At 68.7% G+C, this 56,098-nt stretch carries 49 protein-coding genes, 1 tRNA gene, 1 other RNA gene and 2 pseudogenes (2 of these 53 cut by a window edge); 31 read left to right on the top strand and 22 right to left on the bottom strand.

Translation table 11 applies throughout. The features are described from left to right. Nucleotides 1-250, bottom strand: the beginning of a protein-coding gene (locus tag ACZ5PO_RS20745) for a thymidylate synthase (protein ID WP_464183582.1). Its footprint begins 593 nt before the window's first position; the window shows 250 of its 843 coding nt (coding positions 1-250); the start codon lies at nt 248-250; the stop codon falls past the left edge of the window. A gap of 109 nt (nt 251-359) precedes the next feature. Between ACZ5PO_RS20745 and ssrA the strand changes: the two genes are divergently transcribed. The 5 genes and pseudogenes from ssrA (at nt 360) to ACZ5PO_RS20720 (ending at nt 2,475) form a co-directional block, all read left to right on the top strand. Then, nucleotides 360-713: a transfer-messenger RNA gene (gene ssrA / locus ACZ5PO_RS20740) on the top strand. Between the two features lie 23 nt (nt 714-736). Further along, a pseudogene (locus ACZ5PO_RS20735) lies at nt 737-1,317 on the top strand (SspB family protein). Between the two features lie 63 nt (nt 1,318-1,380). Continuing rightward, complete coding sequence (locus tag ACZ5PO_RS20730) at nt 1,381-1,998, top strand: glutathione S-transferase family protein (protein ID WP_464183580.1); 618 nt, start codon at nt 1,381-1,383, stop codon at nt 1,996-1,998. 19 nt (nt 1,999-2,017) lie between these two features. Continuing rightward, nucleotides 2,018-2,206, top strand: coding sequence for a DUF4169 family protein (locus ACZ5PO_RS20725; protein WP_464183579.1), 189 nt, complete (start codon nt 2,018-2,020; stop codon nt 2,204-2,206). Next, complete coding sequence (locus tag ACZ5PO_RS20720; RefSeq protein ID WP_464183578.1) at nt 2,203-2,475, top strand: ribbon-helix-helix domain-containing protein; 273 nt, start codon at nt 2,203-2,205, stop codon at nt 2,473-2,475. The genes ACZ5PO_RS20725 and ACZ5PO_RS20720 overlap by 4 nt, the downstream gene beginning before the upstream one ends. A 122-nt stretch (nt 2,476-2,597) precedes the next feature. Here the strand turns inward: ACZ5PO_RS20720 and ACZ5PO_RS20715 are convergent, their stop codons facing one another. Genes ACZ5PO_RS20715 through ACZ5PO_RS20705 form a run of 3 tightly spaced genes read right to left on the bottom strand, consistent with a single transcriptional unit; the run spans nt 2,598 to nt 7,560 of the window. Beyond that, nucleotides 2,598-3,566: a hypothetical protein gene (locus ACZ5PO_RS20715; protein ID WP_464183577.1), complete on the bottom strand. Its 969-nt coding sequence runs from the start codon at nt 3,564-3,566 to the stop codon at nt 2,598-2,600. Then, nucleotides 3,566-6,070: an AsmA family protein gene (locus ACZ5PO_RS20710; RefSeq protein WP_464183576.1), complete on the bottom strand. Its 2,505-nt coding sequence runs from the start codon at nt 6,068-6,070 to the stop codon at nt 3,566-3,568. Before ACZ5PO_RS20710 ends, ACZ5PO_RS20715 begins: the two co-directional genes overlap by 1 nt. A gap of 56 nt (nt 6,071-6,126) precedes the next feature. Further along, nucleotides 6,127-7,560 (bottom strand): FAD-binding oxidoreductase, encoded by a 1,434-nt coding sequence (locus ACZ5PO_RS20705; protein WP_464183575.1) that lies wholly within the window; start codon nt 7,558-7,560, stop codon nt 6,127-6,129. Nucleotides 7,561-7,720: 160 nt separating this feature from the next. Here ACZ5PO_RS20705 and ACZ5PO_RS20700 point away from each other — a divergent pair, with 160 nt between their 5' ends. Beyond that, nucleotides 7,721-9,271 (top strand): flavin-containing monooxygenase, encoded by a 1,551-nt coding sequence (locus tag ACZ5PO_RS20700; protein ID WP_464183573.1) that lies wholly within the window; start codon nt 7,721-7,723, stop codon nt 9,269-9,271. 19 nt (nt 9,272-9,290) lie between these two features. Here ACZ5PO_RS20700 and ACZ5PO_RS20695 read toward each other — a convergent pair whose 3' ends face one another. Beyond that, nucleotides 9,291-10,265, bottom strand: a complete 975-nt coding sequence (locus ACZ5PO_RS20695; RefSeq protein ID WP_464183572.1) for an NADPH:quinone oxidoreductase family protein — start codon at nt 10,263-10,265, stop codon at nt 9,291-9,293. Nucleotides 10,266-10,359: 94 nt separating this feature from the next. Beyond that, entirely contained in the window at nt 10,360-10,635 is a 276-nt protein-coding gene (locus ACZ5PO_RS20690) for a hypothetical protein (RefSeq protein ID WP_464183571.1), read from the bottom strand. 227 nt (nt 10,636-10,862) lie between these two features. Between ACZ5PO_RS20690 and ACZ5PO_RS20685 the strand changes: the two genes are divergently transcribed. Both ACZ5PO_RS20685 and ACZ5PO_RS20680 read left to right on the top strand, forming a co-directional pair. After that, nucleotides 10,863-13,271 carry an ATP-dependent helicase gene (locus ACZ5PO_RS20685; RefSeq protein ID WP_464183570.1) on the top strand — a complete coding sequence of 803 codons (2,409 nt, stop codon included), beginning with the start codon at nt 10,863-10,865 and terminating at the stop codon, nt 13,269-13,271. A 138-nt stretch (nt 13,272-13,409) separates the two neighbouring features. After that, entirely contained in the window at nt 13,410-14,654 is a 1,245-nt protein-coding gene (locus ACZ5PO_RS20680) for a Hint domain-containing protein (RefSeq protein ID WP_464183569.1), read from the top strand. 57 nt (nt 14,655-14,711) lie between these two features. Here the strand turns inward: ACZ5PO_RS20680 and ACZ5PO_RS20675 are convergent, their stop codons facing one another. After that, nucleotides 14,712-15,716, bottom strand: a complete 1,005-nt coding sequence (locus ACZ5PO_RS20675) for a DUF7666 domain-containing protein (RefSeq protein ID WP_464183568.1) — start codon at nt 15,714-15,716, stop codon at nt 14,712-14,714. A 181-nt stretch (nt 15,717-15,897) separates the two neighbouring features. Here ACZ5PO_RS20675 and ACZ5PO_RS20670 point away from each other — a divergent pair, with 181 nt between their 5' ends. Then, a complete protein-coding gene (locus ACZ5PO_RS20670; RefSeq protein WP_464183566.1) occupies nt 15,898-16,479 on the top strand; it encodes a DinB family protein in 582 nt (193 codons plus the stop codon). A gap of 50 nt (nt 16,480-16,529) precedes the next feature. Here the strand turns inward: ACZ5PO_RS20670 and ACZ5PO_RS20665 are convergent, their stop codons facing one another. Next, entirely contained in the window at nt 16,530-17,162 is a 633-nt protein-coding gene (locus ACZ5PO_RS20665; protein ID WP_464183564.1) for a hypothetical protein, read from the bottom strand. Between the two features lie 119 nt (nt 17,163-17,281). On the opposite strand from ACZ5PO_RS20665, the gene ACZ5PO_RS20660 reads away from it, so the two are divergent. From ACZ5PO_RS20660 to ACZ5PO_RS20645, 4 genes are all read left to right on the top strand, one after another. Beyond that, on the top strand, nt 17,282-17,599 hold the full coding sequence (locus tag ACZ5PO_RS20660) for a PadR family transcriptional regulator (RefSeq protein WP_464183563.1): 318 nt from the start codon (nt 17,282-17,284) through the stop codon (nt 17,597-17,599). After that, nucleotides 17,596-18,258, top strand: a complete 663-nt coding sequence (locus tag ACZ5PO_RS20655) for an HAAS signaling domain-containing protein (RefSeq protein ID WP_464183562.1) — start codon at nt 17,596-17,598, stop codon at nt 18,256-18,258. Before ACZ5PO_RS20660 ends, ACZ5PO_RS20655 begins: the two co-directional genes overlap by 4 nt. A gap of 178 nt (nt 18,259-18,436) precedes the next feature. Next, nucleotides 18,437-18,841, top strand: a complete 405-nt coding sequence (locus tag ACZ5PO_RS20650; RefSeq protein WP_464183560.1) for a hypothetical protein — start codon at nt 18,437-18,439, stop codon at nt 18,839-18,841. Nucleotides 18,842-19,280: 439 nt separating this feature from the next. After that, on the top strand, nt 19,281-19,688 hold the full coding sequence (locus ACZ5PO_RS20645; protein ID WP_464183558.1) for a DUF1236 domain-containing protein: 408 nt from the start codon (nt 19,281-19,283) through the stop codon (nt 19,686-19,688). 195 nt (nt 19,689-19,883) lie between these two features. Here the strand turns inward: ACZ5PO_RS20645 and ACZ5PO_RS20640 are convergent, their stop codons facing one another. After that, the gene (locus ACZ5PO_RS20640; RefSeq protein WP_464183556.1) at nt 19,884-21,710 is read right to left on the bottom strand and encodes an aminopeptidase P family protein; all 1,827 of its coding nucleotides are present in this window, start codon (nt 21,708-21,710) and stop codon (nt 19,884-19,886) included. A 289-nt stretch (nt 21,711-21,999) separates the two neighbouring features. Between ACZ5PO_RS20640 and ACZ5PO_RS20635 the strand changes: the two genes are divergently transcribed. The 3 genes from ACZ5PO_RS20635 to ACZ5PO_RS20625 all read left to right on the top strand — a co-directional run bounded on the left by ACZ5PO_RS20635 (nt 22,000) and on the right by ACZ5PO_RS20625 (nt 24,950). Further along, a complete protein-coding gene (locus ACZ5PO_RS20635; RefSeq protein ID WP_464183555.1) occupies nt 22,000-22,221 on the top strand; it encodes a hypothetical protein in 222 nt (73 codons plus the stop codon). A 662-nt stretch (nt 22,222-22,883) separates the two neighbouring features. Next, entirely contained in the window at nt 22,884-23,942 is a 1,059-nt protein-coding gene (locus ACZ5PO_RS20630) for a YeiH family protein (RefSeq protein ID WP_464183554.1), read from the top strand. 87 nt (nt 23,943-24,029) lie between these two features. After that, nucleotides 24,030-24,950 (top strand): LysR substrate-binding domain-containing protein, encoded by a 921-nt coding sequence (locus tag ACZ5PO_RS20625; RefSeq protein ID WP_464183553.1) that lies wholly within the window; start codon nt 24,030-24,032, stop codon nt 24,948-24,950. Nucleotides 24,951-24,983: 33 nt separating this feature from the next. Here ACZ5PO_RS20625 and ACZ5PO_RS20620 read toward each other — a convergent pair whose 3' ends face one another. Then, nucleotides 24,984-25,898 carry a 50S ribosomal protein L11 methyltransferase gene (locus ACZ5PO_RS20620; RefSeq protein WP_464183551.1) on the bottom strand — a complete coding sequence of 305 codons (915 nt, stop codon included), beginning with the start codon at nt 25,896-25,898 and terminating at the stop codon, nt 24,984-24,986. 115 nt (nt 25,899-26,013) lie between these two features. On the opposite strand from ACZ5PO_RS20620, the gene hisS reads away from it, so the two are divergent. The 4 genes from hisS to ACZ5PO_RS20600 all read left to right on the top strand — a co-directional run bounded on the left by hisS (nt 26,014) and on the right by ACZ5PO_RS20600 (nt 30,404). After that, nucleotides 26,014-27,483, top strand: coding sequence for a histidine--tRNA ligase (gene hisS, locus ACZ5PO_RS20615; RefSeq protein WP_464183550.1), 1,470 nt, complete (start codon nt 26,014-26,016; stop codon nt 27,481-27,483). 99 nt (nt 27,484-27,582) lie between these two features. After that, nucleotides 27,583-28,704: an ATP phosphoribosyltransferase regulatory subunit gene (locus ACZ5PO_RS20610; protein ID WP_464183549.1), complete on the top strand. Its 1,122-nt coding sequence runs from the start codon at nt 27,583-27,585 to the stop codon at nt 28,702-28,704. Beyond that, nucleotides 28,701-29,693, top strand: a complete 993-nt coding sequence (hisG, locus tag ACZ5PO_RS20605) for an ATP phosphoribosyltransferase (RefSeq protein ID WP_464183548.1) — start codon at nt 28,701-28,703, stop codon at nt 29,691-29,693. Before ACZ5PO_RS20610 ends, hisG begins: the two co-directional genes overlap by 4 nt. A gap of 261 nt (nt 29,694-29,954) precedes the next feature. Continuing rightward, nucleotides 29,955-30,404: an META domain-containing protein gene (locus ACZ5PO_RS20600; RefSeq protein WP_464183547.1), complete on the top strand. Its 450-nt coding sequence runs from the start codon at nt 29,955-29,957 to the stop codon at nt 30,402-30,404. Between the two features lie 15 nt (nt 30,405-30,419). Here the strand turns inward: ACZ5PO_RS20600 and ACZ5PO_RS20595 are convergent, their stop codons facing one another. Then, complete coding sequence (locus ACZ5PO_RS20595) at nt 30,420-31,760, bottom strand: chloride channel protein (RefSeq protein WP_464183545.1); 1,341 nt, start codon at nt 31,758-31,760, stop codon at nt 30,420-30,422. A gap of 136 nt (nt 31,761-31,896) precedes the next feature. Continuing rightward, a complete protein-coding gene (locus ACZ5PO_RS20590; RefSeq protein ID WP_464183544.1) occupies nt 31,897-33,684 on the bottom strand; it encodes an ABC transporter ATP-binding protein/permease in 1,788 nt (595 codons plus the stop codon). A gap of 756 nt (nt 33,685-34,440) precedes the next feature. Between ACZ5PO_RS20590 and ACZ5PO_RS20585 the strand changes: the two genes are divergently transcribed. Continuing rightward, nucleotides 34,441-34,998: a 2OG-Fe(II) oxygenase gene (locus ACZ5PO_RS20585; protein ID WP_464183541.1), complete on the top strand. Its 558-nt coding sequence runs from the start codon at nt 34,441-34,443 to the stop codon at nt 34,996-34,998. A gap of 532 nt (nt 34,999-35,530) precedes the next feature. Here ACZ5PO_RS20585 and groL read toward each other — a convergent pair. Together groL and groES are read right to left on the bottom strand one after the other, a co-directional pair. Beyond that, nucleotides 35,531-37,168: a chaperonin GroEL gene (groL, locus tag ACZ5PO_RS20580; protein ID WP_464183539.1), complete on the bottom strand. Its 1,638-nt coding sequence runs from the start codon at nt 37,166-37,168 to the stop codon at nt 35,531-35,533. Nucleotides 37,169-37,216: 48 nt separating this feature from the next. Further along, nucleotides 37,217-37,507 carry a co-chaperone GroES gene (groES, locus tag ACZ5PO_RS20575; RefSeq protein WP_464183537.1) on the bottom strand — a complete coding sequence of 97 codons (291 nt, stop codon included), beginning with the start codon at nt 37,505-37,507 and terminating at the stop codon, nt 37,217-37,219. Nucleotides 37,508-37,783: 276 nt separating this feature from the next. Here groES and ACZ5PO_RS20570 point away from each other — a divergent pair, with 276 nt between their 5' ends. Then, nucleotides 37,784-38,272 (top strand): MarR family winged helix-turn-helix transcriptional regulator, encoded by a 489-nt coding sequence (locus ACZ5PO_RS20570; protein WP_464183535.1) that lies wholly within the window; start codon nt 37,784-37,786, stop codon nt 38,270-38,272. Between the two features lie 169 nt (nt 38,273-38,441). Then, nucleotides 38,442-39,224: a L,D-transpeptidase gene (locus ACZ5PO_RS20565; protein ID WP_464183534.1), complete on the top strand. Its 783-nt coding sequence runs from the start codon at nt 38,442-38,444 to the stop codon at nt 39,222-39,224. A 57-nt stretch (nt 39,225-39,281) separates the two neighbouring features. Here the strand turns inward: ACZ5PO_RS20565 and ACZ5PO_RS20560 are convergent, their stop codons facing one another. Then, nucleotides 39,282-40,115 carry a DUF2076 domain-containing protein gene (locus ACZ5PO_RS20560; RefSeq protein ID WP_464183532.1) on the bottom strand — a complete coding sequence of 278 codons (834 nt, stop codon included), beginning with the start codon at nt 40,113-40,115 and terminating at the stop codon, nt 39,282-39,284. An 854-nt stretch (nt 40,116-40,969) separates the two neighbouring features. Here ACZ5PO_RS20560 and ACZ5PO_RS20555 point away from each other — a divergent pair. The 7 genes and pseudogenes from ACZ5PO_RS20555 to ACZ5PO_RS20525 all read left to right on the top strand — a co-directional run. After that, the gene (locus tag ACZ5PO_RS20555; RefSeq protein WP_464183531.1) at nt 40,970-41,761 is read left to right on the top strand and encodes a hypothetical protein; all 792 of its coding nucleotides are present in this window, start codon (nt 40,970-40,972) and stop codon (nt 41,759-41,761) included. A 418-nt stretch (nt 41,762-42,179) separates the two neighbouring features. After that, complete coding sequence (locus tag ACZ5PO_RS20550) at nt 42,180-42,572, top strand: c-type cytochrome (RefSeq protein WP_464183529.1); 393 nt, start codon at nt 42,180-42,182, stop codon at nt 42,570-42,572. A gap of 203 nt (nt 42,573-42,775) precedes the next feature. Next, nucleotides 42,776-43,552, top strand: a complete 777-nt coding sequence (locus tag ACZ5PO_RS20545) for a (Fe-S)-binding protein (protein ID WP_464183528.1) — start codon at nt 42,776-42,778, stop codon at nt 43,550-43,552. 58 nt (nt 43,553-43,610) lie between these two features. Beyond that, nucleotides 43,611-45,041, top strand: coding sequence for a LutB/LldF family L-lactate oxidation iron-sulfur protein (locus ACZ5PO_RS20540; RefSeq protein WP_464183526.1), 1,431 nt, complete (start codon nt 43,611-43,613; stop codon nt 45,039-45,041). A 118-nt stretch (nt 45,042-45,159) separates the two neighbouring features. Next, nucleotides 45,160-45,846, top strand: coding sequence for a LutC/YkgG family protein (locus ACZ5PO_RS20535; protein WP_464183525.1), 687 nt, complete (start codon nt 45,160-45,162; stop codon nt 45,844-45,846). A 167-nt stretch (nt 45,847-46,013) separates the two neighbouring features. Beyond that, complete coding sequence (locus tag ACZ5PO_RS20530; RefSeq protein ID WP_464183523.1) at nt 46,014-46,199, top strand: hypothetical protein; 186 nt, start codon at nt 46,014-46,016, stop codon at nt 46,197-46,199. A 279-nt stretch (nt 46,200-46,478) separates the two neighbouring features. After that, nucleotides 46,479-46,889, top strand: a pseudogene (locus ACZ5PO_RS20525) (Ros/MucR family transcriptional regulator); the annotation flags it as partial. A gap of 405 nt (nt 46,890-47,294) precedes the next feature. Here ACZ5PO_RS20525 and ACZ5PO_RS20520 read toward each other — a convergent pair. From ACZ5PO_RS20520 to ACZ5PO_RS20505, 4 genes are all read right to left on the bottom strand, one after another. Continuing rightward, nucleotides 47,295-48,011, bottom strand: a complete 717-nt coding sequence (locus tag ACZ5PO_RS20520) for an MgtC/SapB family protein (protein ID WP_464196952.1) — start codon at nt 48,009-48,011, stop codon at nt 47,295-47,297. A gap of 206 nt (nt 48,012-48,217) precedes the next feature. Next, nucleotides 48,218-48,294: transfer RNA gene (locus ACZ5PO_RS20515), tRNA-His, on the bottom strand. A gap of 90 nt (nt 48,295-48,384) precedes the next feature. After that, the gene (locus ACZ5PO_RS20510; RefSeq protein WP_464183522.1) at nt 48,385-49,248 is read right to left on the bottom strand and encodes a phasin family protein; all 864 of its coding nucleotides are present in this window, start codon (nt 49,246-49,248) and stop codon (nt 48,385-48,387) included. 427 nt (nt 49,249-49,675) lie between these two features. Further along, nucleotides 49,676-50,071 (bottom strand): phasin, encoded by a 396-nt coding sequence (locus ACZ5PO_RS20505; protein WP_464183521.1) that lies wholly within the window; start codon nt 50,069-50,071, stop codon nt 49,676-49,678. 218 nt (nt 50,072-50,289) lie between these two features. On the opposite strand from ACZ5PO_RS20505, the gene ACZ5PO_RS20500 reads away from it, so the two are divergent. Next, nucleotides 50,290-53,172, top strand: a complete 2,883-nt coding sequence (locus ACZ5PO_RS20500; RefSeq protein ID WP_464183520.1) for a PAS domain-containing sensor histidine kinase — start codon at nt 50,290-50,292, stop codon at nt 53,170-53,172. A gap of 169 nt (nt 53,173-53,341) precedes the next feature. Here ACZ5PO_RS20500 and bfr read toward each other — a convergent pair whose 3' ends face one another. The 3 genes from bfr to ligD form a co-directional block, all read right to left on the bottom strand. Then, nucleotides 53,342-53,824: a bacterioferritin gene (gene bfr / locus ACZ5PO_RS20495; protein ID WP_464183519.1), complete on the bottom strand. Its 483-nt coding sequence runs from the start codon at nt 53,822-53,824 to the stop codon at nt 53,342-53,344. A 343-nt stretch (nt 53,825-54,167) separates the two neighbouring features. Next, nucleotides 54,168-54,509, bottom strand: coding sequence for a (2Fe-2S)-binding protein (locus tag ACZ5PO_RS20490; RefSeq protein WP_464183517.1), 342 nt, complete (start codon nt 54,507-54,509; stop codon nt 54,168-54,170). Between the two features lie 160 nt (nt 54,510-54,669). Beyond that, nucleotides 54,670-56,098: the 3' portion of a DNA ligase D gene (ligD, locus tag ACZ5PO_RS20485; RefSeq protein WP_464183514.1), read on the bottom strand. The gene runs 1,334 nt beyond the window's last position; 1,429 of the gene's 2,763 nt are visible here — the last part of the coding sequence; the start codon falls outside the window, past its right edge; it ends in the stop codon at nt 54,670-54,672.

Here is a 56,098-nt window from a genome sequence, read left to right as displayed (position 1 = left end):
CCCATTCGTCCCAGATGGTGACGCCGTGCTCGTGGAGGTAGCTCACGTCCGTGCTGCCGGACAGGATCCAGATCAGCTCGTGGACGATCGACTTGAAGTGGACGCGCTTGGTGGTGAGCAGCGGAAAGCCCGCGGCGAGGTCGAAGCGCATCTGGTGGCCGAACAGCGACAGCGTGCCGGTACCGGTGCGGTCATCCTTGCGGACGCCGTCCTCCAGGGCTCGGTGCAGGAGATCGAGGTAGGCGCGCATCGGCTCTCCGGAATCGGGGGCCTCCAGCTTAGCCGCGGTCAGGCCCACCACCAAACACCGCGACACGATCGCCACTCATGTGGGGATCGGCGTTCGGCGATGCACGGCCTCCCTTTCGCGCCGACGAACATGTGCCTATATTCGGATCGCCGTCGCGAGGCGGCTATGGCAATAAACGGTCATCGCAATAAGCCATTCGGACCCGGGGGCGGTACCCGGCGCCTCCACCCAAGCTCAGCCCCGGGTTGGGCTTCGGCGGGGGCGAAATAGGATCGACGAGGGTGTAAAGGGTGTTCTTTTGCCCGGCATGGTTCCGCCGTTATCGGGCCATTGCAATAGTTGCCAACGACAACTTTGCTCCGGTTGCGGTTGCCGCGTAAGCGGTAACTAGACCGATCTAAAGCCCTGGCGGGTAGCACCGTCAGGCGGGGTTCGGAGGCACCTGGCAACAGAAGCCTCCACTCGTTTTTCGCCGCGCAGGGGGCCATGTCGAAAGATCTGATCCGGTACGATCTTCTTGTTCAGAATGCGCTGAAAGGCGTGGTGCGGAAGGTGCTGGCCGATACTGCTCGCGACGGGCTTCCCCCGAGCATCACTTCTACATTTCGTTCCGCACCGACGCTCCGGGTACCCGCGTCTCCAACCGCTTGCGCGACAAGTACCCGGAAGAGATGACGATCGTGCTGCAGCACCAGTTCTGGGATCTGGGCGTCAACGAGCACACGTTCGAGGTAGGCCTGTCGTTCTCCGGCGTGCCCGAGCGCCTGCTCGTGCCGTTCGACGCCATCACCGGCTTCTTTGACCCGTCGGTTCAGTTCGGCCTCAAGTTCGACACCAAGGACGAAGGCGGCGGTGTGGTCACCGTCGAGCAGCCGTCGTCCGTATCGCCGCGCAGCGAGCCGGCGATCAAGGCCCCGCGCAGCAAGGCGTCGGAGCCGTCGGAGCTGCTGCCGCTGGCGACCAACGGCGACGAAAGCATGCCCAAGAAGCCGGTGGCCGAGCCTGCGCCCGCGTCCGAGGGCGGCGCCGATGTGGTCAGCCTGGACGCCTTCCGCAAGAAGCACTGATCGTGGTATCCGCGACCCTGCCGGCCTGTCTGAGCAGCAGACCGCAGGCCGCGGGAGGATGCCATGAAGCTCTACTACGCACCGGGCGCCTGCTCGATCGGAATCCGCGTTCTCCTCGAGGAGATCGGCAAGCCCTACGAGCTTGAGAAGCTCAACCTGATGCAGGGCGATCAGTATGGGCCCGGCTTCACCAGCATCAATCCCAAGTCCAAGGTGCCGACGCTGGAGCGGCCGGACGGATCGGTGCTGACCGAGTTCGGCGCCATCGCGTTCTGGCTGGCGGCCACCAATCCCGAGGCGCATCTCTACCCCGCCGATATCGAAGCGCGCACGCAGGCGACATCGCTCATCGACTACGTGGTCGCGACCGTGCACATGCAGGGCTTCGGGCGGCTGTTCCGGCCGGCCAACTTTGCCCCGCGCGAGGAAGACCAAGACGCCGTCAAGCAGCGCGGCCGGGAGATCGTCGACAAGGCCTTCAGGCTGATCGACGCCCGAATCGCCGGCAAGGAATATGCCGTCGGCCCGTTCTCGATCGCCGACGCCGCGCTGTTCTATGTGGAGTTCTGGGCGTCGAAGCGCATGAATATCGCGCTGCCCAGCCATTGCGCGGCGCACTATGAACGCATGACCGGCCGGCCGTCGGTGCAGCGCGTCCTGAAGGACGAAGGCTTCGCATAATCCGCAAAGGGGGCACGCGTTGGCCGACATCGTCAATCTCCGCAAGGCGCGAAAAGCCAAGCAGCGAGCCGAGCAGGAGACGCTCGCCGCGGAGAACAGGGCTCGCTTCGGCCGCAACAAGGCGGAACGAGCCCGGGACGACAAGGAGCGGCACGCCGCCGAACGCCGAATCGACGGCCACCGTCTCGAGGACGATTCGTCGTCGTGACGCCAGAAACGGCCAAGGTGTCCGCGTCTGCGGACACCGCTCCGTTCCGCATCGTCAAGCGCTCGCTGGTGGTCGCCGGCCACCGCACGTCGGTGTCGCTGGAGGAGCCCTTCTGGATGGCGCTCAAAGAGATTGCGGCGGCACGCGGCCAGTCGCTGGCGAGCGTTGTCGCCGCGATCGACGACCGGCGCGACGCCCAGAACCTGTCGTCGGCGATCCGCGTCTTCGTTCTCGCCCATTTCCGGGACAGGCCAGCCGCCGAGCGGTGACGGCGCTCCAGCGCTTTGTCCGAGCACCGGATTTGCCCCAAGAGCCGCGTCCACTCTTGGGTTCGATTCTGGGCTTCGATTCTTGGCTTCGATCCTTGGGTTCGATCCTTGGGTTCGATGCCCTACCGGATGCTCGGCGTGGTGATCCATTGCCAGCGCTGGGCGTCGCGGCGCAGTTGGTCCTGCTGCTCGCGCTCGCGCGCATCGACCTCCGCCTTGCGCTTCGCCTCCTCGGCGCGCTGCTCCGCCTCGCGCCGCTCCCGCTCTTCCCTGAGCCGCTTGGCCTCCGCCTCGAAGGCCTGGATGCGCTCGAGCTCCTTGCTGAGGCGGATCGACGCCAGCCCGTTGGCCAGGGCATTGGCGTCGACCTCGCGGCGCGGCGCCTTGATCGGCCCCTGCCAGCGCAGCGCCACCTGCGCCGGGCCGCCCTTCCAGCCCGGCGGCCGGACCTGGGTGGACAGCGTTGCGGTTGCCTCGAGCGTCAGCGTCCTGAGATCAATCGTCAGCCCGCCTTCCAGGCGCGCCGGACCGGCCTCCGCCGACGTCGGCGTCGCACGCGCGACCCCGCCGCCGATGAGCAGCGGCACGTCGATGGTCTTGGCCTGGAAGAAGGCGCGCTGCAGCAGCCGATCGATCTGCGTGCCGAGGGTCCGCGGATCCAGCGTCTGCGTGTCGTCTCCGGCGCCCGCGGCCGCTTCGCCGAGCGCCCCGGGATCCACGCGCTTGAGCACGACGTTGGTCGCCTTCAACGAGCCGCTGCCCGACAGATTGGCGACGATGGCGGCCGTACTCTCACCCGAGCCGCCGGCCCGAATCGTCCCGGTCACCCGGCCGGCCAGATCGCCGGCGCCGGCCAGCGCCGCGATGTCGACCTGATCGAGCCGCAGGTCGGCCGTGAAGCTCGCGCCGCTGCCCAGCCTGCGCAGCACCGTTTCGCCGGCGAGACGGCCGCCAGCGAACGCCGCCCGATCGAGGCCGAACGCGACACCGTCGGCGACGCGCCTGACCGTCAGATCCGCATCCGTCGCCGCAAGGCCGCCGCCGAGCGCCAGCCGCCGCACCTTGAGCCGCAGGCTCGCCCCATCGGACATCACGCCGTCCAGCCACGCGGGTGCCGCGGCGAAGCGGTCGGACGGCCAGATGCCGCCGGGCGGCGCGGCGGGCAGAGGCCCGAGCGCCAGCATGCTGGCAAGGGCCGGCAACGACGCCTCGTCAGCGGTGAGCCCCACGTCGACCGCGCCCTCCGGCGTCGACGCGACGGTGCCGCGGACCGGAACGCCGGCAAGCGAGCCATCGAGACGTGACCGCCAGCCCGGCGCCGGTCCGTCCCGCTCGATGTCCACGCCGAGCGCCAGCGGCATCGCCTGACCCGTTGGCGCGGAGCCCCCAAGGCCGTCGCCAATTGGCTCACATCCTTGGCGGCCAGCTGGAACGATGCCCTGGCCGCGCGCCCTGCGTCGGAGCCGATCGGGATGGGGGCCGCTGTGCGCACGTCGACGCCGGCGACCTGCCCGGTGATGGTGAGCTGCTGCGCCGCCCCGCCCGCCGGCGGCTCTGCGAGCGTGGCCGTCAGGGCAGCCGGGCCGAGGGCGGCTCCGGCGCCCCGGGCGAGGCCCCAGGCCGCCAGGACGCGGCCGGTCTCGGCGGCACTGAAGGTGAGACTGGCGCTGGCCAGCCGCGCCGCCGGCCAGGCGAGGCTGGCCGTGCCGGTGACAGACGCCGCGAGCGCCGAGCCGTCGAGATGCACCTCGATGCGGCGCTGCGGGTCGGCACCGGATGCGGCCGCGACGACCTTGAGGGCGAGCGGGGCATCTTCGACGCCTGCGGGCCACGGTCCGGCAAAGATGCCGAAGCCCAGCTTGGCGAGCAAGGCGAAGGCCGGACCGGCGCGCTCGGCGTCGACGTCCCCGCTCACCCGGCCGTCGCCGTGCGGGCCGATGCTGCCCGTGCCGGTCACGTTGATGCCTGCCAGGTTGCGGATATCGAGCGCGTCGATGGCCAGGTTGCCGGCGCTGCGCGACAGCTTGGCATGCACCCGCCCGGCGCCGGCGCTCTGGCCGTAGCGCACGCCGCGCGCGTCGATCAGCAGGCCGAAATCCACGCCGCCGAGCGACAGGCCGACGTCGGACAAGGCCGGCCAGCGGGCGAGGTCGATCTGGTCGGCCGTGAGCTGAGCGTCGAAGCGCGGCGGCTCGCGCTCGTCGGCGAAGCTGTAGCGGAAGGCGCCGGCCACGACGACCGGGCCCGCCGTCAGGCGGATGTTGGACAAGCCGATCAGGGTCGGCGAGACCGCCACGTTGGCATCGAGCGCCAGGCTCTGCTCCTGCGCGACCTGGGTCGCCACGGCCTGGCTCATGCCGAGCCGTGACAGCGCCAGCCCGAGCCGCTGCGGCCCTCCGACCCGGACCCCGACCCGGAACGCGGCCGTCGGCTGATCGGCCGCCCGCAACGTCCCGTCGGCGGTGACGTCGGTCTCCCCCGGCAGCCGCACGGAGAGCTGTTGGACGGTGAGCTGATCGCCGTCGAGGCGGACGCGCGCGGCAAGACTCTGCGCCTCCTCGTCCGCCCAGCTCAGGCGATCGATGGCCACCCGCACGCTGACGGGCAACGGCAAGGGGCCGAGCACTTGCTCCAGCCCCTCCTCCTCGAGCACCGGCCTCAGCTGCTCCACCGCCTTGTCGAGCGCCACATGCCGGGCGCCCAGGGCGAGCTCCGCCGACGGCCGGCCGCCGAGATCGAGGCTGCCGGTTCCGGTGAGCTTGATGCTGCCCTCGCCCGCCGTAAGGTCCAGTTTCTGGATCGACAGGTGGCGACCGACGGCATCGACGTCTGCGTTGGCTGTGAGCATGAACGGCTCGCCCGGCGCCGCGGCTGCCAGGGGCCGTGTGGCGCCGACCTTGCCGACGAAGCGCGGCACCGCGTCCTTCGCGGCCAGGCTCAACTTTCCGTCCAGCGCGAGCCGGCCGGTGAGATCGTTGCCGACGACGGCTTTGAGCGGCCGCTCGCCGCCCGGTTCCGCCTGACCGGTGGAGAGCCGGAACGGCTGGCCCTCGACGGCTCCTTCCACCTGCCACGGCCCGGCCACGGAGCCGGCATGGCCGATCGCCTCGAGCCGCTCCAGCCGGTAGTCCCGTCCAGCCGCGGCGTCGGCGACGATGATGGTGCCGCGGGTGACCCGCACGCGGCCGATCGCCAGCCGCGCCAGGATGCGATCGCGTCCGAGCGCCGGCCAGGCGACGCCGCCGTTCTCGGCCAGCCGGACCGCCAGGACGAGCTGATCCACCGCGGCATCGGCGATCTGGATGTCGCCCCGCAGCAACGGCGCGAGCGCGAGCTCCACACGCGTCTCGCCCGCGCTCAGCGACGCCGGGCTGCCTTGCTCGCCGAGCATCACGCCGCCCAACGTGAGGACCGGCGAGGGCAGCAGGCGCACGCCGATATCGCCGTGCGTGCGGACCGGCACGCCCAATGCCTCGCCGAGCAACGCCTCGAGCCGCCCGCGGTGGGCCGGCCAGTCGATGAACAACGGTCCCAGCAGCGCCGTCAGCAGTACGACGATGACGAGAACCGCGATGCCGGTGAGGAGGTCTCGCACGGCCCTTGAAGCACCTTCGGTAGCCGCCTGACCCACCCGTCAGGCGCACCGGCAGTCTAGCCCGAAAACGCCACGATCTTGCCGGGGTTCATCAGATTGTGCGGATCGATGGTGCGCTTCAATTGTCGCATCAGCTCGAGGGCCGGCTCGCCGTGTTCGGCCGCCAGATACTTCATCTTACCTTCGCCGACCCCGTGCTCGCCCGTGCAGGTGCCGCCCAACGCCAGCGCACGCTTCACCAGCCGGTCGAGGAAGCCTTCGATCACCTTGCGCTGCGCGTGGTCGTCCGGATCGAAGAACGGTGAGACGTGGAAGTTGCCGTCGCCGACATGGCCGGCCAGGCCCGAGGCAATGCCGAGCGCATCGAGATCCCGCAGGGTGTCATCGACACACTCGGCAAGGTGCGAGATCGGCACGCAGACGTCGGTGGCAAAGGTGATCTTGCCGGGATTGGCCGCCCGGCCCGCCCAGTAGGCGTCATGGCGCGCCTGCCACAGCCGGGTGCGCTCTTCGGCCTGGGTCGCCCAGGTGAACGGGCCACCGCCCAATTGCTCCGCGATCTCGCCGAAGCGCTCGGCCTGCTCCTTGACCGACGCCTCCGTGCCGTGGAACTCGACCAGCAGCAGCGGCGTCTCGGGCAGGGTCAGCTTGGAATAGGCGTTCACGGAGATCACCGAGGCTGCGTCCAGGAGCTCGATGCGGGCGACCGGGATGCCCGACTGGATGGTCAGGATGGTCGCGTCGCACGCCGCCTTGATGCTGGGGAACGGGCAGGCACCGGCCGAGATCGCCTCGGGGATGCCGTGCAGGCGCAGCGCCACCTGAGTGATGATGCCCAGCGTCCCCTCGGATCCCACGAACAGCCGGGTCAGGTCGTAGCCGGCCGCGCTCTTCTTGGCCCGCGTGCCCGTCTTCACCACCGAGCCGTCGGCGAGCACCACCTCGAGCGCCAGCACGTTCTCACGCATGGTCCCGTAGCGCACGGCATTGGTGCCGGAGGCCCGGGTCGCCGTCATGCCGCCGAGCGAGGCATCGGCGCCCGGGTCGATGGGGAAGAACAGGCCGCGGTCGCGCAGGTGCTCGTTGAGCTCCTTACGGGTCACGCCGGGCTCGATGACGCAGTCGAGATCTTCGGCATGGACGGCGAGAATCGCCTTCATCCGGCTGGCGTCGACCGAGATGCCGCCGAACGGGGCGTTGACGTGGCCCTCGAGCGAGGTGCCCGTGCCGAACGGGATCATCGGCACCCGGTGCGCGGCGCAGAGCTTCACGATCTCCACGACCTCGGCGGTGGTCTCGGGAAAGACGATCGCATCCGGCGGCTCGTTGGCCTGCCAGGTCAGCGTGTTGCCGTGCTGCTCGCGCAGTGAGGCGTTGGTCGAGACGCGCTCGCCGAACCGCGCCGCGAGCGCCGTGACGACGGCCGCCACCGCCTCCCTGGAGGACACGGAGCCGGGGGACGGGGACGCAACGGCGGCAACGGGGGTCATGGGGCTTCCTTCCGATGCGGTCTGGGCCTTTGGGGTACCTTATCCGGTTCGCCGGAAAGCCAAAAGGTCCGCCGCGGCGAGGCCCGCGTGCCGCAGCGGGTCTTCCCGCAGAGCGGGAAATCGCTCTAAGCTGCCGCCATAAGGCAAAAAGGATCGCATGATGTCAGGGATGGCAACGCTCAACACCACAGTGCGCAGCAGCCGCGGGCCACGCGCGGCCGAATACGTTGACGTCTTGATCGTCGGCGCCGGCATATCCGGGATCGGCAGCGCCTATCACCTCACCCAGCAATGCCCGGGCATGAGCTTTGTCGTCCTCGAAGCCCAGGAGAGCTACGGCGGCACCTGGCATACCCACCGCTACCCGGGCGCCCGCTCGGACAGCGACCTCTATACATTCGGCTATCGCTTCAAGCCGTGGGTCGGCAAGCCGATCGCGACGGCCGCCGAGATCCGCGCCTATCTGGACGAGGTCATCGACGACAACGATCTCGGCCGGCACATCCGCTACCGCCACAAGATCGTCCAGGCGTCCTGGTCGAGCGACGACAGCCTGTGGACGGTCGAGGCGGTCCGCACCGACACCGGCGAAACTGTGCGCATCGAAGCGAATTTCCTGTGGATGTGCCAGGGCTACTATCGGCACACCGAGGGCTACACGCCGGACTGGGAGGGGCTCGAGACGTTCAAGGGGCGGATCGTCCATCCCCAGACCTGGCCGGAGGACATCGACCTCAGGGACAAGAAGGTCGTCGTCATCGGCTCGGGGGCCACGGCGGCAACGCTCGTCCCGTCCATCGTGGCCGATTGCGCGCAGGTGACGCTGCTGCAGCGCTCGCCGACCTACTACATCTCGGCCCGCAACCAGAACGACCTCGCCGACACGCTGCGGACCCTGGAGGTCAAGGAGGAGTGGATCCACGAGATCGTGCGGCGCAAGATCCTCTACGATCAGGGCGCCTTCACGCGGCGTTGCTTCGATGAGCCGGAGGTGGTGAAGCAGGAGCTGCTCGCTGGCGTGCGCGCGTACCTCGGGCCGGACTACGACATCGAGAGCCACTTCACGCCGCGCTACCGGCCCTGGCGGCAGCGGATCGGCTTCGTGCCCAACGGCGACCTGTTCCAGGGCATCGCCTCGGGCAAGGCCTCGGTCGTCACCGACGAGATCGAGCGCTTCACCGAGACCGGCATCCGGCTCAAGTCCGGCGCCGTGATCGACGCCGACGTCGTGATCACCGCGACCGGCTTCAATCTCAACGTGCTCGGCGACATCGCCCTCGCCATCGACGGCAAGCCGCTCGTGTTCTCCGACACCGTGACCTATCGGGGCATGATGTTCACCGGCGTGCCCAACCTCGTGTGGGTCTTCGGCTATTTCCGCGCCAGCTGGACGCTACGCGTCGACCTCATCGCCGACTTCGTCTGCCGCCTGCTCAACCACATGCGGGCAAAGGGCGCGCGCCAGGTCGCTCCGGCACTCCGGCCGGAGGATCGCGACATGCCGCTCTCGTCGTGGATGGATACCGAGGACTTCAATCCCGGCTATCTGACGCGCGGCATGCACCTGCTGCCGCAGCGCGGCGACGCGCCGGAGTGGCGGCACACGCAAGACTACTGGGCCGAGAAGGACCAGTTGCCCGCGATCGACCTCGACGACCCGGTCTTCGTCTACGACTGGACCGGGGATCGGCGCCAGGCCGTCAACGAGTAGGCGGCGCCGACAGCGCAGCTCATATGACGATCACCGGCTTGCCGATGCTCGCCCGCGCAAGCAGCCGCTCGATCACCGCCGGCGCCTCCTCCAGCGGGTAGGTGGCGCTGGGCTCGGGGCTGATCAGCCCGGCGTCCGCCAATTCGAGCAGGCGCTCGAACAGGGGCCGGGCGGCGCTCTTGTCGGCGCGGACGTAGCCGCCCCAATCGACACCGACGATCGACGCCCGCTTGAGCAGCGGCAGATTGAGCGGAATGCGTGGGATGTCGCCGCCGGCGAAGCCGACGACGAGGTGGCGGCCGCCGGGCGCCAGGCAGCGGAACGCGGTCTCCGACCAGCGATCGCCGACCGGGTCATAGACGACGTTGATCGGCCGTCCGGCGAGCGTCTGCTCCAGGGCCTTGCGCCACTCTGTGCCGCTGTAATCCACGAGATAATCGGCGCCTCGTGCCTGGCACGCGGCGAGCTTCTCCGCGGACGATGCGGCGGCGACCACCGTCGCGCCCAGGCCCTTGGCAATGTCGATCGCCGCCATGCCGACGCCGCCGGAGGCGCCGAGCACCAGCACCGTTTCGCCCGGCTTGAGCGCGCCGCAGGTCTCCAGGCCGTAGATTCCCGTGGAATAGTTGACGACGCTGGAGGCCGCAGCCGTGGCCGAGATGCCGTCGGGCAGCGGGATGCATTGCGCAGCCGTTGCCAGGACGCGCTCGGCGAGACCGCCGCGCTCTGCCAGCGCCATGATGCGCTGGCCGACGAGGCCGGCCGAGACGCCCTCCCCCACCGCGACGATCCGGCCGGCAATCTCGCTCCCCGGCACGAACGGCAGCGGCCGCTTGACCTGATAGGCACCGCGCACGTTGAGGCCGTCGACGAAGCCGAGCCCCACCGCCTCCACCGCGACGACCACGTCACCCACGCCAGGCGACGGCTCGGGGATGTCGGCCACGATCAGATCTCTGGGATCACCGTAGGCAACGCAGTGAATGGCCCGCATCTATCCTCCCGCGTACAGCCCGTCGCCGTCCCGTTTTTCGGGAGCGCAGGGATCTGATAGCGCGGGAGCGGGTGCCTCTGCAAAGGGTCGGCGATCAGCAGGTCGCGCCCACGCAGTTGCGCGGCACGGACGGCAGGTTGCGGTTCTGGAATTGCTGGAACTGCTGCTGCTGGTGGTTGAACTGCTGCTGGATCTGCTGGTTCTGCTGCCTGATCTGCATATCGTCGCTCATGCGCTGATTCAGGCCGCGAACGGTGTTCGCTGGGCGCTGGGCGCTGGGCGTCTCATCGACCACCTGAGCATGAGCGGCGGCTGCGAACCCGACCCCGGCGACCACCGCCAGGACCCGGCAAAGCGACGAGACCGACATGGGTTCACTCCTCAACTATAAACCTGAGACATATATGGGGTTTCGAGGGCCGCCTCGCCACCATGCCGCCGCGCGCTGCGTCTTGATTGCACGTGTGTCGAAGCATGCGGCCTCGACATTCGTTCCCGTTCCGGTCCAAGGTCCGGTGCATGAATCGCTCAAGCGCCCAAGCCGTGCCCGCCGGGGCGGCGGGCCCGACACCCCCATCGCGCTCGCAAAGTGAACCGATGCCGAGCTCCGATCACCGGTCCGATCCAGGCCTCGACCATACCCCGCGTCCCGGCGGCATCGCCGCGCGGGCGCGCGCCCTTGCCGGGCCGGAGCCCGCCTATCTCACCGGGCTCAACCCGGAGCAACGGCTAGCGGTCGAAACGACGGAAGGCCCTGTGCTCGTGCTCGCCGGCGCCGGGACCGGCAAGACGCGCGTGCTCACGACGCGCATCGCCCACATCCTCGCCACGGGCCGTGCCCAGCCCTCGCAGATCCTGGCGGTGACCTTCACCAACAAGGCCGCGCGGGAGATGAAGGAGCGCGTCGCCCATCTCGTCGGCGCGGTCGCCGAAGGCATGCCCTGGCTCGGCACCTTCCATTCGATCGGCACCCGCATCCTGCGCCGCCATGCCGAGCTGGTCGGCCTCAAGTCGAACTTCACCATCCTCGATACCGACGACCAGATCCGCCTGATGAAGCAGGTGATCGCGGCCGAGAACATCGACGAGAAGCGTTGGCCGGCCCGCCAGCTCGCCGGCTTCATCGACAGCTGGAAGAACCGCGCGCTCGGCCCCGGCCAGGTGCTGCCGGGCGAGGCCAACGCCTTCGCCAACGGCCGCGGCGGCGAGCTCTACAGGCTCTACCAGGAGCGGCTGAAGACGCTCAACGCGGCCGACTTCGGCGACCTGCTGCTGGAGGCGATCCGCCTGTTTCGCGAGAACGCCGACGTGCTGGAGCTCTACCAGCGCCGGTTCCGCTATGTGCTCGTCGACGAGTACCAGGACACCAACGTCGCCCAGTACCTCTGGCTGCGCCTGCTGGCCCAGGGGCGCGAACCCGGCGAGCGCAACCTGTGCTGCGTCGGCGACGACGACCAGTCGATCTACGGCTGGCGCGGCGCGGAGGTCGACAACATCCTGCGCTTCGAGCACGATTTTCCGGGCGCCAAGGTGGTGCGGCTCGAGCGCAACTACCGCTCCACCGGCCATATCCTCACCGCCGCCTCCGCGCTGATTGCCCACAACGAGGGCCGGCTCGGCAAGACGCTGCGCACCGAGGACGTCGCCGGCGAGCAGGTGGCCGTCACCGGCGCGTGGGACTCGGAGGAGGAAGCCCGGCTGGTCGGCGAGGAGATCGAGGCACTGCAGGCCAAGGGCCATTCGCTCGCCGAGATGGCCATCCTGGTCCGCATCTCGGCCCAGATGCGCGAGCTTGAGGACCGGCTGGTGCAGCTCGGCGTGCCCTACCGGGTGATCGGCGGCCCGCGCTTCTACGAGCGCATGGAGATCCGCGACGCCCTCGCCTATCTGCGCTGCGTCGCCTCGCCCGCCGACGATCTCGCCTTCGAGCGCATCCTCAACACGCCCAAGCGCGGGCTGGGCGACGCGACGGTGCAGGTGCTGCACGCGCACGCGCGGGCGGCGCGCATCCCGCTGATGGAGGCCGCCCGCTACCTCGTCGAGACCGAGGAGCTGAAGCCCAAGCCGCGGAGCACCTTGCGCGACCTGCTGACCGCCTTCGGGCGCTGGTCCGGGCTCATGGACACGATGCGCCAGGGGGAGCTCGCCGAGACCGTGCTGGAGGAATCCGGCTACACCGACATGTGGCAGCGCGACCGCTCGGCGGACGCCGCCGGACGCCTGGAGAACCTCAAGGAGCTGGTCCGCTCGCTGGAGGAGTTCCCGGACCTGCAGGCCTTCCTGGAACACGTGTCGCTGGTCATGGAGATCGGCGAGGGCGACACCGACGAGCGCGTGTCGCTGATGACGCTGCACGCTGCCAAGGGGCTGGAGTTCGACACCGTGTTCCTGCCCGGCTGGGAAGAGGGCCTGTTCCCCAACCAGCGCGCGCTCGACGAGAGCGGCCGCGCCGGCCTCGAGGAAGAGCGCCGGCTCGCCCACGTCGGCCTGACGCGGGCCCGGCGCCGGGCTCGGCTCTATTTCGCCAGCAACCGGCGCATTCACGGCATGTGGAACGCGACGGTCCCGTCCCGCTTCATCGACGAGTTGCCGGAGAGCGCCGTCGAGGTCATCGACGCGCCGGCGTCGTATGCCTACGGCGGCTACGGCGCCAGCCGCTTCGACGCGGTGAGCCACGAGCCGTCGTCCTACGCCACGCCCGGCTGGCAGCGCGCCCAGGCGCGCGGCTTTGGCGGAGCGGGCGGGTTCGGCCGGGGCGGCACCGGCGGTGGCGGGCCCGGCTTCGACCGCGGCGCCGGACGGGCCCGCGGGCGTGGCGGCGCGGTCATCGAGGGCGAGCTGGTGGCCAAGTCCACCGGCGGCTCGGCCTTTTCGGCCGGAGACAGGGTCTTCCACCAGAAGTTCGGACCGGGCGCCGTCACCTCTGTCGACGGCAACAAGCTGACGGTCGACTTCGACAAGGCCGGCCGCAAGATGGTGCTCGACAGCTTCGTGACGCGAGCCTGACGCCGGCCTGCGCGGCGCCGCGCGCAGGGGCCCTGCGATTTACTTGCCGGTCAGGTCACAGCAAACTACACCTCGGCTTTTGGCGGTGTCCGTCCCGGGCGGCGCGGATGGTTGTTCCAGCGTGGGAGCGCAACGACGATGGGGACGGTGACGGTCGATCTCAGCAGCTCCGATCAGACCGTCGACACCTCGTCGCCAGGATATGTCGCCGGAGAGGATACGACCATATCGGTCACGGCCATCGGCAGCCACGTTCTGGAGGTCGATGGGCTGGACGCCGTGGTATCGTTTGACCTGTCGACTGTACCGGCGGAGGCAGATCCGAGCTTTTCGGCCGTCAACGGCGCAAGCGTGACGATCGACTACTCGGACCTCGCCGAGCAAATTCCTCTCGTGTCCTATAAGGTCAACGACACATCGAGCATCACGGTTTCCGCCCGCGGCGAGGTCGTCGAGCTGACGGGAAGTCCGACTGTCGACTTTACCGGCAGCGGCGCCGGCAGCTTTGTCTTCGATCTGGAATCCTTTTTGTATGCAAACATTCCCCCCATCACGGTCACCGGGCTCGGCGCCGGCGACTCGATCGGGATGATCGGCGCAGCTTTCTCAGGCTTCTCCTACGAGCCCGACGCTGACGGCGACGGGCATGTCGTGGGTCACTTCAATTTTACGGCGATGAGCGAGGCCGGCGGCGTCATCAGCTTCAACGTCCAGGACATGGACCTCGCGCTTGCCCAGCAGGTGCAGGCAAACCCGCAGAGCTTCCTGGTCCCACTGGACGGCGGCGGCACCGCCTTCGTCGATCCCGTCTGCTTCCTCGCCGGCTCGCTGATCGCGACGCCGGCGGGGCCTGTCGCCGTCGAGCAGTTGAAGGCCGGTGACCTGGTGCTGACCCATGAAGGTGAGGCCAAGCCGGTGCGCTGGCTGGCGAAGCAGACCGTGTCGACCCGCTTCGCCGATCCGCTGCGCGTGCTGCCGATCCGCATCCAGGCCGGCGCGTTGGGCGACAGCCTGCCGCAACGGGACCTCTTCGTCTCGCCGGAGCACGCCCTGCTGGTCGCAGGCCTGCTGATCCAGGCGGGCGCGCTGGTAAACGGCACGACCATCACCCGCCACGCGGCCATGCCGAAGACCTTCACCTACTATCACGTCGAGCTCGACGATCACGACTTGATCCTGGCCGAAGGCATTCCGGCGGAGACCTTCGTGGACAATGTCTCCCGGCGCCGGTTCGACAACTGGCAGGAAGCGTCCGAGCGGCCGATCACCGAGCTCGACCGGCCGCGTGCCAAGTCCTGGCGGCAGGTGCCCCAGGGCGTCCGCACCCTGGTGGCCGAGCGCGCGGCGATGCTGGGGGTAGACAGCACACAAGCCGCGGCCTGAGCGTCGGGCTGGAGCATGCGCCGATCAGATAGGCTCGTCTGATTGGGCAGAAGCACCTCAAGCCTTTGAATCGGGATCGCGTCTCTCCTGCGGAGCAGCATGCGGCGGCCCGACTTCCACCAGCCTGCCCCCGGCGGCGCGATAGTCCGTATCGGCCTTGAGGCCGTCCTGCCCGATGCAGCCGGTGGCGAAGCCGATGCACCGGCCGGCGTCGTCGAATTCGGCCAGCGCGATCCAGGTGCCTTCGGCGCCGCGCGCCACCGCGCCGCGGCCGCTGCTGGTGATCACGGCCTCCGGTCCGCTGGCGGCGATCCGCGCCCCCTCGCCGCTGGCGCTGATGCGCGCGCGACGGCCGCTGGCGCCGATCCGCGTGTTGTTGCCGCTGGCGCTGAGGCGCGCGCGGTCGCCGGTGGCGCCGATCCGGGTGCCGTCGCCGCTCGACGAGATCCGCACGTTATAGCCGGCGGCGCCGAGGCGCGCGTTGCCGCCGCTGGACGCGATCCGCGCGCCATAGCCGCTGGCGGCGACATGGGCATCGGCACCGCAGGCCGCGATCCGCGCGTCATAGCCGCCCGAGCCGATCCGGGCGCCATTGCTGCTGGAGCCGAGGCGTGCGCGGGCGGCGCGGGACCCCATGCGAGCGCCGTGGCCGTCGGGCTCCTCGGGCCGAGCCGGCGTAGCATCGATGGTCCAGGTGACGAGCTTCCCCACCCAGGCGGACAGGGAGAAATCGGCCGTGACGACGATGCGCTCACCGGCAAGGCTCGAATCGTTCGGCCCGACATCCGCTTGGCTCGACAAGGCGCCGGAGAGCTCGACCTCGCCAAATCGGTTCAGCGAGCCGTCGTCGCCGACGGGGCCGAAATGGGCCCAGACGTCGAGGGGATCGGCGCAGGCGTGAAAGCCGTTCCTGCTGACCACGACCTCTCCGCTCACGGCGTAAGTCCGGCCGATCTCGAACGCATGACCACGGCAGCTCAGGCTGCCGTCGAAGCCCTTCCAGGCGACGATGCGTTCGCCCCGGGCTGGTGCGTCAGCCGCCTCTGTCGTCTCCTGTGCCATCCCCTGCCCGTCTCTCCTGCGAAGCCGGCGTGAACTCCGACCACTCTTTAGCCGGAGCGGGCCAATTCTGCTTGTTTCCGGCGAAAGAGCCGAGTGGAATCAGAACGAGATCGGGCTCGAGCGGGTGTGGGCGCCCTCGCAACCGCTCCGGCTCGGCCGAGGATGTCGGGAGGCCCTGACGATGCGGATCGACCCTGTCCTTCCCTACCGGGCGATGGCGCGCAACAACGGTTGGGCGAACCACCGCCTGGCGGCCGCCTGCGCGGCCCTCCCGCAGGCGGAGTTCGCCGCACCGCGAACGGGCTTCTTTCCGAGCCTGGCGGCCACGCTCAATCACATCCTCGCCGTCGACCGCTTCTATGTAGGCGCCATGGAAGGCGCGCAGGCCGAGCTGGCCGCCGGGTCGGACCCGGAGCCTTGCACGACGGTGGCCACCCTCCGGCTGGCGCAGGCGGACGTGGATCGACGCCTGATCGCCGTTGTCGAGGCGCTGGGCGCGGACGATCTGGCGCGCCCCGTCGCGCTCCGCCGGCGGACGGGCATCCGGCACGAGCGGATGGACCGGCTGCTGCTCCACCTGTTTCAGCACCAGGTGCACCACCGCGGCCAGGCGCACGCCATGCTGAGCGGCACATCCGTGCCCCCGCCCCAGCTCGACGAATTCTTCCTGGCGGAGGAGGCCTCCCTGCGCGCCGCCGAGTTCGCCGAGCTCGGCTGGACGGAGGCGGGCGTCTGGGGTGGCGGAGGCGTCCGCGCCCCCTGACGGTGGCGCCGATGTCGTCGGAGCTTAGCGTCTCTCGCCGCATCGAGGGCTCAGGAGGGGCTCGCCAGCCGCACGTTGCGGCGAGCGTCGTTGGCCGCACATACTTTGAGGCCCACGGCCGCGATCAGCAGCACGATGGCCAGTGCATACCAGCCGTTGCCCGGCACCCGCTTGCCGAAGGTCACCATGAAGCTCAGCCAGATGTACCAGGCGCCGGCCGTGTGCAGCCAGCGCCAGGCGCGCGGTCCGATCCACGCAGCGGTGCGATCGAACGAGGTCGCCGCCATCGACAGGATGAAGACGTAGGCGAGCCCGCCGGAGATGACCGAGCCGACGGTGCTGAGTTGCCAGAACACGGCGGGCGCCGTCGAGACCAGGGTAACGATGGCGACGCCGTGGACGGCATGCGAGAGCGCAAAGGACACACCGAGATAGCGGCGATTACGCCGCTGCCAGCGCGTCCACGGCCCGGGCCGGAGGCGGACCATGGCCGAGGCGGTGAACGCCAGCAGGAACAGCGCGAGCGAGGAGCGCGCCGTCCAGCGGATGACGGCGCGCACGCCGTCGACGCCGCCGCCGGCAACGGCGGCGACCGTGGCGCTCATCGCGATCAGAAGCACGAACACCACGCCGACGAGCCGCCAGCCGACGAGGGGTCGCCGTATCGATTCGATCCCTTCCATTTCATTACCTCGTGTCACTATGCCTCGTAACACGAGGCATAAGACGTTCGACGGCCTGGTGCAAGGGCGGCATTGAAGCCTAGCTTGGCTAGGTATATTTGTCGGAGATGGACGCGGAAATGCTCAAGGGTCATCTCGATTCGATCATCCTAGCGGCGCTGCACGACGAGGCGGCGCACGGCTACGCCATCATCGAGGAGATCAAGCGGCGCAGCGGGGGCACGTTCGACCTGCCGGAGGGCACGATCTATCCCGCGCTGCACCGGCTCGAGCAGGCCGGGCTGCTGGAGAGCACCTGGACGGTGCCGCCCGGCGGCCGCCGGCGCCGGGTCTATGCCCTCACGGCAGCCGGCTTGGCGGCGCTGCAGGACCGCAAGACGCGCTGGACGCGTTTCTCGGGCGCCGTCGACGCGCTGTTGTCACCGGGTGGGGCATGAGCGATCCGATCGCCACCTATGTGGCTGCCCTGCGCCGCCACCTGGCCTTCGACGCGAACCTTGCGCACCGCGCCTGCACGGAGGTGGAGGATCATCTGCGCGAGGCCGCGGCGGCGCAGGCCGGCGGCCAGGGGGAGAGCGCGGCCCGGCGCGCCGTCGAGCGCTTCGGCGCGCCGCAGGACGTCGCCGCCGCCTTTGCCCGCGCCGGGCTGCCGCACCGCCTGCACGCGGCCTGGTTTGCCGCGGCCTTTGCCGCCGTCGCGGTGTTCCTGACCATGCGGCTGCGCGCCGTGGTGCTCGGCCATGACATCCGCGACGAGGCCGGGATCGCCCTGCTCGCCCTTGTCGACCGCTACGCCTTCATCGCCGCCATCGTGGTCGGCGTCGGCGGCTGGCTGCTGGCCCGCCGCCCCTTGGCTCTGGCGCGAATCGGCGCGGCGTCGACACCGCTGGCACTCAGCGCCGGCGGCCTGGCACTATCCTGCGGCGCCGGTCTCGTTCTCAGCGCGCTGGCATTGCGGCAGCTGGGCTGGACACCCGCCGCGATCGTGCCGGTTTGCAGCACGGCCATAGAAGTGGCAGTGCTCGCCTGCGCGGCCGCCCACGTGCGCAGCGTAAGTCGGTACGCGCGCTCCGCATTGGCCCAGGCGCACAGTTGACTGGGGCGTCGGCGACGGCGCTTCAACCTGACGAAATGCGGCGAAGCTTCCCCGTCATCGTCCCGCCGTTTACTCTGTTGCCGATTTCCCTTGGTGACAGCGGCCGGTTGACGTAGAGGAGTCTCGCCTTTGCCACATTGGTCGCCCAGGGCTGCCGGATTCAACAGGAGGCAAAGCTATGGCAAACATTCCCACGCACCCCGAATTCAGCGATTCAGGCTCGCTGCCGGCACTTGGCCTGCGCTGGGCGGCGTTGCGCGGCATGCTCGCCTCCCCTCTCATCGACGCGGAGGACCAGCGGGACTTGCGCCGAGAGCTGCTGCAGGAGCTCAAGACCGTCGAGCAGTCGATGGCCAGGGTCGCGTCTCGCAGCGCCCTGGAGCTGTGCACGAAGATCGACGTGGTGAGCCAGTCGCTGCGCGAGCAGACCTATCCCGACGGCCGCGCCGCCCTGGAGCTGCTCGACAGCATCCGCGCCGACGTCTCGTCGCTCATCCCCCGCGCCGACAACAAGGGCGTGCACCTGAGCCGCGCCACCGTGGTCCAGCGCCCGGCCGACCAAGGCGGCGTGGCCCAAGGCTGATCGCGGGCAGGCAACCGTCGCCACGTACACCGCGGCGTGACGACGGATGTCGATGACTGACCGATGAGCCCGGACATCCGCGCATCCGCCGCCATGACGCGTGCTTCGGCGTGAAGATCGTACGCGAGCACAAGGTCAGCGCGGGGTGACATGCGCAAGACGATCTATCCCCGCCCACCGCATGGCTTCCGATGATCCCGGCACATAGCCTAGATAACGCCATGTAGAAGACATCGGATTTCCGGCGCTCTTCCCATGCCGACGCGCAGACGGAACCACATCCTCCGAGTAGACGTTGGTGATCTGCAAGGACGTTCTGGCGTGATGAACGTTTAATCACGCAGAGAACGCCCGGTAGACCACCAGGCCATCTACGCTGATCCTGCCCCACCGTGCGGTGGACTCGGGCAGACGCGTCTTTCGGCGATGGAGTATCACCATGCGCAAGACCCTTGCGGCGGCAGCCGCACTCACGCTCATGGCCGCCCCGGCGGCCTTTGCCCAGGATCGGGGTGCCGGCACGGCCGCAGGCGCCGCGACCGGTGCCGTCGGCGGCGCCATTGTCGGCGGCCCCGTCGGCGCCGCGGTCGGGGGCGTGACCGGAGCGATCGTCGGCGGCATCGCCGCCGACCAGCAGCCCCGGTTCCGCGAATACGTCGTGCAACAGCCTGTTCCGAGCTACACTTACCGCGAGACGGTGCACGTCGGCACCGTGCTGCCGCCAAGCGGCGTCACCTACCGCGAAGTGCCGGCCGAGTTCGGCCGCGGCTATCGCTACACCACGGTCAACGATCGGGTCGTGATCGTCGATCCGGGCACCCGCCGCGTGGTGCAGATCGTCGAATAGGCCATCATCGCATGAGCCTTGGGCCGCTTGCCCGGCCGTCGACGTTCCAAAGCGACCGGCGTTGCGTCAAAGGCCGCTTCGGCGCCGAATGCTAGAGCATTTCTGGAGCGCTTCTCTTGCGATTGGGTGTGTCCACCCAATCGCAAGCACTTTGGGCAGACAGGGCCGACACGGGCCCCCCGCGTCGGCCCGTCGTCACATGCTGAGCGGCGTGGTCGCCGCGAGCAGCCATTCCCGGTCGGCATCCGCCAGCAGCGGCGCCAGCGCGTCGCGGACGCGGGCGTGGTAGGCGTCGAGCCAGGCACGCTCCGGGGGCGTCAGCAGGCCGACGTCGATCAGGCGCAGGTCGAACGGGGCGAGCGTCAACGTCTCGAAGCCGAGCATCGGCTTCTCCGCCCCTTCGATCTGCCGCTCCTCCACCAGCAGCAGGTTCTCGATGCGGATGCCGTAGGCGCCGGTCTTGTAGTAGCCGGGCTCGTTGGACAGGATCATGCCCGCTTCCAGCGCCACGGTACCCAGCCGCGAGATGCGCTGCGGGCCTTCGTGCACCGACAGGAAGCTGCCGACGCCGTGGCCGGTGCCGTGCTCGAAGTCGAGACCGACCTCCCACAGCGGCCGCCGGGCGAAGCTGTCGATCTGCGCGCCCCAGGTGCCCCGCGGGAACACCGCCGTAGCGACGGCGATGTGGCCCTTGAGCACCCGCGTGAAGCGATCGCGCATCTCGGGGTCGATCGGCCCGACCGGCAGGGTCCGCGTGATGTCGGTGGTGCCGTCCTCGTACTGGGCGCCGGAATCGATCAGGAACAGGCCGGGTCCGATCGGCCGGTCGGTCTGCCGCGTCACCCGGTAGTGCACGATGGCGCCGTTCGGCCCGGCGCCGGCGATCGTCGGGAACGACACGTCGGCCAGCAGGTTGGTGTCGCGGCGGAACGATTCCAGCGCCTCCACGGCATCGATCTCGGTCAGCGCGCCGGCCGGCGCGTTGTCATCGAACCACTTCAGGAACCGGCTGACCGCCGCCCCGTCGCGGCGGTGGGCGGCGCGGGTGCCCTCGATCTCGGCGGCGTTCTTGCGCGCCTTCAACAGCGTGATCGGATCCTGGCCCAGGTTGGCCTTGCCCCCGGCCCCCTCGACGATGTCGGCGAGCGCGGCGGCCCCTGTCGCCGCGTCGATCCGCACGGTGCCGCCGGCCTTCGCCGCGTCAGCGATCCTGGCGTCCAGTTCGCCCGGATCGGCGATCTCGGCAACGGCGGCGAGGACCGGCCGGACATCGCCGCCGAGCTTCGCCGCGTCGAGCAGCAGGGTGGGCCGCCCGAGCCGCGGCAGCAGGGCGTAGCCGAGCACCAGAGGCGTGTGCGGCACGTCGGCGCCGCGGATGTTGAAGAGCCAGCACAGATTGTGCGGATCGCTGACGACGAGCACGTCGCATTTGTCCTTGGCCAGCGCATCGACCACCTGAGCCAGCTTGGCCTGGGTCGCTTCCCCCGCCAGCGCCGCGTCGTGCAGCTTGACCCTCCCCTTGGGCGGCGGCGGCTGATCGGCCCAGACGGCGTCGAGCGGATTGGACTCGACGGCCACGAGCTCGCCGCCGGCCCCCTCCACCGCGGCCTTGAGCCGCCGCACGCCGTCGCGGGTGTGCAGCCATGGGTCATAGGCGAAACGCTCACCAGCCTTCAGGTGGGCGGCGATCCAGGCCTCGGGCGTCATGGCGGTGAGCGCCACCGGCTCGAACACGGCCGTGTCGACCTGCTGCGGGGCCTGCAAGGTGTAGCGCCCATCGACGACGATGCACGCCGTCGCGGGCAGCACGACCGCGGTTCCCGCCGAACCGGTGAAGCCGGTGAGCCAGGCCAGACGCTCGGCCCGGGCCGGCACGTATTCGCCCTGGTGCTCGTCGGCGCGCGGCACGATGAAGCCGTCGAGGCCACGCCGTTTCAGCTCGGCGCGTAGCGCCGCAGCGCGCGGGCCGCCGGTGCTTGGATCGGCAATGTCGTCGAAGGACTGAAAAACAGATTTGAACATGTTCTAACCGTGCCCGTGGCAATTGAAGATGTGGCCCGCCGGTCCAGCGTTCTGACGCGCCGTCCTGTTAATCACCATCCGCCGAAAATTCGATCGGTTTCCATTGCAACCTTAACCTTCTGCTGCGCCGTCGTTGCGGAATATCAATTGGCCGCGGCCAAGCCATGCATCTGCGCGATGGCCAACATGCGCATACCCCTCTTTTTCGCAGGTGCAGCATAAACTAGATAGGGAGCATACAAGAACAAGAGGAACGTCTGGGCTGTCTTTCCTATGAGGAGATGGACCAATGACTACGACCACTTTCGGCCGCATGCATTATGAGCGGCCTGCTACGACGACCCGCCTGAGCGGCCTGCTGCGCTCGATCTTCGGCGCCGCCAACCGCGACAGCGACCTGTCCCACGCCCTGAGCGAGGCGGCCTACCTCGGCCCCGAGCAGCTCAAGGAGATGGGTGCGTACGCCGACCAGCAGACCGGCCTCATCTACTCCACGCAGCTGACCCGCTAATCCGGGCCAGAGCATGTCCCGCTCGGATGCGCCCATCTGAGCGGATCGCGTGCCCCGGACTCCCTTGAATCCGGAGCGCTTCAAGCCATCCGGCCCGGCACCGCGTCCGCTTGGATGCATGTCCGGGCGGACGGCAGCTTCATTCAGAGCCGGCACATGCCGTTTGCTCGCGCAGGTGCCGCGAGTCAACCGGCGGCCGTGCCGTCAACGGACATCGCCGAGCTTGGCGGAGCGCCTTGTGTGCCCGCCTGCAGGGTTCATTCCGACCCGTGCCGGCCGCCCGCCCCTGCTGGGCCACCCCCACTCCCCACACGTCGGGCTTGCCCCCGAGCGCTCCGCGTCTCGTCGCGCCGACACGTGCCCCCCCGCGATCCCGCGCATCGGCCACGAGCAGCACGAAATCCACATTTGCTGCTCGTGTAAGCGGCATTTCCCACGAATGTGACCCCATAGAATAAATATCTACGTCGAGATTTGTCGAGCAACCGCCTCGAATTTATAAATCTATTATATTTCATATACTTATAGTACAAATCGAATGGCCATACGTCGCCGGATGGTCATTATCAATCGACCATATCGATTGATTTCAGCGAAACAATGCGTTGGATCGATTGAATTTGAGCTGAGAGCATCACGGTCGAGACGTGAGGAGCTCGGCCATGACCACGACGACGACCGCCCCGGCGCAGCCAAACGCTGTCGGCATCACGGCCCAGCCGTACGTCCGTGCATCGCTCTCGGTCATCCCCGGCCTCTTGCTGACCGGCGCCATCGCCGGCGCCGCCTTCGTGCTTCGCGAGCTCCCCGGCATCGCCACCTTCAGCCCGCTGATCCTCGCCATCCTGATCGGCACCGCGTTGAACAACGTGGTCGGGACGCCGCCCCTCGCCAAAGCGGGCGTGACCTTCTCGCTACGCCGCATCCTGCGCTTCGCCATCATCCTGCTCGGCTTGCAGCTCACGGCCGGCCAGGTCGCCGCCGTAGGCCCCACGGGGCTTGCCGTCATCGTCCTGACGCTGGTCGCGACCTTCGTGTTCACCGTCGGCATGGGCAGGCTGATGGGCGTCGACCGCGGGCTTGCCGAGCTCCTGGCCGCCGGCACCTCGATCTGCGGGGCCTCTGCGGTGATCGCCACCAACACCGTGACCCGAGCGAGCGACGAGGATGTGGCCTACGCGGTCGCGTGCGTCACCGTGTTCGGCTCGATCGCCATGTTCGCCTATCCGCTGCTGCCCGGCCTGCTGCAGCTCGATGCGCATGGCTACGGGCTGTGGAGCGGCGCCTCGATCCACGAGATCGCGCAGGTGGTCGCCGCCGCCTTCCAAGACGGCAAGGAGGCCGGCGAGTTCGGCACCATCGCCAAGCTCACCCGCGTCATGATGCTGGCGCCCGTGGTGATTACGCTTGGCCTGGTGGCAGCGCGGCGGGCCCGGCGCCAAGGCGGACTGCAAGCCCGCGGCAGGGCGCCCCTGCCCTGGTTCGTGCTCGGCTTCATTGCCCTGGTGGCGGTCAACAGCATCGTCACGATCCCCCCGGACACCCGCGCGGCGATCGTCACGGCGACTACCTTCCTGCTGGCGATGGCGCTGGCGGCGATGGGACTGGAGACCAGCATCGGCAAGCTCAGGGCCAAGGGCCTGCGCCCGCTCGCGCTCGCTGCCACCGCCTTCGTGTTCATCGCGACGTTCAGCCTGATGCTGGTCAAGTTGACGAGCTAGCGGCCCGGCAAAGGGCTCGCCCGGGCCGATGAATCGGAGCATGGTCCCGCACCAGGGACCCATCAGGATGGCGCGGACCAAGCTCCGGTGACGCTCGAACAACTCCGCATCTTTGTCGCCGTGGCCGAGCGGGAGCACGTCACCCAAGCCGCCCGTGAGCTGCACCTGACCCAGTCGGCGACGAGCGCGGCCATCGCGGCGCTCGAGGCACGCTATGCGACGAAGCTGTTCGATCGCGTCGGCCGGCGCATCGCGCTCACGGAGGCCGGGCGGCTCTTCCTCGCCGAGGCCAAGGCCGTTCTTGCCCGCGCTGCGGCGGCCGAGACGGTGCTGACCGATCTGGCCGGCGTCGTGCGCGGCTCGCTCATCCTGAGCGCCAGCCAGACCGTCGCCAACTACTGGCTGCCCGCCTACCTGCACGGTTTCAAGGAGGGCTATCCCAGGATCACGGTGAGCCTCAGCATCGGCAACACCGAGCAGGTCGCCGCCCTCATCCACGACGGAGCGGCCGATCTGGGCTTCATCGAGGGCGAGATCGACGATCCCACCGTCGCCACCTCCTGGCTCGCGCAGGACGACCTGGTGCTGGTCGTGCCCGCCGGGCATCCGTGGGCAGGCCGGCGGATCGCCGGCGGCGAGCTCAAGCAGGCGCGCTGGGTGCTGCGCGAGCGCGGATCGGGGACTCGCGCGATCTTCGAGGCGGCGCTGCCGCGCTTCGGCCTGGAACCGGATGACCTCGACGTGGCGCTCGAGCTGCCGTCCAACGAAGCCGTGCGGGCCGCCGTCGAGGCCGGCACCGGCGCCACCGCCATCTCGCGTCTGGTGGTGGCCAGCTCGCTCGAGGCCGGCACCCTCGCCGAGGTGGACATCGCCCTGCCCACGCGCTCGTTCTTCCTGCTGCGCCACAAGGAGCGCTACCTGACGCGGGCGGCCGAGGCCTTCGTGGAGCTGCTGCCGCGGGCCGCCGATGGCGCGACCAAAAGCGCTACCAAGAGAAAGACGGCCTGACCGGAGCGTGTGCGGCCGATCAGATCGTCCCGCTCAGCGTCGGCGGCGGGGCGCGGCGCCGCCGCGCCGCAGCACCAGGGTGGCCCAGCCGTCGCGGTCCCGCCGCCGGGCGAGGTGCAGGCCCTGCGCCGCATAGGCCGACAGCACGCCCCGCACGTCGTGTGCCATCAGGCCGGACAGGACCAGTGTTCCGCCCGGCTCCAGCGCTCTGGTCAGCGCCGGCGCCAAGCGGCGGAGCGGCTTCGCCAGGATGTTGGCGAGCACCACATCGAAGCGCCGGCCGCGCACGTGCGGGTGGCGCGTCCCCGGCCCGACGTAGAAGGTGACCCGGCCCGCGACGCCGTTGGTGCGCGCGTTGCCCTCGGCCACGGCGATGGCCAGGGGATCGAGATCGCCGGCGACGACCGGCAGCTTCAGCCATCGGGCGGCGGCGATCGCCAGGATGCCCGTCCCGGTGCCCACGTCGAGGACACGGCGGGGGCGGCGCGCCTTGGCGATCTCGACCAGCGCCAGCAGGCAGCCGGCGGTCGTGCCGTGATGGCCGGTGCCGAACGCCAGCGCCGCCTCGATCTGGATGGGCACGTCGTTGGCGCGCACCGCGTGCCGATCGTGGCTGCCGTGCACCAGGATGCGGCCGGCGCGCACGGGCTTGAGGCCATCGAGGCTCGCCTTGACCCAGTCCCGCTCCTCGATCGCCTCGAAGACGGCGTGATCGGCGGCCGCGCCGACGATCGGCCGGATCAGCTCGATCACCGCGTCCTCGTCCGGATCGTGGGCGAAATAGGCTTCCAGCAGCCATGTGCCGTCGGGCGTTTCGAAAGCGGCGACAGCCGTCTCCGTGGGATCGAACACCTCGCCCAGCAGTTCCGTCGTCGCCCGGGCCCGGGCTTCATCGGTGACGAGGCGCAGCAGCCGGGTCGGGCGGTGGGGAGGCAGTCCTTCGAGCATGGCCCGCTGGTATCACGTTCGATGCTGGGCCGCGAGCCGGCGCGTGGAGGCCATCCCGTAGACTCATGGCCGCTGGCGCTGTTGCCCGGCGCCGGCCGAAGCGCTAATCGGGCGCATGTCTAGCACCCGACCCGACAAGCCCAAGGCGCGCCTGGCGCGCGGCTTCGCCGACCGCGGCCCGGCGGAGATCGCCGCGACCGAGACAATGCTCGCCAAGATCCGCGAGATCTACGCCCTCTACGGCTTCGATCCGGTCGAAACGCCGTTCGTCGAGTACACCGACGCGCTCGGCAAGTTCCTCCCGGACCTCGACCGGCCGAACGAGGGTGTATTCTCGTTCCAGGACGACGACGAGCAGTGGCTGTCGCTGCGCTATGACCTCACCGCGCCGCTCGCCCGCTATGTGGCCGAGAATTTCGACGCGCTGCCCAAGCCGTTCCGCAGCTACCGTGGCGGCTGGGTGTTCCGCAACGAGAAGCCCGGCCCCGGCCGCTTCCGTCAGTTCATGCAGTTCGACGCCGACATCGTCGGCTCGGCCTCGGTCGCGGCCGACGCGGAGGTCTGCATGATGGCGGCCGACACGCTGGAGGCCCTCGGCATCGCCCGCGGCGACTACGTCATCAAGGTCAACAACCGCAAGGTCCTGGACGGGGTGATGGAGGCCATCGGGCTCGGCGGCGATGACAACGCCGGGCGGCGGCTCACCGTGCTGCGGGCCATCGACAAGCTGGACCGGCTCGGAGTCGACGGCGTGCGTGCACTGCTGGGGCCTGGACGCAAGGACGAGAGTGGCGATTTCACCAAAGGGGCCGGGCTCGACGCGGCCCAGATCGAGACTGTCGTCGGGCTGTCTCAGGTCGGTGGCAGCGTCGCCGACATCTGCGCGAAACTCACCGCGATGGACGACGCGGGCGGCCGGGAGCTGTCCGAGATCGCCCGCCTGATCGAAGCGGCGGGTTACGCGGATCGCGTCCGCATCGACCCGTCCGTCGTGCGTGGCCTCGAATACTACACGGGCCCGGTCTACGAAGCCGAGCTCACCTTCCAGGTCACGGACGAGGACGGCCGCCCGGTGCGCTTCGGCTCGGTCGGCGGCGGTGGCCGCTACGACGGCCTCGTCGGGCGCTTCCGCGGCGACGAGGTGCCGGCGACCGGCTTCTCCATCGGCGTGTCCCGGCTGACGGCGGCGCTTCAGGCGATCAAGAGCCCGCTCGTCACCGGCGCGGCGGCGACCGGCCCCGTGGTGGTGCTGGTGCTCGACCGTGAGCGCATGGGCGATTACCAGCGCATGGTCGGCGCGCTGCGCGGTGCCGGCATCCGGGCCGAGGCCTATCTCGGCGCCTCCGGCATGCAGGCCCAGATCAAGTACGCCGACCGGCGCGCCAGCCCCTGCGTGGTGATCCAGGGCTCCAACGAGAAGGAGAAGGGCGAGGTCACCCTCAAGGACCTCAAGCTCGGCGCCGAGATCCGCGCCATCAAGGACCGCGAGGCCTACCTGGCCAAGCAGGCGGAGGCACAGTTCTCCGTGCCGGAGACGGGGCTGGTGGAGGCGGTGAAGACGGTGCTTACCCGCCACCGCGGCTGATCGCCCGTTCACCCTGCTTCCGCAAAGGCGTCGCCCACGCCGCGCAACGCTGATAGATAGCGCCCCAAGCGCCTTGACGCCCCGACCCAGGACGTGACGATGTCGACCCGACCCACCGACGAGCTGCTGGCGCTGTTCGCGCGCGCCGGCTACAGCCGCGTCGAGCCGCCCATCCTGCAGCCCGTCGACGCCTTCCTCGACCTGTCGGGCGAGGACATCCGCCGCCGCCTGTTCGTGACCAGCAGCGGCGACGGCGACGAGCTGTGCCTGCGGCCGGAGTACACGATTCCGGTCTGCCGCTTCGTGCTCGGCTCGGGAGCCGCCGGCGGCAAGGTCGCCCATTCCTATCTCGGCCCGGTTTTCCGGCTGCGCGCCGGCGAGAGCGGCGAGTTTCTGCAGGCCGGCATCGAATCGTTCGGCCGCGCGGACCGGGAAGCTGCCGACGCGGAGGTGATCGGCCTGGCGCTGGAGGCGTGCGCGCAGCTCGGCCTCGCCGAGCCCCATATCGTCCTGGGTGACATGGCGCTCATCACCGGCCTCCTCGACGCGCTCGGGCTCGATGCGCCGACCAAGCGGCGGCTGCTGCGCGGCGTCACCGCCGGCCGCGGCATCGCCGCCCTGGAGGCGGAGGGCAACGGCGGCAACGGCGCCGATTACGCAGGCCTGCTGGCTGCGATCGAGGGGCAGGATCCCAAGGCGGCGCGCGCCTTCGTCGAGGACGTGCTCACCATCGCCGGCATCAGCACCGTCGGCGGGCGCACGGCCGGCGAGATCGCCGACCGCTTCCTCGCCCGCGCCGCCCGGCGCGCCGATGCGCCGGCGGGCGAGGCCAAGACGATCCTGGAACGCTACCTCGCCGTGGGCGGGGATCCCGATACGGCGGCGATCGAGATCCGCAAGCTCGCGGCCGACGCCGGGCTCGATATCGAGCGCGCCGTCGACGCCTTCGAGGCCCGGACCGGCTTCATGGCAGCGCGCGGCATCGCGGTCGAGCGCATCGCCTTCTCGGCCGAGTTCGCCCGCAACCTCGACTATTATACCGGCTTCATCTTCGAGCTGACGGACCCGCGCCGGCCGGAGTGGCGGCCGGTGGCGGCCGGTGGCCGCTACGACGGGCTGCTCGAGCATCTGGGCGCCGCCAGCGCCGTCCCGGCGGTCGGCTGCGCGCTCTGGCTCGACCGGCTCGGCACCGCAGAAACCGGCAAGGGAGCCGTCGCATGACCGGTCCGGAAGCCGCAGCCCCCCTCGTCATCGCCGTGCCGTCCAAGGGGCGGCTGCAGGAGAATGCCGCCGCGTTCTTCGCCCGCGCCGGCCTCGATCTGGTGCAGTCCCGGGGCGCGCGCGACTACCGCGGTTCCATCCGCGGCCTGGCCGACGTGGACGTGCTGTTCCTGTCGGCGTCGGAGATCGTCGCGCAGCTGGCATCCGGAGGCGCGCACCTGGGAATCACCGGCGAGGACCTGGTGCGCGAGAACGTGCTCGACGCCGACGCGGCGGTGGAGCTGTTGACCCCGCTCGGCTTCGGCCACGCCAACGTCGTGGTCGCCGTGCCCCAGGCCTGGATCGACGTGCGCACCATGGCCGACCTCGACGACGTGGCCTCGGCCATGCGCGTGCGCCACGGCGCCAGGCTCCGCGTCGCGACCAAATACATCAATCTGACGCGGCGCTTCTTCGCCGAGCACGGCATCGCCGACTACCGCATCGTCGAGAGCCCGGGCGCCACGGAAGGCGCGCCGGCCGCCGGCGCCGCCGAGATCATCGTCGACATCACCACGACCGGCACGACGCTTGCCGCCAACGCCCTCAAGGTGCTCGACGACGGCACCATGCTGCGCTCGGAAGCGAACCTCGTCGCCGCGATGCGCGCCTCTTGGAGCGCTCGCACCCGGGAGGTGGCGCGCATCATCCTCACCCGCATCGCGGCGGAGGAACTGGCCCGCACGCACCGGGAAGTGCAGGCCCTGGTGGCGGAGCCGGGCGATGCCTTGATCGACGAGCTGGAGCAGGCGTTCGCTGCATACCTGCCGCACGGGCGGCCCGCCCCCGGCGCGCCGCTCGTCGTCATGTGTCCGGCCAAGGCGGTCTTCGGTCTCGTCGAGCGCCTGTCCCGCGCCGGCGCCGACCATATCGGCGTGCGGCGGCTCGACTACGCGTTCCGTAAAGGAAATCCGCTCGCCGACCGGCTCCTCGCCAGAATCGGCGGGTGAGCCGTCAGCTGGCGTCATTGGCATCGCCGATAAAACCGGTCTGATGTCACAGGATTGCCACGTCTCCGGTGCAACCGCTTGCAAGTCACGCATTTGCCGTGCACGGAGAGCCTATGCGCCGCGGCGCGCCTCTCCCGCGTGAGGCGCAACGCCGCCGACGGCTGCCATCGTGTTCGGAGCCGCGCACGGAGCGGTCTCGCCCCGGCCCGGCCACCTGAGGAGTTTAGACCGGTGAAGATTGTTCGTGTTGCTGTAGCGACAATGGCTACTCTTTGCCTCGCCGGCCAGATGGCCGACCCCGCCCTCGCGCAGTTCCGGAAGAAGGGCGGCAACCAGACGCCCCAGCAGGGCGAGGCGCTCCCGAACAAGCCGAACGACAAGACCTTTCCGCTCGGCAAGTCGTGGCTCGCCGTCAGCCTGAACGGCAAGCCGTTCGGCAGGGACCGCCCGGCCTTCATCCTCGACCAGCAGTTCCGGGCGCGCGGCTTTGCCGGCTGCAACACCTACTCGGCGGTGGCTTTCCCACTGCGCGAGCAGGGCATCGCGGTCGGCCCGCTGGCGCTCACGCGGCGCTCCTGCGACAAGGATACGATGGCGAGCGAAAGCGCCTTCCTGGCGGCGCTGCGCTATTCGCAGAAATGGGACATGGTCGGCGGCCAGCTGGTGGTGAAGGGTCCCTCCGGCGAGATCCGCTTCGATCGCTCCATCTGATCGGGAAGGCCCCCGTCACGGCACGGTGCTGCGCGCGTCGAGCGAGCGCACGTCCGCCGGGCGGCGCGGCTTCTTGTCGTCGAACTCGGTCGCCAGCGCGTGGTAGAGCGGGTCGGCCGAGATCAGCCGTGATACCCCCGCGGCGATCAACGCGGTCACCATGACAGGCACGACCATGCGGTTGTCGTCGGTCATCTCGATGACGATGACGAAGGCCGTCAGCGGCGCCTGCACCACCCCCGCGAAGTAACCGACCATGGCGAGCAGCGCCAGCATCGGCAGCGGCACGTCGGGCAGCAGCGGCGTCAGCACCGCGCCGAGGCCGGCGCCGACCGCCAGCGACGGCGAGAACAGGCCGCCGGCGATGCCGCACACCGACGACAGCAGCGTCGTCACCAGCTTGACGAACGGATACCACCAGGGGATGGCCTCCCCGCCCTCGAACAGCGCGCGGGTCGGCGCATAGCCGGTGCCGGCGGCATAATCGCCGGTGGCATACGCCAGCGCCGCCACGATGAGGCCGCAGCCGAGCGCGAACAGCACCGGCCAGCGCTTCAGCCGCACGACGAGCGGAATCTGGCGGAGGGTCATGGCGATCACCAGCCGGCTGAATATACCACCGAAGACGCCGCCGACGATGGCGCACAGCGGCACCGCCAGCCACTGCCGGGGCGTCGTCAGGCGCTCGGTCACGCGCCCAAAGTAGTTGTAGTCGCCGACGAGCATGATGGTCACCAGGCCGGAGACGGCGACGGCGGCGATGATGAAGCCAGTTATGCGCTTGTCGAAGGCCTTGGCCATCTCCTCGATGGCGAAGAGGACGCCGGCGAGCGGCGTGTTGAAGGCCGCAGCGACGCCGGCGCCGGCGCCGGCGAGCACCAGGCCGCGCTGGCGTCCCAGCCCGGCGAAGCTCGCCGTGAACAGCATGACGCTCGCGCCGATCTGCACCGTCGGTCCCTCGCGGCCGACCGAGGCGCCGGCGGCCAGCGCCGCCAGCGTGAGCAGGATCTTGCCGAGCACGACGCGGCCGCCCAGCAGGGTGGCGCGATGGGCCTCGTCGTCGGTGTGCCGGGCGGCGATGGCCTGCGGAATGCCGCTGCCCTGGGCGTTGGGAAACAGCTTGAGGATCGCCAGCGCGCAGAGCGCATACGTGAGCGGCGTGATGACGAAGCGCGCCCAGGTGGGCAGCACCTTCGTCCAATGGCTGTAGAGATCGCTCGCCTGATCCGAGGCCAACGCAAAGCCGACGCCCAGGAGCGCGACCGCCAGGGCGCCGGCGAAGAACACCAGGCGCCTGGCCCATAGACGTCGGGACAGGAGAACGGTGCGTTGGCGGCGGAAGGCACGGGACTGCATTGGCGAAGGCACGCGGTGTGAGAGGGGCGCAGGGAAGCGCCCCTCGCCGAGGTGCGGACCGCTCCCGGGAGGCGCTGCCTTCCGCTTAGCGTCCCGGCCGCCCCCTGTCACCCGAATGCATGGAACGCAGCCCGGCTCAGGCCACGACGGCGCTCACGTCGCGCGGCACGAACACGCCGGTGTCGTCCGCCTCCATGTCGATCTGCCGTCCATGGAAGGCTCGCAGGGTCGAGCGATGGCCGATCGAGACGACGGTGGTGCCCGGCAGGTGCTCGCCGATCAATCGATAGATCATCTCCTCCAGGCCCTCGTCGAGCGCCGCCGTCGCTTCGTCGAGGAACAGCCAGTCGGGCCGCGCGAGCAGCGCGCGCGCCACGGCGAGGCGCTGCTGCTCGCCGAGGGACAGGGTCTGGGCCCAATGCGCCTCCTCGTCCAGGCGGCCGACGAGATGGCGCAGGTGGGCGATGCCGAGGGCCTCGCGAAGGCGTCCGTCGTCGAAGGCGTCGCTCTCGGCGGGGTAGGCCACGGCGCCGCGCAGCGGCCCCATCGGGATGTAGGGCCGCTGCGGCAGCAGCAGCAGGCTGCGGCCCTCCGGCAGCCGCACCTGGCCCTCGCCGAACGGCCAGATGCCGGCGACGGCTCGGAACAGGGTGGACTTGCCCGAGCCCGACGGGCCGGTGAGCAAGGTGGTCTCGCCCGGCTCGAGGCGCAGGCCCGGCACGCGCACGATGGCCGTGCCCGACGGTAACCGCAGCTCCAGATCCTCGACCTCGAGCCGCTGTTGCGCCGCCGTCTGCCGCACGATCCGCGGCTCCTGGCGGTGCAGGGCGAGCACGCGGTTGAGCGAGGCGTCGAAGGTGTTCAGCCGGTCGACGACCGCCTTGTAGTCGGCGATGGTGGAATAGGCGCTGACGAAGAAGGACAGCGTGCTCTCCACCCGCGCAAAGGCGCCCGCAGTCTGCTGCATGCCGCCGAGCGTGATCTTGTTGGCGAAGTAGTAGGGCGCCACCAGCACGTAGGGGATGACCGCATTGGCCTGGGAATAGCCGGCGGTGAAGGCCGTCAGCTTCTTGGTGCGGCTGACGATGGCGTAGAAGTTGCCCATGACGTTGGCGAAGCGCTGGCCCAGGCGCTCCTTCTCGGCGCCCGTGCCGCCGATCAGCGCCACCTGCTCGGCATATTCGCGCAGCCGGGCCAGCGAGAAGCGGAAGTCGGCCTCGTAGTGCTGCTGCTCGAAGTTCAGCCGGATCAACGGCTTGCCGATCCTGTGCGTCAGCCAGGTGGCGAGGACCGAATAGATCAGCGCGCCCCAGACGAGAAAGCCGGGGATGCGCCAATCAGTGCCCGGCACGGTGAAGTCGGCCGACAGCTCCCACAGTACGACGGAGAACGAGAACAGCGTCGTGACCGACGACAGGATCCCGAGCGTCAGCGTCTGCGTACGCATGATGAAGCTGTCGATGTCCTCCTGGATGCGCTGGTCGGGGTTGTCGGCGCCCTGGCCGAACAGCTGCATGTGATAGTGGGCGTTGTGATCGAGCCAACGGTCGATGAAGTGGCGCGTCAGGAAGCGCCGCCAGCGGATGCGCAGGAACGATTGCAGCGCATACTGGTAGATGGCGCTGGCGATGTAGATCGCCGCCCAGAAGACGAACACGGTGAACAGCAGCGTCCAGAAGCTCGCCGCATCCTTGTTCTGGATGGCGTTGAACCAGTCGCGGCTGAAGTAGGACAGCCGCACGTTGATGGCGACCTGGGCGAACTCGATGGCCATGACGATGATCGCCAACGTCAGCCCGACGACGCGCTCCTGGGTGCGGAAGGTGCCGAACGGCCAGATGCGGATCTCGGTGGGCTCGCGCGACGCGAAATAGGGCCAGATCAGCCGCCAGATGTCAGCGAGGGCCTGCTTCAGTGCATTCATCGGGCGAGGGTTCCGGTCATGGCTCCGGCGCGGCGGGGAAGCGCCCGGCGGGCGAGGATGGCGGGAGGCGCGAACAGGATGGCAGCACCGGCAACAAGAACAAAATGCAAAGAGCGGTGAAGGCCCGCAACATGGCAGTACCGAGGCAAGCGCCGCGCCTAGTGTGGCGAATCCGAAATTCGTACCACCTTGGGGCAGCGCTGGGAGCGAGTTTTCGGCTTCCTAAGCTACACTGGCAACTCTATGATTCTAGTGTGGTTTAATGGATCTGAAGGTCCTGAACGTGGATGCCATGCGGGGAGCAGGACCTTCAGATCCACCACACTAGTTGCCCCGCCATGGCGTCCCCGCCCCCGTATATCGGGCGTTCCGGCAGCACTCGTGCGCTTGTCCACGCCGGGCCATTGGCGGTATAGCCGGTAGCAGCTATGCGGGCAGCGCGTGAGCGGCGGTCATCGACGTTACATTAGAACTCGTTGAATCTAGATCGTTTTCTTGAAACATCCGCTCACCGGCGCCATCAAAAGGCCAGGAACGTTGCCTCCATCACGCTGGTGCATCTTCCGCGAACGCCTCATCCGGGTTCGTGACAGGAATTCGCCCCCTTCGCTCCGGTCCATTCCCGTCGGCCGGCCCGATTGAAACCGGACGGCCATCGCCGCCGGGGGTCTAGAGGAGATATTTCATGGCGCTGACCTTGATCAATCCCGAGGCAATCCGCAACGCCCCCAGTCGAACGAGCCGTTTGACTACTTCTTGGGCGAGAACCTGCTGAAGGCCGAGGCCGTCGACGATCTGCGTCGGGATTTTCCGAGCATCGACAAGCCCGGCTATCTCACCGTCGACGAGGTGCAGCTCAAGGGCACCTTCAAGACGTTGATCGATGAGCTGGAGAGCGACGAGCTCACCCGGGTGATCTCGGAGAAGTGGGGCCAGGACCTGACGGCCTTCCCCCGGCTGACGACGATCATGAAGAAGTCGCAGCCCAAGTACGGCGCCATCCACACCGACGGGCCGTCGAAGGTCATGACCATGCTCGTCTACATGAACGACGCCTGGAGCACCGGCGACGGTGGCCGCCTGCGCGTGCTCTACGACGGCCAGAACTTCGAACCCTACAAGGTCGAGGTGCCGCCGGTCATGGGCACCGTCTTCGGCTTCCTGCGGTCGGACAATTCCTGGCACGGCCACAGGCCGTTCGCCGGCGAGCGCCGGGTCGTCCAGATCGCCTGGATTCGGGATGCGGACGAGCTGGAGCGCAAGAAGCGGCGCAACTCCTTCGCCCAGAAGCTGAAGGGCATCTTCGGGCGGTAGAGCCCCGGCGCCGGGTGGTGTCGGCGTCGGGCGAATCCGGCGCCCAGACCATGAGACCGAGCGACTGTCTCGTGACGGCCGCCGCGCGCGAGCGCTGCGCAACGGCGTGAGCGTGGATCTCCGGGACGAGCCGGCTGCCGGCGGCTCTACTTCAGGAAGATGTGGAGGCCGATGACCAGGCAGATCACCAGACCAAGGACGCCGGACGCAAAGATGCCGGAGATCGGGCTGTCGACGTGTTCGCTGTGATCGCTCATGGCATGGCCTGCTGGGTTCGGCACAGGGGATAGGCGGCCGTTCTTAGGCGCTTCGGCGAACCTTGGCAAACAAGCCGGGCGCCGGGCCGGCGGCATCGGCTCGGGCGCGTGTCCCCCATCGGTGTGATCAGCTGAGCGGACGGAAAGATGCGATCGGACGGCGCCGGCGCGACGCGCTCTTGAAACAAAAAGCCCCGGAGCTCGCTCCGGGGCTTTTCTTATCGGCATGATCCGGAGCCGGCGAGCCGACTCCGGACATTGCAAGCTGGAACGGCTTAGAAGTCCATGCCGCCCATGCCACCGCCGCCCGGCATCGGCGGAGGAGCGTCCTTCTTCGGCGCATCCGCCACCATGGCCTCGGTCGTGATCAGCAGCCCGGCGACCGAAGCGGCGTCCTGCAGAGCCGTGCGCACGACCTTGGCCGGGTCGACGATGCCGGCCTGCAGCATGTCGACGTACTCTTCCTTCTGCGCGTCGAAGCCGAAGGTCGGCGAGGTGTTCTCGCCGATCTTGCCGACCACGATCGAGCCTTCCACGCCCGAGTTCTCGACGATCTGACGGATCGGTGCCTCGAGCGCCTTGGCGACGATGGCGATGCCGGCGCGGATGTCGGAGTTGTCGGAGGTCAGCGCCTGCACAGCAGCCTTGGCGCGCAGCAGGGCAACGCCGCCGCCGGGCACGATGCCTTCCTCGACCGCCGCACGGGTGGCGTTGAGGGCGTCGTCGACGCGGTCCTTCTTCTCCTTCACCTCGACCTCGGTGGCGCCGCCGACGCGGATCACCGCAACGCCGCCGGCGAGCTTGGCGAGACGCTCCTGGAGCTTCTCACGATCGTAGTCCGACGTGGTCTCCTCGATCTGGGCCTTGATCTGGGCGACGCGTCCCTCGATGTCGGAACGGTTGCCGGCGCCGTCGATGATCGTGGTGTTCTCCTTCTCGATGCGGACGCGCTTGGCGCGGCCGAGCATCTGAAGGGTCACGTTCTCGAGCTTGATGCCCAGGTCTTCCGAGATGGTCTGGCCGGCGGTGAGGATGGCGATATCCTCGAGCATGGCCTTGCGGCGGTCACCGAAGCCCGGCGCCTTGACGGCCGCGACCTTGAGGCCACCACGGAGCTTGTTGACGACGAGGGTGGCGAGCGCCTCGCCTTCCACGTCCTCGGCGATGATCACCAGCGGCTTGCCGGTCTGAACGACGGCCTCGAGCACCGGCAGCATCGCCTGCAGCGACGACAGCTTCTTCTCGTGGATGAGGATGTAGGGATCCTCGAGATCGGCGACCATCTTCTCGGCGTTGGTGATGAAGTAGGGCGAGAGGTAGCCGCGGTCGAACTGCATGCCCTCGACGATCTCGACCTCGGTGTCGGCGGTCTTCGCCTCTTCCACCGTGATCACGCCCTCGTTGCCGACCTTCTGCATCGCGTTGGCGATTTCCTGGCCGATGAAGGCGTCGCCGTTGGCGGAGATGGTGCCGACCTGGGCAATCTCGGCCGAATCCTTGACCTTCTTGGCGCGGGCGGCGATGTCCTTGACGGCCGCGGTGACCGCGAGATCGATGCCGCGCTTCAGGTCCATCGGGTTCATGCCGGCGGCGACCGACTTGGCGCCTTCCTTCACGATCGCCTGAGCCAGCACGGTCGCGGTCGTGGTGCCGTCACCAGCGATGTCGTTGGTCTTCGAGGCCACTTCGCGCACCATCTGGGCGCCCATGTTCTCGAACTTGTCGGCGAGCTCGATCTCCTTGGCGACGGTGACGCCGTCCTTGGTGATGCGCGGGGCGCCGAACGACTTCTCGATGACGACGTTGCGGCCCTTGGGACCCAGCGTCACCTTCACGGCGTTGGCCAGAATATCCACGCCACGCAGCATCTTCTCGCGCGCATCGGCAGAAAACTTCACGTCTTTGGCAGCCATTGCCTACTCCAGTTCAGGAAGATTTGGGGAAACGATCGGACGCGAGGCTCAGGCCGCGATGACGCCCATGATGTCGGATTCCTTCATGATCAGGAGATCCTCGCCATCGATCTTGACCTCGGTGCCCGACCACTTGCCGAACAGCACGCGATCGCCAGCCTTGACGTCGAGGGCAACCAGCTTGCCGGCCTCGTCGCGGGCGCCGGGGCCGACGGCGACGATCTCGCCCTCTTGCGGCTTCTCCTTGGCGGTGTCGGGGATGATGATGCCCCCCTTCGTCTTCTCCTCGCTCTCGATGCGACGGACGACGACGCGATCATGCAGCGGACGGAAATTCATGGGACCCTGTCCTCTTGATGGAGCGCCGCGAGGCGCATATGTCCAGAAATCGTGCTACTAGCACTGTCCGTTGATGAGTGCTAACGGCAAGGCCGAATTAGGCATCGGCTCATGGGTTGTCAAGCGGAGCGGGCCGCGCCAGAGAAGCGGCGAACGCCTGCCAAAACGTTAACTGCCTAAAGCGATGCACGCTCTATCCCTTTTGTTTTTGCGCCAGGGACGCCTGGGGGCGTTGAGCACTTGACGGCAAAGCATTTGCATACCCATCGTCAGACAATGAGCACGACGCCCCCCGAGACGGCCGCCGAGCCTGCAGGACCGGCGACCAATGCCACGATCGCCCATCTGGGGCGCGTCTGTGCCTGCCTGCACACGCGCATGACCGCGCGGGCGCTCACCCGGGTCTACGACGAGCTCCTGCGCCCATCCGGGCTGAAGGTGACGCAACTGTCGCTGCTCGCCGCCATCGAGCAGGGCATCTGCGGCTCGATCAGCACGCTTGCCGACCGCCTGGCGTTCGAGCGCACGACGCTGACGCGCAATCTCCAGCTTTTGAAGGAGGCGGGGCTGATCGTGCCGCGCGAGGGCACCGGTCGCGCCGTGGCCTACGAGCTCAGCCCCGAAGGGCGGGCCGCCCTGGCCCGAGCCCTGCCTCTTTGGAAGAAGGCCCAGGACATGATCGAGGCGTCGGTGGGTCCGCAGGTGTGGACCGAGACGCGCGGCTCGCTGAAGGCCCTGCGCAAGGCGGCGCGGCAGGTGGCGTAGGGCTCGCCGGCCGGAACCGTAGGCGCGAGCGGGCGTTTGCCGTGCGGGTTGCGGCGCCATCGCAATTGCCCAGGTTTCGGCGCCTTTCCGAAGCATCCTGCTGGGATCCGAGGGTTCTCCTCGGGCCACATCAGCCAGACACGTCAGGAACGAGGGTCGAGACACCAAGATGACGCCCGGATCCAAGCTCGGTCTCCTGGTCCTGCTCGCGGGGCTGCCCGCGGCGCCCATAGCGGCCCAGGCGCAGTTCTGGGGCGCGCCCCCGCCCGGCGCCTACGCCGACGACGGCTCCGACTACGACCAGGCGCCCTACGGCTACGAGGAGCGGCGACGCCCGGCCAGGCCGGCGCCTCGCCACCACGGCCCCAATGCGCTGCGAGCGCTGAGCGGCGGCCCGGCCGAGACGGCGCCGCCGCTGGACGGCCAGTATATCGGCGGCGGCAGCTATGGCGGCGGCATGGCCTCGCTGCCCGACGACAGCGCCATCGAATCGACCGAGCAGGAGATCGCGCCACAGTTCCGCCGCCAGACCGTCGCGTATTCCGGCAATCACGCTCCCGGCACCATCGTGATCGATACGCGGCGGAAGTATCTCTACCTGGTCCAGGGAGGCGGCACGGCGGTGCGCTACGGCATCGGCGTCGGCCGCGAGGGTTTCCAGTGGCATGGGGTCCAGAGCATCAGCGCCAAGCGCGAATGGCCGGACTGGCGCCCGCCCGCCGAGATGCGCAAGCGCCGTCCCGATCTGCCGGTGCACATGGAAGGCGGCCCGGAGAACCCGCTCGGCGCCCGCGCCATGTATCTCGGCTCGTCGCTCTACCGCATTCACGGCACGAACGAGCCCAATACGATCGGCCACAACGTCTCGTCGGGGTGCATCCGCCTGACCAACGAAGACGTGGTGGATCTCTATTCGCGCGTCGGCGTCGGGACACGCGTCGTCGTCATGTGACGGCGTCGTAGGGGCCGTCTCCCGCCCGGCTGACCCGAGCGGGAGGGAGGCGCGGCGTCAGACCCAGTCGTCGCCGCCGCCGTCGCCACCGCCGAAATCGCTGTCGTCCAGCGATGCATCCTGGATGTTCGGATCGCCGAAATCCGAGTCCTGCAGCTGGGCCGCGTCGTTGGACGACGTCGAGGCGGTTTGCGCCGGGTTGCCGAAATTGCCCAGGGTCGAGCCTTCAGCCGCCTGAGCGCTCGAGCCGCCGCCGAACATCCCCTTCGCTGCGTCGAACAGCAGCGCGCCGCCCGCGACGCCGGCCGCCGTCGTCAGCGCCCCACGCAGGAAGCCACCGCCGCCCCCGCCGCCAAACATGCCGGGCGCCTGCCCGCCGCCGCCCCAAGGGCCGCCCTGCGGACCTTGGGGACCCTGCGCCGCACCGCCCCAAGGGCCTTGTGCCGGCGGCCGCTGATAGCCCTGGTTGGCGTAGCCCGGCTGCTGCGCATAACCGGGCTGCTGGTAGCCTGGAGCGGACTGCTGGTAACCAGGCTGTCCGTAGCCTTGCTGGCCACCTGCCGGAGGCACGCTGGTCCGCTGCGCCGGCGGAACATCCGGCCGGCCGCCGCCGAACAAGCCGGAGAGAAAGCCGCCGGATTGCTGCGGCTGGGCTGCCAGCTGCTGCTCGAGATCGCGCACGCGGGCTTCCAGCGCCTGGCTGCGCTCGCTCAGCTCGCGCACTGCGTGCTCCTGAACATAGACGGCCTGCGCCATGGCGTAGGGAGCATAGGGCTGCTTCGCCACCAGCTCGCCAATGTAGCGCTCGGCCTCCGGATCACGCGGGCTGTTTTCCGCCTGCTTGAGGCGGTCAAAGATCCCGGTGATCACCTCGCGTTCCTGCGGATTCATCGTACGCTCTCCCTCATCATGTTTGGCCGTACGTCCCCAACGCTCCGACGCAAACACCCACTAGATGGGGGTGACCGGCGTATTTGCCAGCCGCGGCGAAAGCGCCGCCTCGGACGGGTCGTCGAGACCGGCGGCAGACAGCGCGATCGGCCGTGCCTCGACGCGCGTTCGGCGCACTCGGCTTGGCGCACTCGGCTTGATGAATTGGCTTGATGAAATTGACCGGCGACGGCCGACGGTCGGACGCGCGCAACGATTCGGCAATCGACGGCAACGACTCAGACGGCCCGATTGGCTCCGGCGTCGATCGAATCGTCTGGCAAACCGCCCCACCCGCAAGATGCCCGCCAGCCCGTGACGGCGCGGCAGCGCTCGGGCGAGACATGCCCGAATTCTGCGGTTGGCCGGAACATTCGATAAAAAACATGGGCGGCCGCGCGGACACGGGATTAATACCTCTGGATCAATCCAGCTCTACGTGAAGCTGTATAACCTCATAGGCATCGGCCTTTTCGGCAGCATTATAGGGCGTATGACTTTCAATCCTTTTCTGTCGGCGCTCGGCACAATCCGAACACCGATCTATACTAAAACATGCGGGGGCAACAGATCCTGCCGCTCAGCACGACGGCGATGACACGTCGGTCTGGGAGTAAGTCATTTGGAAACACTTCGTAAACCATGCTAACCTATTCTCGAAGCGCACGAATACGAAACCGCTTGAAAGTGGAGAGGCCTTTCGTAAGCGCTTCGTGGCACGCGTCTGACCCGGCGAACGGGACACTGGCTTGGTCGGGAAGGGCAACCGCAAGCCAATAGATCATCTCCCCCACAGGCGAACGGAGTTCAGCAACATGGGAAAAGGAAGCGAGAAGGCGGCTGGCAAGAAGGCTGCCGCAAAGGACGCGACCCTCACCTCAACAGCTGCAGAGAAGAAGTCCACCAAAGCGACTAAGAGCGTGAAGGATAGCAAGCCCGCGGTCGCGAAAACCGCGAAGTCTCCCGAGAAGAAGGCGGCCAAGCCAAAGGAAACCAAGGCTGCCGTCGCCAAGGTTGCGGTCGCCAAGCCTGCAGTTGCCAAGCCTGCAGTTGCCAAGCCTACAGTCGCCAAGCCTGCTGCCAGCAAGGCCCCGGCCGCCAAGACCTCCGAGACCAAGACCTCCGAGGCCAAAACCTCTGCGGCCAAGACGTCCGCAACAAAGACGTCCGCAGCAAAGACGGCGGCACCGAAGACCTCCGCTGCCAAGCCTGCCGCTGCCAAGCCTGCCGCAGCCAAGGCGCCGACCAAGGCCACAGCAGCGAAGGCCGCAGCAGCGAAGGCCCCGGCCAAGCCGGCCGCGAAAGCTGCCCCCAAGGCGGCTGCGAAAGCTGCCCCGAAGGCTGCACCCAAGGCCGCGGAAAAGGCTCCGGCGAAGCCCGCGGCCAAGGCAGCGGCGGCAAGTTCTGCGAAGAGCGTGAGCGCGCCCGCCAAGGCACCGAAGACGGCTGCACCGAAGGCGGCGGCGCCGAAGGCGAGCGCTCCGAAGGCGGCTCAAGCCAAGGCCTCGTCGGCCGAGAAGAAGCCTGCTGCCAAGAAGGCTCCGGCGCGATCCGTCTCGAGCAAGGCGAACGGCGCCGCGCCCGCGGGCGTTTCGGCCAAGAGCTAGCGCAAACGCTGGCCGGCGAATGCCTCGCCGGCCGCAGGAACGTCTTGGGGACACGGGCAGATCAGCGTTCGGAGCGCGCTGCCGCGACCTTCGGTTAGGAGCGCTGTTTCCGCTCACATGTGCGCATGTGGGCGGAAAGCGCTCTTGTCTGGCTTACACCCGCCGCAGGCCCGCTCCGGCCCCCTCGAATGCTCCCATCCGATCGGACCCGTTCATCTCACCGGGCCTCCCGCGCCGATGATGGCGGCCTGTGCGGCATGCGCATGGGCCCGGCTCGACCGCTGCGGATCAGCCGGCCGGCCGCGACAAAAGCCGCCTCGCTGGAACGTTTCCAAGATGCTAAAGGCACGCGGTCGTTCCATCGGCGGCCGTGACCGCCGCTGGCTCGAGCGTCGCGTACAGTTGGAGACCGCGCCCCATGGATCGCTTCACCGCCGCCTTTGCGCTCGTCGGCCTGCTCGTCGGCGCGAGTCCGGCCTTCGCCCAGGAGGCAACGGCAGGCGAGAAGATCTTCTTCAAGTGCAGGGCCTGTCACCAGATCGGCGAAGGCGCCCGCAATCTCGTCGGCCCCGAGCTCAACGGCCTGATCGGGCGCAAGGCCGGCAGCGCCCCCAACTACAGCTATTCTGCGGCCAACAAGGCCTCCGGCCTGACCTGGGACGAGGCCACTTTCAAGGACTACATTCGCGATCCCAAGGCGAAGATCCCAGGGACGAAAATGATCTTCGCCGGCATCAAGAACGACAAGGACATCGACGATCTGATCGCCTACCTCAAGCGGTTCGACGCCGATGGCAAGACGGGCTCGTGAACGCCCGAGCCAGTCAACGTCGAGAGCGCAGAGCCGGCAACGCCAAGCATGCCTGGAGCATTTCTCGATCAAGTGTGCTCTTCTGATCGGATAGACATGCTTCAGATTGTCTAAGCGGGAGCGCGTCTCTCCGATCGACTGAGCTCCCGTCCGATCGCGAAGCACTCGAGCGGGGCGGGCTGTGCGTGAGGTGGAGGAGTACGATGCCCAAGAGCAGCGGGCCCCGCGTCGGCCTGTTCGTCACCTGTCTCGTCGACCTGATGCGACCGTCGGTCGGCTTTGCCGCCGTCAAGCTGCTCGAGCAGGCCGGCTGCAGCGTCGAGGTGCCGAGCCAGACCTGCTGTGGACAACCGGCCTATAATTCGGGCGACCGCGCCAACGCCCGCAGCATCGCCGAGCAGATGATCCGGACCTTCTCGGGCTTCGACTACGTCGTGGCGCCGTCGGGATCGTGCGCCGGCATGATCCGCGCCCATTATCCCGAGCTGTTCGCCGATGATCCGAACTGGCTGCCCAAGGCGCGCGCGCTCGCCGCCAAGACTTGGGAACTGACCAGCTTCCTGGTCGACGTGCTCGGCGTCACCACGGTCGACGCGGAGTACCAGGGGACGGCGACCTACCACGACGCCTGTTCCGGCCTGCGCGAGCTGGGTGTCGCCGCCCAGCCCCGGCGGCTGCTCGCGTCGGTCAAGGGTCTCGAGCTCGTCGAGATGACGGATGCGGACGTCTGCTGCGGCTTCGGCGGCACGTTCGCGGTCAAGTACGGACAGATTTCCAATGCCATCGTCGGCCAGAAGACGCGCCGCGCGGTCGCGTCGGGCGCCTCCATGCTGGTCGCCGGTGATCTGGGCTGTCTCCTGAACATGGCCGGCAAGCTCTCGCGCGAGGGGCACGACATCGCCGTGCGCCACGTGGCGGAGGTGCTGGCGGGCACGACCGAGGTGCCGCCGATCGGCGCCCCCAAGCCCTCCGGGCACTGATTGCGATGCTCCGCGGCCGCCTCGCCGCCATGACTGCTATCTGAAGGTTGGGCTCCCCATGGTCGCGCCTATCACCTCCCCCGCCTTCAAGACCAACGCCAGCCAGGCGCTGCAGAACGCCCAGCTGCAGGCCGTGCTGAGCGGCATGCGCGAGGGCTTCGCGGCGCGTCGTCGGGAGGCGGCGGGGCAGCTCCCGGAGTTCGAGGCGCTGCGCGACTCCGCGCACGACATCAAGCAGCACACGCTGGCGCACCTCGACCTCTATCTGGAGCGCTATGTCGACAAGGTCACCGCGAGCGGAGGCCAGGTGCACTTCGCCCGCGACGCGGCCGAGGCGCGCGCCATCATCACCTCGCTCTGCAAGTCGCTCGACGCCCGGACGGTGACCAAAGGCAAGAGCATGATCGCCGAGGAGATCGGGCTCAACGATCACCTGGAGGCCGCCGGCATCGTGCCGGTGGAGACCGACCTCGGCGAATACATCATCCAACTTCGCCACGAGATGCCCTCGCACATCATCGGTCCGGCGCTGCACCTGAGCGCCAAGCAGATCGAAGCCGACTTTCGGCGCGTCCACACCGACCTGCCCAGGGACCGCGACCTGTCGCAACCCGTCAACCTGCTCGCCGAGGCCCGCCAGGTGCTGCGCCAGCGGTTTCTGGCGGCGGACGTCGGCATCACCGGCGCCAACTTCCTGATCGCCGAGACCGGCACCTCCGTCATCGTGACCAACGAGGGCAACGGCGATCTCACCCAGACACTGCCCAAGGCGCATATCGTGCTCGCCTCCATCGAGAAGGTCGTGCCGACGCTCGAGGACTGCGCGCAGCTGCTGCGCGTCCTGGCCCGCTCCGCCACCGGGCAGGACATCTCGGTCTACACGACGTTCTCCACCGGGCCGCGCCGCCAGGGCGATGCCGACGGCCCCGGCGCCTACCATGTCGTGCTGCTCGACAACGGCCGCTCGGCGATGCTCGGCACGGCGTTCCGCGACGTGCTCAGCTGCATCCGTTGCGGCGCCTGCATGAACCACTGTCCGATCTACGAGACCGTGGGCGGCCATGCCTACGGCTGGGTCTATCCGGGCCCGATCGGCGCCGTGCTCACGCCCTCGCTCATCGGTGTCGACAAGGCCGGGCACCTGCCGAACGCATCGACATTCTGCGGTCGCTGCGAGGAGGTGTGCCCGGTCCGCATTCCTCTGCCCAAGCTGATGCGGCATTGGCGCGAGCGCGAGTTCGAACGTCATCTGACCCCGGCGGTGACCCGCAGCGGCCTGGCCTTCTGGGCGTTCTTTGCGAAACGGCCGGCGCTCTACCGCCTGGCGTCGCGAGCGGCGATGGCGGCCTTGGGGCTTGCCGGCCGGGCGCGGGGCCGCTTCCGCCGCCTGCCCTTCGCTGGCGGATGGACCGAATACCGCGACCTTCCGGCGCCCGAAGGAGCCACCTTCCAGGCGCGCTGGCGCGCCGAGCGGGGCGGCCGCGCCTAGAGCATGATCCCCAAAAGTGGCCCCCGGTTTTTAGACAAGATCATGCTCAAAGATCATCCCGCTCCAAGCCATGGCCGACGGGCCTCGGCCCGCCCCTTCACATGACGGACACAGCCCCATGAGCAGCGGACGCGACGAGGTCCTGAGCAATATCCGGCGCTCGCTCGGGGTGAGCGGCCGCGAGGCGCCGCGGCAGGCCACCGTGGACGAACGGCTGAGGCTGGCGGCGCGTGGCGTCGTGCCGAAACGGGGCGACGTGACCGGCCCGGATCGCATCGCGCTGTTCAGGCGCTACGCCGAAGCGGTACAGGCGACCGTCACCGTCGTGCCGACGCCGGACGACGTCCCGCAGGCGGTGGCCGCTTATCTGCGTGAGCAGAATCTGCCCGCCACGCTGCGCATGGGCGACGACCCGCGACTGGCGGCCATGCCCTGGGGCGCGACGGCCCTCGGCATCAGCGTCGGGCCGAGCGCCGGAAGCGATCTCAATGCGGTGAGCCACGCCTACGCCGGGGTGGCTGAAACCGGCACGCTCGTCATGGTGTCGGGACGGGACAATCCGACGACCCTGAACTTCCTTCCGGACAATCATGTCGTCGTGCTCGACGCGGACGATCTCCTCGGACACTACGAAGATGCCTGGGCGAGGCTGCGGGCCGGCAACAGCGGCGAAATGCCGCGCACGGTCAACTGGATCACCGGCCCATCCCGCTCGGCCGACATCGAGCGCACGCTGCTGCTCGGCGCGCACGGCCCCCGCACGCTGCACATCATCGTCGTCGCCGGCTCGTCGGCCGACAGCTAAAGCGGCGGAGGCGCCAAGTCTTTTGTCGATCAGAACCGAGCGGCTTTGCATTCGGCCTCTTCCTTCACGTCCGGGAGCCTCGACCTCACCGTGAAAGCGCCAGACCTGGAGGCCCGGAACTGGGGCGCCTGACGATCTGTTCTCTTGCTATTGCAGGGAGACGGACCATGAGCACGCAATCGACCGGCCGCACAGAGGATAAACGCGAGCAGAAGGCGCTGGATAAGTCGATCGAAGACAGCTTCCCCGCCAGCGACCCGTCGTCCGTTACGCGGGCGCCGCGCGACAAGCGCCATACGGCGAAGGCGCCGCCGTCGGGCGCCGACCGCAAGACGCCGGCGCGGCCATCCTGAGCGCAGGCCTCGCCCGTGGCAGGCCTTGGACGGCCACGGCGCACGCGATCGCGCGACAGGAGACGCACGGCAGCGGCCACAGACCCGTCCGGTCTAGCCGGGCGAGAGTGCCGTAGGGCGAGAGCCTCGGTCGCTCGCCCTCGGCAGTCAACCGCGCCATGGCACCGGCCATTAACCTGCGGCACGAATCTGACAAACAAATTTGAAGTTATCTGTCCATTCAGCGTTGCAATTTTGCGAACAATGCTTAGTTTCTCGATCCGTTAGAGGATTGATTCAATGACGGACACCCCAGAACCCCAACATCTTATCGAGCTGACCGCGGAGATTGTTGCCGCATACGTGGCGAACAATCAGACCGATGGCGTCCAACTGACTCAGCTGATCGGCTCAATCCACGATACATTGGCCAGGCTGTCGACGGGTGCTGTCGAGCCGCCGGCCGAGCCGCAGGCGCCGGCCGTACCGGTCAAGAAGTCGGTCACGCCCGACCACATCGTGTGCCTGGAAGACGGCAAGAAGTTCAAGTCCCTGAAGCGGCATCTCAGGACGGCCTACGACATGACGCCCGAGCAGTATCGGGCGAAGTGGAACCTTCCGGCCGACTACCCGATGGTGGCGCCGAACTACGCGGCATCTCGCTCGGCACTGGCGAAATCCATGGGCCTTGGTCAGCAGCGCCGCCGCCGCGCCGCCGCCAACGACGCTGGACGGACGGCGAGCGCAGCCAAGTCGGCGTCGACGTCGGCGCGCAAGCGCTCCAAGCCGTCGGCCTGAGGTCGAACGTTGTCCTGAGCGTAGCCGTCCCGCAGGTCGGGACACGGGGACGCTTTGGCCTAGAGCATGGCCCGATCAGGTGAATACATCTGATCGGATGTATTTTTTGCATCTGGAGCGCTTCGCGATTGGGTGAGCCCACCCAATCGCGAAGCGCTCCGGACGTGCGTCGTCGGCCTGCGCTGAGCGTATGGCCGGCAGGCCGTCGGAACCTGCCTCGCCCCCCGTCGCCAACCTCACCTTGGTGCCAAACTCGCGTGGGTGCTAAACTCTCTCGGGCGCCAAGCTGACGTACCGTCCGGCCAAGAGGCGGTGGCCTCAGTCGCCCGTGCTCGAATTCCAGGTGGCGTGCGAGATGCCCGGCACCTGCAGGAGCTTGGCGACGACGGCGTCGAGCTCGCCCGCTTTGACCGAGGTGCTGACCAGCTTGGCAACGATCTCCTCGGTGGCGTCGGGGCGATGGACGACCTCCAGGTCCCCCACCGGATAGCTCGCGGCCTCCAGGTGCGCAACGAGCTCGTCCTTGGCGCGGTCTGCAGTCTCCCGCGCGCTCACCACGCTCACTTCGTAAGTTGCCTCCGATGCCTCTTCGTCGAGCGGGATGCGGTTGATGGCGTTCACCACCGGCCTGAGCAAGGTATTGCCGGCCATGACGAACAGCGTCACCAACGCCGCCTGGGCTGCCATGTCCGCGCCCGCGCACGCCCCGACGGCGGCCGAGCACCACAGGGTTGCCGCCGTGTTCAGCCCGCGGATGTTCAGGCCTTCCTTCATGATCACGCCGGCACCCAGAAACCCGATGCCGGACACCACGTAGGAGATGACGCGCGCCGCGCCTTCCGCGCCTTGGATGCGCGTCGCCAGATCGACGAAGGCGGCTGCGCCCACGGCCACCAGAACGTTGGTCCGAAGACCCGCCGTTCTCTGCCGGTATTGGCGCTCAATGCCGATGATCGTGCCTAGGACGAAGGCAAAGAACAGGCTGGCCGTGGTATCGATGAAGTCGTAGGTCTGAAACGTCTCAATAAACCGCATCATTCCCCCATTCGTGCGGCATTGAGCCACATCGTCCGGACGAACCTCGACAGGCCCAGGCGACGTCGCCGCGGAGCTTTGACATCATCACGACGAGCGGGTCAACGAGGCCCGCCGTGGCGACGAGATCGGCTCCGTCGGGATGACTTGGCTCCGTCGGGATGACTTGGGAACGAATGATTTGGGAACGAATGATTTGGGAACGATGGTACAGCTGCCCCGGCTCGAACGGGGGACCTCTAGATCCACAATCTAGCGCTCTAACCAACTGAGCTACAGCTGCATCGGAGAGGCGGAACCTATGGGCAAAGTGGGCCCATGGCAAGATGTCCGGACGTCGTCCCCAGCTTTTGTCCACGCCGAGCTGCGGGCCTCAGCGGTCCTTGGACGGCGGCAAGATTTCGACCTTGGCTTCGGGCGCCAATCCCGATGCCATGCGCACGGCGGTCTGGGCGATGTCCTTGGCCCGCCGGCTGGTCTCCTCGTAGTGCTTACGCAGATGGCTCGTCTGCAGCTGAACAGCTTCGCTGAGCGTCGTCACGCCGGCCATGCCCTGCCAGAGCGACATGGTCGATTCGGCCTGCGCGCGCCAGAGATCGAGAATCTTGGTGTTGAGCTCCAGCAGGCTTTGCGATGCGGCGAGGGCCTTCGGTCCGAACCGGGCCTCGAGCACCGCAGCAACCGGCTGCACCAGGGCAGCAGGGTGGGTGAATTCCTGGGTCGCCGCCACGAAGGCCTCGGCGACGGCAAGCGGTTCGCTCACCTCGCCGTCGTTCAGACCCGCGGCTTTGGCCACGGCCCGCGGATCCTCCGCCAACCGCGCGGCGGAGCGCTGCGGGGCAACTGCGGCTGCGCGGTCCGGCTTCGGCGTCGATTTCGGAGCCGGCGTGCTCCGCGAGGGGGTCGGCGCCGCAGCTTGCCCGGCGGCTGTCTTGATCGGCGGCACCACGACCGCCGCGACCTTGGCCGGGCTGGCCTCCGCGACGAGTGGGCTGGCGGCGACAGGCGCCGGTTGCGGTGCCTTCGCCTCGACCGGCGGGCTCGCCGGCTTGCCGACAGCGGGCTTGCCGGCAGCAGACTCGGCAACAGCGGGCTTGGCAGACACGCGCTCGGCCGACGGCGAATCGACAACGGGCTGCTTGGCGGCGGAGAGCTTGGCAGCAGCGGGTTTGGCGGCTGGAGGCTTGGCGGCTGGAGGCTTGGCGGCTGGAGACTTGGCGGCAGGCTTGGTCGCCACCGGAGGCTGAGCGGTGGCCGCTTTCGCGCCAGCGGCGACCGCCGTGCGGCGAACCGGCTTTGCCGGCGCTTCCACCACGCCACTCGCCGACGGCGTCTTGCTCGACGCCGCGGTCGCGGGCTTTGCAGGAGCGGTCTTGGCCGAAGCAGTTTTGGCCGAAGCAGTTTTGGCCGGAGCAGCTTGCTTCACCGGGCCAGCCGGTCCGGAGCTTGTCGGTTTCTCGCCTGCCATGATGCTACCCTCGCTGCCCCTTCCGCCTCCCCGGCCTCCTGCTCATCGGCGAAAGGCTTCCGCCGACCTCAGGCCCGCCAATGCAGCGGGTGCGTCGCCACCCGCGTCCTGCGGCGGCAGCTCCGCCAAATCCGAGCTGCCGCTGCCATCAGCTTCGGGCCGGCCCGGGTCCGGCCCGCGTTTTGGGTCCGATGCCCTAGATCGAGGTCTTGGCCTTGTCGGCCGCCTCGCTCGCACTCTTCTGGATGGCGGCGCCCAGCTCCTTGGCCTGCTCCTGCAACGCCACGAACTGCGCCTGCACGAAGTCCGACTGCAGCTTCAGAGCCTCCTGCACGTCCTTCGTCCGCACCAGCCGCTGGGCGTGGTCCAACGCCGCGTGCATGTTCTGCTCGGCATAGCTCAGCGTCTTCCGCGGCAGATCCGAGGAACCCAAGCGCATGGTCTTGGCCGACCCTTCCCAGGTGTCCATCGCCTTCTGGGCGGCGCCGATAAAGCCGTCGAAGGCCTTACGGGCCTGCTCGACGCTCTTCTCGGCGAAGTCGCGCATGTCCTCGGGGATCTCGAACTTGGGGGTGAATTTACTGGCGTCCATGGTCGTAATCTCCCTGACGAAGCGATCAAATCGACTTGGCGATTGTGCGATGCAATATCACATTGTGCAACGCACTATCAAGGCCTGCGCCGCGCACAGCTTACACGTTAACTTTGTACTGGAGACGACGATAATCAAACGCCGGGGGCAGTGACGTTCGTCGATCGAAGCTGCTAAGCTCACCTCGACCTGAATCCGTCCCCGACGCTGATTGCACCATGGCCGACACGCACGGTCGCGAAGCCCTGGCGAGCCTCCTGGCTCCTTCGACGGCCGGTCCGGACGTGGCGGACACGGCAACGTGCGCCCTATGGGCTGCCGACGGCGCCCTGCTGTGGTCGTCCGCGCGCGGTCGGGGCTTCGCCGAGCGTCTGTCGGCATCGGGCCAACAGCGGCTCAGGCAGCTCGCCGCCACCTTGCGGCCGGGCGCTGTCCGCGTCGAGCGGCTGCGGTTCGACGGCGCCAGCGGGCCGGTGCTGCTCGCCTGCACCAATCGCCACGTGCAGCTGGCCCGCGGCGGCACCGGCATTCTGGTCGAGGCCGCAGCCGCCATCCCCGCCTCGTGGAGCAAGGCGAGGCCGTGGCAGCCAACGAGGACGGAGCCCGCGGCCGCGCTGGCCGCCCCGGTTCCGCCAGCGGCGGCCCCCACGCCGCTCGAGCGTCTGCGCGCGCTTGCCGCCACGCGGCCGACCGTGAGGTTCGTCTGGCAGACGAACGAAGCGGGGGTTTTCGTCTCCGTTTCGCCGGAGCTGAAACAGGTGGTCGGCGAGGCGTCCGCCATCGTCGGGTGCGCCTGGGCCGATCTCAGCGACGTGGTCGTGGACCAGGGGGCGGTTGCCGCCGCCCTTGGCGGTCATGAGACCTGGTCGGGCAGGACGGTGCGCTGGCGCGTGGACGCCACGTCGACGGCCGTCGCGGTCGAGCTCGCCGGCGTGCCGATCATGGACGGTTCAGGGCAGCTCGAAGGTCAGCGCGGCTTCGGCCTCGTCCGGCTGCACGACGAGACCGAGATCGCCTGGCCCAGGCCTGCTTCGCCCAAGTCTGCTTCGCCCAAGCTCGACTTGCCAAAGCCCCCCTCTCCTCCACCGGACGAGCCGGCGCCCAGCCGACGCGAGGCGCACCTGTACGGTCCGCCGCCGCAGATTCGATCATCGCGCACACAGGCGGGCGCGCCTGACGACCGCAACGGATCACGCGTGGTGCCATTCCGCCCCGCTGCTCCGACGGTAGCCCGCGCCGACGGCGCTCCACACGAGACGGAGCGACAACCGTCGGACATCCCTGCCCCCGCCGGCTCCGCCTCGCCTGGGGCGAGCCGCGGCAATTCGTCGTCGGGGCGCCAGCCCGCCAGACCGACACTGTCGGCCGGGGACCGGCAGGCGCTGCGCGAGATCGCCAAGGCGCTCGGCGCCCGCCTCGACGACGATGCGCCGGACGACGCCGCGCCGATGGGCTCCGGCGCCGTGCCAGGCGATGCGGACGCGCAGGCGCCGGCGTCCAACAGCGAATGTCCGCTGGATCATGCACTGGCCGAGCTGGAGCTTTCCCTGCCGTTGGTCGAGCCGGAAGCTGTCGGCAGCGCCGCGGAGGCTGCCACGGCCCCGCCGGCTCGCCCCGACCATCGCCAGGTCGCGCCCGATTCCGGCAGCGCCGCGCTCGACCGGATCCCGCTGGCCGTGATGGTCAATCGGGGCGAGCGCGTGCTCTATGCCAACCGCGCCTTTCTCGCCCTGGCCAGATACCCCGGCGTCAGCGCCATCGGGGCGGCGGGCCTCGATCAGGTGTTCGGCGGCCCTGTCATGTCGACGCGTCGCAGCGCGCGGCTCACGCTGACCACGGCCGACGGGCTGCGCCTGCCGGTCGATGCGGAGATCGTGGATCTCGACTGGCAGGGCGAGCCCGCAACGCTGATCAGCGCCCAGCCGGTCAAAGCCGAGCCGGCCGAGCCGCGCATCGCGGCGCTCCGTGCCAAGCTGGCGGAGCACGAGCGGCAGGAAGCCGAGCTCACGGCCATCCTCGACACGGCGACCGATGGCGTCATCCTGCTCAACGCGTCCGGGCGGATCCTCTCGCTCAACCGGGCCGCGCAGGCGCTGTTCGGCTACGATCAGGCCGAAGTGGTGGGCGAAAGTCTGGGCTTTGTGCTGGCGCCGGAGAGCCACGGCATCGCGCTCGACTACCTGGACGGGCTCAAATCCAGCAGCATGGCGAGCGTATTGAACGACGGCCGCGAGGTCACGGGGCGCGTGCGTCAAGGCGGCCGCTGTCCGCTGTTCATGACGCTGGGCCGCGTCGGCGACGCCGCCGAGGCGAAATACTGCGCGGTGCTGCGCGACCTGACCGCCTGGAAGAAGGCCGAGGGCGAGTTGCTGGAATCGAGGCGGCTGGCCGAGAAGGCCAGCGCCCAGAAGTCGGACTTCCTGGCCAAGATGAGCCACGAGATCCGCACGCCGCTCAACGCCATGATCGGCTTCGCCGAAGTGATGCTGGAGGAGCGCTTCGGCTCCATCGGCAATGAGCGCTATCGGGAATACGTCCGCGGCATCCACGAATCCGGCGGCCACGTCATCAGCTTGGTGAACGACCTGCTCGATCTCGCCAAGGTGGAGGCCGGCAAGCTCGACCTCGACTTCACCCGCGTGCACCTCAATGCCCTCGTCACCGGCTGCGTCACCATCATGCAGCAGCAGGCCAACCGCGAGCGCGTCGTCCTGCGCACGTCGCTCGCCGCGCGCCTGCCGGCGATCGTCGCCGACGAGCGCTCGTTGCGTCAGGTGGTGCTGAACGTCCTGGCCAACGCCTTGAAGTTCACCGAGGCCGGCGGACAGGTGATCATCTCGACGACGCAGACCGAAAGCGGCGAGGTTGTCCTGCGCGTGCGCGATACGGGTATCGGCATGTCGCAGGACGAGGTCGAGGCGGCGCTCCAGCCCTTCCGTCAGCTCGCCACGACGCGCCGCGCTGCGGGAACGGGGCTGGGGCTGCCGCTGACCAAGGCCTTGACGGAAGCCAACCGCGGCGCCCTGGCCATCACCAGCGCCAAGGACGAGGGCACGCTGGTGGAGATCGTGATGCCGGCGACGCGCGTGCTGGCGGAGTAGCCGCGCGAGCGGACAGGCCGAACCACCGGTCTGGCGCGGCAAACGCTGCACGGAAACGGAAGCGGAGCTGTCGCTCTATCTCTTCATCTTGGCATACAGCAGCGGCGCCTGAAGCCAGCGCGCCGCCGCAGTGACGGCCGGCGTGAACCGGCCGTCCAGGAGCTCAGGCTCAGTCGTGGTCGAGCTCGCCGATGTGGTTCTGCGAATAGAGCTGCTCGCCCAGCCGGCTGATCAGCTCGAGCTGAGTCTCGAGAAAATCGATGTGGCCTTCCTCATCGGTCATCAAGGCCTCGAACAGGTCCCGCGACGGATAGTCCTTGACGCTGTGGCAATAGGTGGCGGCTTCCTGGTAGAGCGTGCGTGCGTCGTTCTCCGCCGCCAGGTCCGCTTCCATGATCTCCGTCACAGTCTGGCCGATCCGGAGCGGATCGAGCACCTGCATGTTGGGGAAGCCCTCGAGGAAAAGGATGCGGTCGGTGAACCGATCCGCGTGGTGCATCTCCTCGATCGATTCCGCCCGCCACTTCTTGGCGAGCGCCTTGAAGCCCCAATTGTCCAGGATGCGGTAGTGCAGCCAATACTGGTTGATCGCCGTCAACTCGCTGCGCAGGCCGCGGTTGAGATACTCGATGACTTTCGCGTCGCCCTTCATGCGTACCCGCCTCCTTAGGATCATTCTAAACTAGAGGCGAGTGCCTTGCGACGCAAGGGGCGAGCCGCGGAAAAGCGCCGCCGCGCGACCGCAGCCGCAGTCAAGCGTCGTCGGGAAGCGGAGAACGCGTGCGATGCATGGGGCAGGCGCTTACGACAGGCGTGGCCTGCCGGGCCGACGCCAAACGCAAGTCCCGGCCGCATGTCAACGCGCTTTGAATTCGGAGCGCCGGAGTCGCCGGACGGCCCTCGCCGCTCACGGCTCCAGCGCTTCGCGATCAAATGGGATCATCCGATCGCCGGGAAGCGCTCCAGATTCCAAGGAAATGCTCTCGGAGTGCAGCCTACTCGGCCGCTTGCGCCACCAGGATGTCGGCGCCGGGCTGCGGCTCGGGCCGCCGATAGCGCCGCGCACCCGGCACGGAGATGCGCACCGGCCGCTCTCCGGCCGCCCTCGCCCATTCCGGCTCCGCTGCCGCCGGACAGGTGGCGCAGCCGACCTCGCAAGCGGACAGCCTGGCATCCTCGAGCAGTTGTCGGACCCGGATCAGGCAACGGCCGCAACTCGGCTTGCAGCCCAAGCAGCGATAGACCTGCCCCGGTGAACGCGGCTGGCCCGCCGTTTCGCTCTCCAACGTGGCCAGCACCTGCTTGTCGGTCAGCACGTTACACGAACAAACGATCATCCGTCGCTCTTTAGAACGATTAAAAAGTGAACGCTTTCAATAACTTATTTGCCAACCCCAGCGGCGAGCGTCAAGCGTCATCCGCGCCGGCCGCGGCATGATTCGCGGCCCCGGTGGATAGCGGATCCGCCTTGCTCATCGACGCAGGCGCCGGAATCCGTCAGGCGGCGGCCTTGGACGAGCCCAGCCGCGCGATCGCCGGCGCGAGCGGACGGGCGGCCTCGCCGTAGTCGGCCCATGCGCTGCTCTTGGCGAGCAGCTGCGGCACGGTGCGCATGGTGAACCGCTTCGGATCGAGATCGGCACGCACCTGCGGCCAGGTGAGCGGCATCGAGACGGTCGCACCGGGCCGGCCACGGGGCGACAGCGGCGCGACTGCGGTGGCCATGCGGTCGTTGCGCAGATAGTCGAGGAAGATGCGGCCGGGCCGAAGCTTCTTTGCCATGTTGATCAGGTAGCGGTCTGGCTGATCGCTCGCCATGCGGCGGCAGAGCTCCTGGGCGAAGGCTTTGGCTTCGGGCCAGGTCGGCTGCGCCGTCGATCCGATTGTGGCGGTGTCGAGCGGTGTCACGACGTGCAGGCCCTTGCCGCCGGTGGTCTTGCAGAAGCTGACGAGGCCGAGCCCCTCCAGGCGCTCGCGCAGCTGGCGCGCCGCCTCGACCACCGCCGTGAACGGCACGTCGGGCCCTGGATCGAGATCGAAGATCAGCCGGCCTGGCACCTCCGGCTGGTGGGGCGCGCAGTTCCACGGATGCAGTTCGACGGCGGCGATCTGGGCCACCGCCGCCAGGCCCTCGACGCGATCGATCTGCAGATAGGGCTGGCGGTCGCCGGAAACCGTCACCAGCTCGAGCAGGCTGGACATGCCGCGCATGGCGTGACGCTGAAAGAAGCGCTCGCCGTCGATACCGTCGGGGGCGCGAACGATCGAGCATGGCCGCCCCTCGATGTGCGCGATGAGCTGGGAGCCAACGGCTTCGAAGTAGTGCGCCAGGTCGAGCTTGGTGATCGGCGCGCTGCCGGCTTCGGCCGGCCACAGCGGCTTGTCGGGCTTGGAGATGAGCACGCCCATGACGATCGGCTTGACGACGGGGTTGGCCGCCCCACCACGCCCGGCCGGCGAGCTCCCGGCGGCGGGCGGCGTCGCGGCGACGGCTGCATCGATCGCTTCGGGGGAGACCGGGTGTTCGGCCTGCACCTCCGCGGCGGGCTTGTCGTCGCGCAGCCCCTTGAACGCCGCCTGGCGGACCTGGCCGCCATCCGTCCAGCCGGCAAACTCGATCTCGGCCACCAGCTCGGGCCGCGTCCAATGCACCCCGGCCGTCTTTCGGGGCGCGCCCTCGCCGGAAAAGGGCGAGCGGCTGCTTTCGACTGCCTTGAGCCGCGGCAGCAGCTGGTCGACCTTGGCCTGGCTATAGCCGGTGCCGACCCGCCCGATCGCAACGAGGCGGTCGCCGCGGTGGACGCCGACGAGCAACGAGCGGAACTTGCTGCCCGTAGTGGTCCAGCCGCCGATCACCACCTCGTGACCCGCCCGGCACTTCGAACGCACCCAGCTCTGGCTGCGGCCGGATTGATAGGGCGCGTCC

This window comes from Chelatococcus sp. KU-N122 (genome assembly GCF_055391085.1).
The sequence above is the reverse complement of the archived record's forward strand: the minus strand, read 5'-3'. Positions and strand labels throughout refer to the sequence as shown.

Excerpts from the sequence above, each read along its gene's own strand:
- ACZ5PO_RS20730 (WP_464183580.1), top strand. The coding sequence starts at position 1,381 with ATGAAGCTCTACTACGCACCGGGCGCCTGCTCGATCGGAATCCGCGTT.
- ACZ5PO_RS20715 (WP_464183577.1), bottom strand. The coding sequence starts at position 3,566 with ATGTCCGATGGGGCGAGCCTGCGGCTCAAGGTGCGGCGGCTGGCGCTC.
- ACZ5PO_RS20705 (WP_464183575.1), bottom strand. The coding sequence starts at position 7,560 with ATGACCCCCGTTGCCGCCGTTGCGTCCCCGTCCCCCGGCTCCGTGTCC.
- ACZ5PO_RS20700 (WP_464183573.1), top strand. The coding sequence starts at position 7,721 with ATGTCAGGGATGGCAACGCTCAACACCACAGTGCGCAGCAGCCGCGGG.
- ACZ5PO_RS20695 (WP_464183572.1), bottom strand. The coding sequence starts at position 10,265 with ATGCGGGCCATTCACTGCGTTGCCTACGGTGATCCCAGAGATCTGATC.
- ACZ5PO_RS20690 (WP_464183571.1), bottom strand. The coding sequence starts at position 10,635 with ATGTCGGTCTCGTCGCTTTGCCGGGTCCTGGCGGTGGTCGCCGGGGTC.
- ACZ5PO_RS20685 (WP_464183570.1), top strand. The coding sequence starts at position 10,863 with ATGCCGAGCTCCGATCACCGGTCCGATCCAGGCCTCGACCATACCCCG.
- ACZ5PO_RS20680 (WP_464183569.1), top strand. The coding sequence starts at position 13,410 with ATGGGGACGGTGACGGTCGATCTCAGCAGCTCCGATCAGACCGTCGAC.
- ACZ5PO_RS20675 (WP_464183568.1), bottom strand. The coding sequence starts at position 15,716 with ATGGCACAGGAGACGACAGAGGCGGCTGACGCACCAGCCCGGGGCGAA.
- ACZ5PO_RS20670 (WP_464183566.1), top strand. The coding sequence starts at position 15,898 with ATGCGGATCGACCCTGTCCTTCCCTACCGGGCGATGGCGCGCAACAAC.
- ACZ5PO_RS20665 (WP_464183564.1), bottom strand. The coding sequence starts at position 17,162 with ATGGAAGGGATCGAATCGATACGGCGACCCCTCGTCGGCTGGCGGCTC.
- ACZ5PO_RS20660 (WP_464183563.1), top strand. The coding sequence starts at position 17,282 with ATGCTCAAGGGTCATCTCGATTCGATCATCCTAGCGGCGCTGCACGAC.
- ACZ5PO_RS20655 (WP_464183562.1), top strand. The coding sequence starts at position 17,596 with ATGAGCGATCCGATCGCCACCTATGTGGCTGCCCTGCGCCGCCACCTG.
- ACZ5PO_RS20650 (WP_464183560.1), top strand. The coding sequence starts at position 18,437 with ATGGCAAACATTCCCACGCACCCCGAATTCAGCGATTCAGGCTCGCTG.
- ACZ5PO_RS20645 (WP_464183558.1), top strand. The coding sequence starts at position 19,281 with ATGCGCAAGACCCTTGCGGCGGCAGCCGCACTCACGCTCATGGCCGCC.
- ACZ5PO_RS20640 (WP_464183556.1), bottom strand. The coding sequence starts at position 21,710 with ATGTTCAAATCTGTTTTTCAGTCCTTCGACGACATTGCCGATCCAAGC.
- ACZ5PO_RS20635 (WP_464183555.1), top strand. The coding sequence starts at position 22,000 with ATGACTACGACCACTTTCGGCCGCATGCATTATGAGCGGCCTGCTACG.
- ACZ5PO_RS20630 (WP_464183554.1), top strand. The coding sequence starts at position 22,884 with ATGACCACGACGACGACCGCCCCGGCGCAGCCAAACGCTGTCGGCATC.
- ACZ5PO_RS20620 (WP_464183551.1), bottom strand. The coding sequence starts at position 25,898 with ATGCTCGAAGGACTGCCTCCCCACCGCCCGACCCGGCTGCTGCGCCTC.
- hisS (WP_464183550.1), top strand. The coding sequence starts at position 26,014 with ATGTCTAGCACCCGACCCGACAAGCCCAAGGCGCGCCTGGCGCGCGGC.
- ACZ5PO_RS20610 (WP_464183549.1), top strand. The coding sequence starts at position 27,583 with ATGTCGACCCGACCCACCGACGAGCTGCTGGCGCTGTTCGCGCGCGCC.
- hisG (WP_464183548.1), top strand. The coding sequence starts at position 28,701 with ATGACCGGTCCGGAAGCCGCAGCCCCCCTCGTCATCGCCGTGCCGTCC.
- ACZ5PO_RS20600 (WP_464183547.1), top strand. The coding sequence starts at position 29,955 with ATGGCTACTCTTTGCCTCGCCGGCCAGATGGCCGACCCCGCCCTCGCG.
- ACZ5PO_RS20595 (WP_464183545.1), bottom strand. The coding sequence starts at position 31,760 with ATGCAGTCCCGTGCCTTCCGCCGCCAACGCACCGTTCTCCTGTCCCGA.
- ACZ5PO_RS20590 (WP_464183544.1), bottom strand. The coding sequence starts at position 33,684 with ATGAATGCACTGAAGCAGGCCCTCGCTGACATCTGGCGGCTGATCTGG.
- groL (WP_464183539.1), bottom strand. The coding sequence starts at position 37,168 with ATGGCTGCCAAAGACGTGAAGTTTTCTGCCGATGCGCGCGAGAAGATG.
- groES (WP_464183537.1), bottom strand. The coding sequence starts at position 37,507 with ATGAATTTCCGTCCGCTGCATGATCGCGTCGTCGTCCGTCGCATCGAG.
- ACZ5PO_RS20570 (WP_464183535.1), top strand. The coding sequence starts at position 37,784 with ATGAGCACGACGCCCCCCGAGACGGCCGCCGAGCCTGCAGGACCGGCG.
- ACZ5PO_RS20565 (WP_464183534.1), top strand. The coding sequence starts at position 38,442 with ATGACGCCCGGATCCAAGCTCGGTCTCCTGGTCCTGCTCGCGGGGCTG.
- ACZ5PO_RS20560 (WP_464183532.1), bottom strand. The coding sequence starts at position 40,115 with ATGAATCCGCAGGAACGCGAGGTGATCACCGGGATCTTTGACCGCCTC.
- ACZ5PO_RS20555 (WP_464183531.1), top strand. The coding sequence starts at position 40,970 with ATGGGAAAAGGAAGCGAGAAGGCGGCTGGCAAGAAGGCTGCCGCAAAG.
- ACZ5PO_RS20550 (WP_464183529.1), top strand. The coding sequence starts at position 42,180 with ATGGATCGCTTCACCGCCGCCTTTGCGCTCGTCGGCCTGCTCGTCGGC.
- ACZ5PO_RS20545 (WP_464183528.1), top strand. The coding sequence starts at position 42,776 with ATGCCCAAGAGCAGCGGGCCCCGCGTCGGCCTGTTCGTCACCTGTCTC.
- ACZ5PO_RS20540 (WP_464183526.1), top strand. The coding sequence starts at position 43,611 with ATGGTCGCGCCTATCACCTCCCCCGCCTTCAAGACCAACGCCAGCCAG.
- ACZ5PO_RS20535 (WP_464183525.1), top strand. The coding sequence starts at position 45,160 with ATGAGCAGCGGACGCGACGAGGTCCTGAGCAATATCCGGCGCTCGCTC.
- ACZ5PO_RS20530 (WP_464183523.1), top strand. The coding sequence starts at position 46,014 with ATGAGCACGCAATCGACCGGCCGCACAGAGGATAAACGCGAGCAGAAG.
- ACZ5PO_RS20520 (WP_464196952.1), bottom strand. The coding sequence starts at position 48,011 with ATGCGGTTTATTGAGACGTTTCAGACCTACGACTTCATCGATACCACG.
- ACZ5PO_RS20505 (WP_464183521.1), bottom strand. The coding sequence starts at position 50,071 with ATGGACGCCAGTAAATTCACCCCCAAGTTCGAGATCCCCGAGGACATG.
- ACZ5PO_RS20500 (WP_464183520.1), top strand. The coding sequence starts at position 50,290 with ATGGCCGACACGCACGGTCGCGAAGCCCTGGCGAGCCTCCTGGCTCCT.
- bfr (WP_464183519.1), bottom strand. The coding sequence starts at position 53,824 with ATGAAGGGCGACGCGAAAGTCATCGAGTATCTCAACCGCGGCCTGCGC.
- ACZ5PO_RS20490 (WP_464183517.1), bottom strand. The coding sequence starts at position 54,509 with ATGATCGTTTGTTCGTGTAACGTGCTGACCGACAAGCAGGTGCTGGCC.